Raw genomic sequence first — 54,121 nt, forward strand, 5'->3', positions numbered from 1 at the left:
AGAGGTCTTAAATTGATCAGTCATTGGCGCCAATACAGAGAACACGTCTAACGTTCTCGTAGAAATGTCTGCCTTCAATTTCTCTTCTTGAATTTGGTTGTAAACTAAATTTTCCATGATTAGATAATTGGTTTTAAGATATTGGAAATCAATATAGTGTCGAGAAATTACATCCTGGCCAAATGAAGAATTGGACCGTCAAATGCTGAATCATCCAAAGTCATTAATCCGTCCGATATCCTACATGAGACAGAATTAGTATTAATTTTGATCGTAAAATAATTCCCACCTTCAAATAATGGTTTACGTGTAAACTCATAAGAATGTTCACCTGGATTAGTGCCTATTAACTCCTGTATATCTGAGGTTATTATTACAATACCATTAGACCGAAAATCGTAGATTACCTCATTACAGGAATAATCAACAGTTCTTGTATCGTAAAAAACTGTGCTGCCTTGTAATAGCTTCCACTTCCCTTCAGCTTGCGTATTACTGCCTACACGGGCAACAGTCGGACATTTTAAATCCATATCGATATCTACAACTTCGTTCTTCTTACAGCTTAAGAGGATAACAAGTATAAAAATTAACAGTAATTTTTTCATAGTGTTTATAATTGGTTAAACAAGATTGAGTACCTTATATTATACGTAGTTATAAACAGAACTGCTACGTTAACTCATAAACAAATATTTTAGACTGAAGTGTTTCCTTTTTGGAGGATAAGGGAGTGTAATATGAACTGTGTCATAGGCGCCTAGGGCAGATTGATTGTGGAAAACTCCCCACATAGAGTTTTCCATGGTCAAGCTGCTAACCATGCAGGCTTATTTTAAGTCTGTCCTCAAACATAATATAAAGTTGAGATAAGGTCAAGCTCCAGTTTCTTAACGGCATAGTCCATTTTTCAGATACTCGCTGTACTACCAGATAGACCAGCTTCAGCAAAGCATTGTCCGAAGTAAAGGCGCCTTTGGTCTTGGTAACCTTTCGTACCTGTCGGTGAAAGCCTTCCACCGTATTGGTCGTGTAAATGACCTTGCGGATATGGGCGTCAAAGCGGAAAAAGGTCGATAGGTTCTCCCAGTTAGCATACCACGACTGAATAGGAACAGGATACTTCTTACCCCTTTTTTCATCCAGTAAGATCAGATTCTCATAACCTTCTTCTTTACTTAGTGCCTGGTATACCGTTTTTAAGTCGACCATAAAGGGCTTTTTGTCCTTCTCAGCAATGTAGCGCAAACTGTTGCGAACCTGATGGACCACGCAGGTCTGGATCTCTGTTTTAGGAAAGACAGCAGCAATAGCCTCCGGAAAGCCTTTCAAGCCGTCTATGCAGGCAATCAGTATGTCCTGCATTCCCCGGTTCTTTAGATCGGTTAACACCGACAACCAGAACTTCGCTCCTTCACTTTCAGACAGATACATACCCAGCAAGTCCTTCTTACCATCCAAGGATACCCCAAGAATATTATAGACAGCCCGGGTCACTACACTATTGCCGTCCCTAACTTTATAATGCATGCAATCCAGGTAAACAAAAGCATAAACCGAGTCCAAAGGACGAAGGCGCCATTCGTTCATGGCCGGGATCACTTTATCTGTTATAGCCGACAAGGTGCTTGCTGAGATGTCCATCTGGTACATCTCCTTTATGTGACTGGTAATATCGCGGGTGCTCATGCCCAGACCGTAAAAGCCTATTACTTTTTCTTCCAGCTCTTCTGTAATGATCACCTGCCGCTTAGGAACAACAAGCGGTTCAAAGCTGCCTGAACGGTCCCGGCTACTTTCCAGATCAAATTCACCACCCAGACTTTTTACACGTTTGGATGTTTTACCATTACGCCGGTTGGAGAGCCCGCTGGCTTTCTCTTCCTGCAGATGAGCTTCCAGCTCACCTTCCAGGGCTGATTCTAAGAAGTGCTTTAATAGCGGCGCGAAGATGCCTTTTTCTCCATTGAGCGGTTTTCCCGCGTACATTCCTTTAATCGCTTCGGCTTTGAAGCTTTCGAAATCAAATTCTTTGTTACTCATGTGTTGTGTCGAAAATGAAAATCATTCTTTAATTCTTATCTGACACAGTTCATTTTACAGTCTCGAGGATAAAACACTCATGAAGGACTTGGCGATCTGACACCGGCAGAATTAGCAAAAAACCTCCGGGATCACCAGATAACCATAATAATGTAAATTCGAAAAGTCCAGTTTAAGCTGTCTGAAAAAAGGGGTACTTACAGTTTGAAAAGAAACTTCCATCATTGCCATTTAAAAATTCGTTTTGGTTTTTGGAAATGACATACGCAGTTTTTAATCCGGCCTCGAAGTTCCCCTCTCGTTTAATTGGGTAGATGTAATCGGCATTAAGTGAGTATAAACGCAGGTCAGCATTTTGTTTCAAAAAGAAGCTAGACATTTCGCCTGCTTGTCCCATGTGATAATTTTCTCTTTCGTAGTTATCCAGGTCGGAGTAATTCTGATTATTTGTTAGGTTGAAGTCAACTGTCAACTCCTGCCCTACTGTATCAATCTTGTGTTGCAAACAAATATTTGATGAATACAGAGACATATTTGACGTGACGTCATTTTCCAGAACAGCCCGACGAACATTTTGGCCAGAGTGCACCTGAATAAAATCAGTAGTCCCGTCCTTTTTAAAATATTGATCGCCTAAGGTCCCTGATACTGACAACGTGGTTTTCTTAGTCAAATAAATGTCGACACCTACTGTAGGGGAAAGGGACCGATTACTTCTTATGCTTCTAATCTGCGATTGTGACTCACTCTGCAACTGCTGGCCGGATGAAAAAAATCTTGATTCTAGATTCGCATCAATAAAATACTTAGTGTACGAATAGTCTCCACTGACGAAAATATTATATACTCTACTTTTGAAATTCAGGATTGTACCTGCATTTGGCCTGCCATATCGGCCGTATTGATATCCGCTGTATATGCTCCCCGTCAATCCTTCCTTATGGTTTTTCCTTTTTACCAGGTTTATGATTCCTCCGCTACCTGCGGCATCAAATTTTGAAGATGGATTGGCGATAAGTTCAATTTTTTGAAGGTTTGTGGAGTTCATTCCTCGTAACATTCCTTTAAGTGCTTCAGTTGATAGCGGCGTTACTCTTCCATCGATAAAAACTGTTATTCCTCGGCCATTAAGGGTAATCTGATCATCTGGCGTAATTTGCACTCCGGGTAATTGATTCAGCAAATCGACTACAGACAAACCATTGCTGATAATTGCATTGTCCAGGTTTACTATAACCTTTCCAGCCAGATTCTCTATAAATGGCTTTGTGTTCTTTATAACTACCCCCTTAAGCATGACGCTTGATTCCTTCAATACTACAGTTCCAAAGTCTATTCGACTGTTGTCTGCAATCTCAACCGTCTTCGAATAAACTTCAAATCCGATCATCTTAATTTCAATGAACCATTTACCTTCTGACGGCACCTGTAGATGAAAGCTCCCCGCTTCATCACTCTGTGTATTTTTCATGACGCGGAAATCGGACGCTGCTTTGGCTTGTATTGTAGCAAATGAAACGGGTGTTCCTTTGGCGTCGATTAGTTTACCTACGATGCTAAATCTATCAATAGACTGTCCCGTGGCGGCATACATCGACAAGAAACTTAGAATTGCACATAGGTAACACTTTTTTAAGAATAATAGTTCTTTCCTTTTTGGTTGTGTCATCATCTCTGCCAGTTTAATTAATCCGTATTGTCTTGATCAAGATACTAAGAATAAACTAATTTATTAGTTCTAGAACTAATAAATTAGTTTATCGCACGAGGCTAATGAATATTATGCACACATTAGGCTCTTCTGAATGGAAATTCAAGTTTGATCTACTACGTTAGCTATGTTAAATCTTCGCTCTCTTATTATTTATTTGAACACCATATCGTTTCTGCGGAACTTTTCCTGTTTGCAGATGTTTAAGATTTTTGAAGAACAGCTAAAAATCGCCGTAGCGCAGGTAAATACACTCTATCTCCAGCTTTTAAACCGAACCATTTACCATCATAATGCTTAAAATGAATAAACAAGAGCATGACGTACTAAACAGCATCTGGAACTTAACACTAAAAGATTTCCAGGAAAATACAGGTAAAGAAAAGCCTGATATAACCGGAGGGTGTGTGCTCCTTGTTTCAGCTGGTTTTGCTATCTCCCTGATACTGATGTCGCTTGAAATCAGCCGGTCTAAAGAAAAAGATGTACAAGTAAAGCAACTCTTGACTGAAAAAATTGAAGTATTGAGAGAAATTCAATCACAACTGAAAAAAGGTGCTGACTACGATCTAGAGACTTTTAATCGTTATCGATCGATACTACAAACGGAAGACTGCAGTGAAGATGAATTAAAACTTGCTTTGAAAGACATCACCAGTTCTCCTCTTAAAATCGCGGCGTTTATCCGAATGGGGATTGATATGGCAAATGATTGTCTAAACTACTGCAATAAAAACGTATTAAGTGACTTAAGGTCGGGTATTTTACTACTGAAGGCGAGCTATAAGGCCACGTTACTATTGGCAGAAGAAAATATACATCTTTTAGAACCAGAAGAGAGAGCGTTTTATCAGCAGTGGAAAGAAAAAGAAGAACACAAGAACGCTGGAATTCTCGATGATTGAAGTAAATCAAAATTGAATATCAAATAAGAATGATGGGTATATGCGCTTTCTTGTCTTATGGTAAGTTGTCTAATGGCGTAGAGCCGTTATATTTGGAGTATATGAAACTTGATAGGCTAGGAAAGTAATCTACTAAACAGAAGCTATATGAACCCAGCATTTGAAGCAGGAATTAACATCGCTATTAAAATACCTAAAGGCAAATACGAGAAGACCGTTGCTTTTTACAGGGATATATTGAAACTTGAAGTTTCTGAAAGGCCCATCGATAACCCAACTGTCTCCAGAACACATGAAGTCAAATTTGGAAATAACGTCGTGTGGCTTGACTGTGTCGACAACTATACCCATTCGGAAACCTGGTTGCAACTTACCGTGCCCGACGTGTCAGAGGCTACAAGTTACTTGATGTCTAATGGTGTCGGGGTGTGTGATGAGCTGGAAGAGCTGCCGGAAAATATGCACTGGATTCAGGATCCCGCAGGTACAGTTTTTAACTTGCAACAACGAGGAGGTGACTGACGGTCTTTATTCGTCCTGCTTACATCTTTGCGACACCAACCATAGAAGAGAAGATCCACATCTTATTTCAGTATTACTTCCACACTTTCAGTTCATATGCCGCTTCCCAGAAATCGTACTCCATTCGGGTTGACGTGATAAAGGCTTCTGTCATCCTATTCCTGATATCGGAGGTGGTGTTTTCTACCGCGTTATCGCAGATATCGATTGCACGCTGAACAGCAGTTGCAAATTCATCACCACCGTAGGTATCTATCCATCGTTGATATGGATTGTCGCCAGCCTTTTGATTATCTAAAATATGGTCGCCGACCTTTTTATAGATCCAAAAACAGGGTAAGGTTGCCGCCATGGCTGGATATGGAGAGAGTATCTTTTTCACGACCGCTACAAATATCCGTTCAAAGCTTGGCCAAATAGATAATGAATCAGTTTACTCATCTAGCAAAGAATTGATGAAAACATAACTTTCTAAGAGTTTATCCAAAGCTCAAGGTCGCCTGCACCGTTGGTGGTATAAACAACCAGGCAGTCCCCGACAGGAATCAGAATGGACATGGCGAATACCCAGGCCGTAACGTTGCGCATTCGCGTGAAGAAGACCGGCAGCAGAACGATCCCGGAAAAAATATCCCGTATGCCTTTGACGTTAATAAGAGCGACATAGTCAAGAACAATGAATTAATTATGCTTCTGATCCTGCCTTGGCTTGGTTTGTTTAGAAGTATTCGCCATAAAAGATGTAATCAACATAGGAAGCAATTGCTGTTCAGTAAAGGATGAAATCTGCCAGCTCTGTGTTTGTTTGGCTTGTTTGTTTTCGGGTAAGTCCCATTTCGGATACACTCGGAAGCCTCGCTTCCCTCCCCTGCCATTCACGGATAAAATATTATGGTCTGCCAGGATCTCCCTGGGAAACTTCTCTGCAAAAAGGAACTTCTGAATTCCTTCGAAAACAAATACTGCACCTACCATCACTCTGATTATAATGGTGCTACGTGAGTTATCTGTTGATAGCAGTTTTGAGATCATACTGTGCTGGTAGCCGCAATGTTATGCATTTTTACCGTATTCCAATTGCTTCAAGATCAAGTTTCTTAAACGCTCCTGATGCTCATCGCCCTACAAGCCTATCACGGGTAGTTTATCCCTATCTGAATCGTAACACCTTACTTTCTGATAATCAATATAGTGCAGAGATTTGTACAAAGACTTACGACAATGAAAGAACTCTTCGATTTGAATAATGAACTATCAGGAAAAATCACGCTGGTGACCGGTGGTACTAGCCAGGCTTCCTCTGTACGACTCTACCCTACCCTATGCGGCGGCAAAAGCGGGTCTGCTAAACTACAGCAAGGGTCTCTCCAACGAAGTTGCAGATAAGGGAGTTCGTGTACTCACCGCCTCTCCCGGCTGGATCATGACGCATGCTGCTACGCGGATGATGAAGCTTATTGCTGAGATTTCTAGAGTGACCATAGAGCAGGCTAAACACAGTGTAATAGATGCTCTTGGTGGGATCCCCATCGGCAGACCAGCCTGGCCGGAAGACGTTGCGGAATTGGTTGGCTTCCTGGTTTCTCAACGGGCCAGTTACCTGACAAGAACGGAGTATGTGATTGACGGAGGTACGATACCAACGATTTAATAATCTTTGAAATACAACAGATGAACTTACCGAAATTAATAGCAGACCTGATAGACGCACAAAACACAAACCATGCTTCATGGTGAAGATAGCGGCAGAAGAAGCTTCAATGGAGGTTCATCAACGGTATTTTCACGAGTTCAGATCACACTTCCGAGCTTTAAACGAAGGATTTTTAAGGCATGATTTACATGATTCCGGACGGTTTTTTCAGAAAGGCTTAATTCTTCAGCGATCAGTCGATGAGACATTCCGGTCTTTCTGCTTAGCTCGAAAACCTGACGCATCTTTGCAGGTAAATTAGTCAGCTCCTTTTCCACTTGAAACACAAGTTCCTTTTCATTAATGTAGTCATCTGTAGAATATGATGCCTGAGCCATGAGAACCTGCAAGCTTTTCGCGTAGTCAGACCTAATTTTCTTTTTAGATAAAAGATCGAAGAACTTGTAACGTACAGCACTATAGAGATAAGACGCTAATGAAGACCTCAATTCCAATGTTTCATGACTCCCCCACAAAGAAAGGAACACGTCCTGAACGGCATCTTCGGCTTCTTTCTCATCTTTAATCATCTTAAATGAATATATATACAAAAGGCCGTTGTAGCGGTTGTAGATCTCCGTAAATGCGGACAAATCTCTAGTTTTAACTAAGCTAACGAGATCAACGTCAGAAAGTGTGCAGTAGTCGACCGTATTTCTCATGTGATTAGTAAATATATACATATAATCAATATTCGCAGTAATAGTAGATCACGTCCTCCTGGCCATCCAACTGTTTATTTCACCGCTTTCAGGGATAGTTTACTCCTGACAGATTTCATGATGCGGTTTCTACTTTTTCTTCTATTGTTTAATTCGCCTTTTACGGCGTTTGATGCTTCCCTTCGTAGCCGCCCTGCGAAAGTTGGTGACAAATCCGACGGTTGAAACCTGACCTTTCTTGGTGAACGTTCAAACAGCGTTGCATACCAAACTAAAGATCCGAGAAAACAACCTGCATCATTCGCATGGTTAGAATCAAATGAAAATCTTTGATTCTGATCCCAGAAATAGCCAACGTGCAGCGAATTCTTTTGGTCTGGCAACTGCGGATAAACAGGGATATCGAAATTGTAAACAGGATCTTTTTTATATCCGTCTCTTTTGTCTGAATCAACGGACCAAAAAGCATCGCCGACAGGAATGATCCTCAATCCTAATAGCGAGGCGTAATGATGATACATTTTTCTTGATTTCTCCCACATTTCTCGTTGGCCTCTCGCAGGCACTGAACCGCCGATCATACTAAAGCCCGGGGAATCGCTTCGATAGGCCCAGGTTTGATGCAAAAGTATCTCAGCTTCCGGCTGCGCCATTTTGATATAATGGCAAAGTTTCTTCAAATAAGGAATATAAGAGACGCTGTCGGAAGACAAAAAAGAATACTGCTGCAAAGTCACTATTTTCCACTTTCCCTCATTCAACAACATCTTCAGTGATTTACCATTATACGGGCGCCCGGCGGGAGAAAGCGAATCGTATTCGAATGTCTCTGCCGCTTTCCAGTGTTGTTCCAGCGAGCCCCCTCCTATCTCCGCCCGACTAATACTGATGACGTAACCGTTTTCTTTGGCAATCGTATCCAGATAGTGCGTAGCGTTGTTCGAGAAGCTGTTCCCAACGATAAACAGGCTCAAATTCTCCCCATTGTCACGACCTTGGGCCCTTCCATATTGAGGAAAAAGAGTCAGAAAGATTAAGCTCACAGACAGAATTAACAATATTTTACTCATTTTTAACTTTTACAGTTTAGCGGATCGGTCTAAGATTCCGCTCCTTCTTCTTACTCTCTGGAATCATATCGAGCAACCTCAAGCCGTTTTCTTGTGGCTACCATCGAAAACCAATGCAAATGAGCTCCTATCAAATGCTCTATGCAATATTCAAATTTATATCTACGACAAGGCAGGTTGCTTTGAGCAAGCGATTGCGTAACAATAGCTTTTAGAAATGTATAAGCTTTAAATACTGGAAAAGAGGCGCTTTTTCATGCAATTCTTTAAGTTTCTAATAAAAAAAAGAAGGATCCGAGGTCTGATATTTTAGTCTTGATGGAAGAAAGAGAACTTTGGCGACCCGTTATTCTGCTAGCTAAAGAAATTCTTTTTTTTCTGAAAAAATCTTCCAGTCTGGGATGCACAAACGTTTGCGTTTGCATTATAAAGATGTTCAATAACGCCTTCAAAAGAAACTATTGTAACCGCTTTTTCGCCCCACTGAGGAATAACTTCGATAAGTCTTTAAATTTCACTGTAAATAGCTAATTTTAACTTCTCACACTTATTCATAAAGCTCTGGACCAGTTTTCCACCAGACAGTTATCTTATACGTAATGGCAGAAAGACCAGTAACGATCAAAGAAATTGCAGACATCCTGCAAATCGCAACATCAACCGTTTCCCGGGCGTTACACGATCATCCTAGCATTGGCAAGGAGATGAAGGCTAAAATAAAGAAGCTAGCAGCGGACCTGAATTACCAGCCCAATCACACGGCGATTTCCTTCCAGAAAGGAAAAACCTACACCATCGGCGTGATCATACCTGAACTGTCTGAGATTTTCTTTTCTTCCGCCATTAGTGCTATTGAGGAGACGGCTTACGCCAGAAACTACACGATGCTATTGGCCCAATCTCATGATAGTGAAGCTAAAGAAAAGCAACTCATTGAAAAGATGAAAAAACAACGGGTTGATGGGCTTTTGATCTCGGTCTCCAAAAGCACAAGATCATTTGAACACTTCGAGTCATTAAAGAAATTCAACATTCCTACAGTTTTTTTTGATAGAATACCACCTATACAGGAGATTCATTCTGTGGCATGTAGTATAGAAACGGGAACAGTTGAAGCGGTAAACTATCTTTTAAAAAGAGGGCACCGCGTTATTGGGATGATTAACGGACCATCAACACTTCTTGCCAGCAAAGAACGAAAAGCGGGCTTTGTCGAGGCACTTGTGCGGAACAGGTTAAAGTTTGATCCTACTCTGGTGGCTGAATCTGACCTTACTGAGGAAGGCTCCATTGAGGCTTTGAATTACCTGCTTGACAACAAAAGACAACCTTCCGCAATAGTCACGTTTAATGATTATGTAGCTTTGTATGCCATGAAATATATGAGGCAATCGAAGATCAAAAATGGAAAAGAGATTGATTTTGTGAGTTATGCAAACCTCCCGCTTTTAGACTATCTGGAATCCAGGCCGGTTGCTTCTGTGGAACAATTTCCCGCATTACAGGCGAGGAAAGCTACGGACACTTTGCTGGACCTAATCAGCCATCCTGGACGAACACAAGATGTACAAGCGTTCTACAAAATCGTCGTAGAATCAAAGCTAGTAGAAAACAACAACCTAACTGGCAAGCTACATAAATAGCAGAATACCTTCCCCTAACCTGATTCGCCTGTCAGACGTATTTTGAGTTGATCAGTCGTTCCGCCTCCGCTTCAATCAGACCTGCAAGCCTGTCACGGTTTTCTTCCAATTTTCTGACCAGCTGTAACTGCGCCATAGTTCTTTGCAAATTGTGTCCAGGAAAGGCCGTTTTGTAATAAACATCTCCATCAATATAATCAGTTAGGAAACGTACAGCCTGCATATACGGAAGAAGCAACACTCCCTCAATCAGAGAACCCAATTCCTCCTCTTCCAGAAAACTCATGGATTCAGAAAGGTAGCCGCGTGTAAAAGCTTCAAAAAGCGGAATATTCAATACGATTTTTTGTAGCTCATTTTCGTCTTCAGCGGCCGAGTTAACTATTGTTCGAATGGCATCGCCAAAGTCATAAGCCAAATATCCTACCATAACGGTATCTAGATCCACTACACACTGTACGTTACCATTGTTGTCAAACAAAATATTATTGAATTTCGTATCGCTATGAATAACCCGGCGAGGTATCCTTTCCTCGCTTCCAAGTCTGAGGATCTTCTTCATTTGGTCCTCCCTTTCACTTATAAAAGCAAGCTCATATCCGAGCGCTGCAACACGGCTGAACGGATCTTTGTGAATAGAAGCCTGCAAGGCATCCAATCTCGCGCTAATATTGTGAAAGTCGGGGATACTGTCAGCTATAGATGTAATATTCAGATCTGATAGCATCGCATGAAACTGTCCGAACGCGAGTCCTCCCTGAAAGGCATGTTGCTCTGTTTCAACCCTGTCAAAGCTCCTTGAATTCTCAATGAAGCAAAATACCCGCCAGTAGTTACCACGAGCATCAAGGTAGAACATCTCCCCTGTTAAGGCAGGAACTACCTCGAGCACCTTCTGACCCGGATGAGTAGCAGAACTCAGTGAAAGTTTATTTTTAATATGTGAAGTCACGTGTACAATGTTCCTCATCAACAAAGGCACATCTTTAAAGATCTGGCTGTTTACCCGTTGTAGCAAGTATTTTGGCTGATCGGATAAAGCACTTTTAACACAGTAGGTGTCGTTTATTAAACCTGAGCCTAATGGCACAGCAATCCAATGTCTCTTATCCACTTGAAAATTCGATATTATTTCGTCAAAATTCTCTTTCATGTATTCGTCTGGCTTTGTATAGGCTATTATGCATCCTGCGGCAGATGCTTTGTGAACTTTAATACAAGTATTGGAAAATTATTGTTAGCGACGCCGAAAGCGTCTGAGCAAGCGATTGCGTAACGATGAAAATTTGCTTCCGGAGTCCGGTGTACAAGACAAATGTCAACGGCGTTTCCCGAACAGCAGCAATTCGGATACTATAATGATCAACAAATTCAACGATGTAAGTAGCTGAAATCCTAAAACCGACTGAGCAGAGCCAATTTTACTTCACCAAGGCAGATATTCATAATACACCAAAGAGCCACTAAGGTGCCGGCTTAGAGAATCGCAAACGGTTGTGTGGTCTACAAGGTAGTTGATCACCATCGAATTTCCGAACCGGCGTCTTAATATTCCGGCAGGCAGCGATAATTTCTCAGAGCTGCCCATTTTTTTAAAAAAATATTTAGGCCATACCAAACCTTTATCCGACATACTTTAAAAGAAGCTCCAAACGAAGCTATGGCAAATGATAATGAAGTACAACGATTAATAGACAGGTATGCGAAAGGTCAATGTACACCAGAAGAAAGAGCGCTGGTAGAGGCGGCGTTTTTGGTAGATCTAAAAAAAAGTGAAAGCAATGTATCTAAAGAGGATCTCGAGGATGTAAGTAACCGGATGCTCTTAGCGATCAACGAAAAGATATTGCACGAGAAAAAGTCCTCACTTCGTACTATAAGGATGGCCAGGCTTGCCGTTGCAGCTTGTCTGCTTATGTTCTTTTCATCCGCGTTGTACTATTATCACTATGGCCGGACTAACGAGGAAAATGAGAAAGTCACGATACTTGCAGATGCTCAACCTGGTGGGAACAAGGCCTACCTAACCCTTGCCAATGGAAAAAAAATACTGCTTGATGGGCGGGAGAACGGCAAGGTGGCGGAACAGGCGGGCATCGTTGTCAGCAAAACAAAAGAAGGACAGCTTACTTATGATGCTCCTGAATCTAACGGATTGTCGGATTCATATTCTTCAACCTACAATACCATCGAAACACCTGTTGGCGGCCAATACCATGTCGTTCTACCCGACAGATCTAAAGTATGGTTGAACTCTGCTTCTTCAATTCGTTTTCCCATCTCCTTTGCCGCAAATTCCAGGGAGGTGCAGATAACCGGAGAGGTATATTTTGAAGTTGAAAAGGATTCAAATAGACCGTTCCTGGTCACTTCCGGCGAGCAGACAGTAAAAGTATTGGGTACTCATTTTAATATAAATGCTTATCAGGATGATGGATTTGTAAGAACTACGCTCCTGGAAGGCAGTATTGAGGTGCGGCTAGGGACGAAATCGAAAATTTTAAAGCCCTCTCAACAGGCTTATATTTCCAATAAGTCTGACATCGATGTTCTCGAGTTGAACAATGCAAATGATGCAGTCGCATGGAAGAACGGAAACTTCCTTTTCAGAAACGCCTCTATTTTCGTTGTAATCAGCGAATTGGAACGGTGGTATGGAGTGAGGTTTGACTCGCCGGATGGACTTGATTACAGGTTTAACGGGAAGGTTCGCCGAGACCTGCCTTTATCTGAAATTCTAAAAATGATTGAAATTACCAGCGGAGCAAAATATAAAACAGAAGGAAGGAGAGTATATATGGAAAAATAATTACTGCCATGGAAAAAGCCGGAGCGCGCCAACGCTCCGACCAATGATAAGGTACTGCTTTGATCATTACTGACTATAACCAAATTTTCACCTTACTACCACCAAATTTATGAATTTTAATATTCGTGACAGGAATGTCATGCCACTAATTAACCTAAACCTAAAGAAGCTAAACTTTCACTGTTTAAGGTCATTTTTTATTATGAAAATAGCGTTTTTCTTATTAGCTGTATTCAGTTTGCAGGCAAGTGCCTCCGTTTTTTCCCAGCAGGTATCGCTCAATGTCAAGGACGCATCTCTCGAGTTTGTACTGGAACAAATCAGCAACCAAACGGGATATAGTTTACTATATGAAACAAAATATTTGAACAAAGCACGTCCATTAACTCTCAGGTTGCAAAAAGCGGCTGTAGAAGATGCCCTGAAACGATGCTTCAGCGAACAGCCGTTCTCTTATGAACTTCTGGAGAACGCCATCGTGATCAAGAATCGCCCCATGAAGGCCGCAACGACTGCTACTAGTATTGAAAGATCGATTCAAGGAACAGTTCGAGATTCTACAGGTGCATTGCCGGGCGTATCTGTTTTTGTGAAAGGGAAAAACGGTAGAGGTACAGTCACCGATGCTAACGGAAGATATTCCCTGAAGGTGAACAATGACAGTGAAATACTTGTATTTTCCATGCTCGGTTATATTAGCCAGGAGGTAGTAGTCGAAAACCGGAGCACGATTGATGTTGTACTTAAAGTGAGTACAAATACCTTGAATGACGTGGTCGTTGTCGCTTTCGGAAAACAGAAGAAAGCGTCTATAACGGGTGCGATTGCTACCATCCAGACTAAAGAACTGAAGCAATCAGCGGTATCTAACCTGAGCAATGCACTCGTGGGACGGCTACCAGGATTATTCGCCAGACAGACCACCGGCGAGCCTGGTGCGGATGGCTCCTCTATCTGGATCAGAGGTATCAGCAGCTTTTCCTCCGACCGAAACCCTGTTATCCTGGTTGATGGAGTCAGAAGGGAAGGGTTTGGATTAATCGATCCGAATGAGGTCGAGTCTATTTCGATTTTGAAGGATGCAGCTACCACTTCCGTATTCGGGGTGGAAGGTGCAAATGGTGTCGTTTTGGTGACTACCAAAAGAGGGTCTATCACAGATAAGCCGAACGTTACCTTCAATGTCGAAAAGTCGATGGACAATCCGACATATATCCCTAAATACCTCAGCTCAGCCGACTATTTCCGAATGAAGCGGGTTGCGCTCATAAACGACGGAAAAATCACAGAAGCGGATATCTATTCAGAAGATTTTATCGACCAATTTGACCGCGGTATAAACTGGCCGAAAGAACGCCAGTATGAATATTTGTACCCTGACGTGAACTGGTTTGACGAGATAACTAAGGACTTCGCCACCCGGACGACCACAAACCTGAATGTAAGCGGAGGTTCTAAGAAAGCACGCTATTTCGTCTCGGGTTCTTATTTAAATATATCCGGTATTTACAAAGTAGATGAAGAAGACAAAGACTGGAACTCTCAGGCAAAAGAGGACCGGTTCAACTTCAGAAGTAATATAGATGTAGAAATAAATAATTGGATCAGTACGGAACTTAGTTTAGCGACAATTATTAGTAACCGGAACTACCCGGGGACCAATGGAAGTACACTGTGGCAGGAAATCTATATGACCCCCTCCTACGCATTCCCTGTGAGAAATCCAGATGGGTCTATATCCGAGGCATCTGCCGTCGGCGTTACGAATCCCTTTGCCCGTCTTAATGAATCCGGGTACAGCCGGGTGTTTAACTCCTACATGCAGGGCACCGTTGGTCCCGTATTTAAACTCGATTTTATTACTCCGGGGCTTTCACTACGCGATCGGTTTTCATACGATTTCCGGTCCGACGCCGGGTACTCACGTCACCGCAATTATTATTCCTTCGTATATAACGGACCGAATGCGGCGACTCCCTATTCACCTGTTCGTACCGGCGCTGATTTCCTCGGATATCAGGAAAGCACTCCAAATTACGCCCGGAACATGACAAATGAATTGTACCTGAACTACGACAGAACGTTCGGAAAGCACACGATTGGAGGGATGTCCCTTTACAGGATACAAAGTAATAATTACCGTTCGGGCGACGCCACCGGGGCACTACCCTACCGGACACAGAGCTTGATAAACCGGGTAAATTATGGCTTCAACGATAAGTACTTTGTTGAAGGTGTGCTTACTGTAAGTGGATCTGAGAACTTTGCTCCTAGTAACCGTACCGGCATTTTCCCCGCCTTGTCAGCTGGCTGGATAATCAGCAGAGAATCATTTATGCAGGGTTTGGAATGGATTGATTATTTAAAGCTAAGGGCATCCGGAGGGAAAGTAGGTGTGCAGGGAAACACCAGATTTGCTTACCAGTCGAGGTGGAACCTGAATACCGGAGGTTATAGTTTCGGGGAGAATTACGAAAACAGGATCCCTACTGCGGGGCCGTCTGTTGAGGGCAACCCAGAGGCTACCTGGGAGACAGAAACGAACTACAACCTTGGAATGGAACTTAACCTCTTTAAAAATGCACTCCAAATTGAAGGTGACGTCTTCTACAGAGATAGAAAAGGGATATTTACCACAAGCTCACGGATTACATCGGGAGTGTATGGGTTGATAAGCTATCCGAACATAAATGCTGGCAGGGTTGAAAACAAGGGCGTAGAACTTAGTGTAACGCACAATGCCAAATTGGGAGTCAACTCACGGATGAGAATCGGACTACAATGGTCATTTGCGAGAAATAAAATTCTTGACTATGCAGAGCCAACCTACTTCGATCGTCCATGGCAACAATATACTGGTAGGCGTTTAGGGGAATTCTATGGCTATACCTCTATGGGATATTTCCAGAACAAGGCAGAGGTTGCAAACAGTCCGTCCCAATTCGGCAACCTGCAGCCCGGCGATATTAAATACCGTGATATCAATGGTGACAATATTATCAACACATTAGACAATTCATACCTGGGTAAGGTTGGCGACCCTGAACATATCCTGGGAGCAAACCTGAATTTGAAGTTGAAGAACTGGGATATATCATTATTATTCCAGGGAACACTTGGTCGCTCAATTGACATACGGAGCGACGCTCTTTTTGGAAGAGACTGGCTGTTCGAGCAAATGAACGTTGATTTCCTCAACAACTACTGGACTGAAGATAGCAGGGATGCAAAATACCCTCGCCTGTCGTCTGGCAAAAATGAGAACAATACCGCGGGATCGAACTTTTGGTGGCGCAGTGGCGACTACTTGCGTTTGAAAAATGCTGAGATCGGCTATAACTTCTCCACTGGTCTTCTGACACGGTTGAGAGTTAAGAGTATCAGAGTGTACGCAAACGGAAATAACCTGTTAACCTGGGATCATCTCGACGGAATGTTTGATCCGGAAGTGAGTAACAATAACGGTGCTCTCGCCTATCCGATTATGAGAACAGTACAGATGGGCCTACAATTCAACTTACAGTAGGCTAAGTGTTCCTACTCCAAGCAATATAACCAGCAAAGTTTCAAGACATTCAACATGAAAATAAATTTAACCGGTTTTAGATTCTACACAATAGCATTTCTATTGACCGCCACCTTTGCATCCTGCAGCAATTTCTTAGATGTTGCACCTAAGGAATTCTATCAGGAGTCTGATCTGCTCGATGATATAGTTGAGTTAGAAAAAGAATTAACCGCCCTTTATAACGGCTTACCACTTGACTATTGGACAGCCTATGGGGATGCGTCAAACGCTGTGATGTCGGCATCATCCGATGAAGCGGCTGGTAACTGGACAGATATGGCTTCCTTTCTTTATGAAGATGGCACATGGAACCAGAGTAATAATCCGTTAGGTCGCTGGAATGCCTATCAGCTCATTCGTACAGCGCATCACTTCATTGAGCACATTGACAACGTTCCCGTGAAAGACAAGCAAAGAGAGGCTTACTACAATGCACGACGAACTCACTTTAAGATGGAAGCTAAGTTTTTTATTGCCTTCTACACATTCGAGTTATTCAAGCGGTATGGGGCTGTTCCGGTGATTGATCACTATATTACAGCAAAAGAGGTTACTGAAAAACTGCCGACTCCACGGAACAGTACAGATGAAGCGGTGAATTTCATGGTAGGTATTCTGGATGAAGTTATTCCTAATCTTGATCCCTCCTACCTGGAGACCAGGGACGCCGGCCGGATCACACGAGGCGCTGCCCAAGCATTGAAAGCAAAAATCCTTGTCTATGCTGCAAGTCCGCTATTCAATGGCGGAGAAATTGATGGCAATCCGGTATCTGTAGAAGGACAACTTCTAAAGAGCACATTGCTCAGCGTGAGGAATACTGACGGGAAAGTACTCTTCAATACTTCTTATGACAGAGAAAAATGGAAGCGTGCTGCAGATGCAGCTAACGAAATAATTCAATCAGGGGCATATTCACTCTACCCGAAACAGGCTGAACTTTTCATGAGCCGCAATTATACTGAGGTGATTTTCCATCGTCAGATGGGTTTCTCGACCACATTCGAATATGGAACAGGGCCTAACGGTACCGACTATGGAATGTGGGGTGCACTATCACCTACACAGGAACAAGTCGACTCGTACGAGATGAGTAACGGCCGTTTTATTACAGATCCGCTTTCGGGATATAAGAAGACGGGAACGAAGGATACCACGATGAATGTCTTCCGGAACAGGAATTGGACAACAGTTCGCGTTCCTATACATAACATGTATATCAATCGAGACCCAAGGTTCTATACTGATGTTTACTTCAATGGCATGCCACTATTACATCGTAACGTACTAACGGAGTTCTCCGGTAACACGGGCCAATCCAACGATGGATGGGGAGGCAAAACAGGAAACAGCACCAGAACCGGATATTACGTTCAGAAATGGAATGACCCTTCGCAAACGGTACTGTCTAACCCTAAATCAATTGCCCGTAACTTTCCCTACTATCGCTATGCGGAGGTTCTTTTATGGTACGCGGAAGCTATGAACGAATATCTGGACGCTCCTAATGGCCAGGTGTACGATGCAATCAACCAGGTACGCAGACGGGTAGGAATGCCTGCCCTGCCGATCACTTCAGAGGATCAGACTAAAGAAGGAATGCGCAAAAGGATTCAGAATGAACGCCGTGTTGAACTGGCATATGAAGGGGCGAGATTCTGGGATATCAGAAGATGGTTAATCGCGCATACGCCTGCTATTACCTCCTTCACCGGCTTGAATTATACATCGCCTTCACCAGGCTTCTACAATGTAAGAGAAATACGTCAGGGTGGGAAAAGAGTATTCCGTCTGAATCATTACCTGATGCCAATCCCAGCAGATGAAATTGTGAAATCCAATGGCGCCATTGTCCAGAATTACGGCTGGTAAAACCCGATAGTTATACTTCAATAAAAATAAGATGAAAACGATTCTTAAATATATATGTATTCTTGCTTTAGGCTGTTCGCTCTGGTCATGTTCTAAAGAGACAGAACTTCGGGAGCCGCCTATCAGCACTCCTCAACCAGAAGGAGTCTCTATAACTGCAGATTACTACGGAAAGGTTCGGTTCTCCTTTCCTGAAATGGATACAGATCTTGTGAAATATGGGATTATTTTTTACACCGAGGGAGAGGAGAAAAAAGAGTTAAAAGTAACGGACTTTAGTCAGGACGCAGTACTAAGCGGTCTCAACTATAACGCCGCTTATTCTTTCCGTATAATTTATTACGGGCAAACAGACCGGCCTTCCAAAGTTCTTGCAACTTCTGAGGTTGTAACAAAGGGGTCAGCCGCTTTGATAACTTTGAATGCTATGAGCGTTGCGCCGATCGTAGGCGGTCTGAAGTTTAGTTTTGCCAATGAGACCGGACGAGAGCTAAAGATAACGTTCAAATACAGTAATAACGGCCAAACGAAGGAGGAAGTGACCACTTCAACAACTGTGACCGGGGTCGTTGATTTGACAAATATGGTTCAGGATCCAACAGAGGTGCTTGTAACCGTGATCGATCCAGCAGAACAGGTGCAGGAATCTAAGACGTTTAGTGCTACACCACGGGGACTCACTGTTGGTCAGATTATTCAGTCACTCACAGCCACTTACTTGAACAAAGAAGTTACGTTGAGATGGTCAAATACCACGGGACGGGAGGCAAACATTGTTTTCAGTTCGGAAAACATAGCAAATAATCTGACAGTAACCAGTTCCGCATCTGAAAGCGTGAAATTCGGACCTGTGACGTCAGGGGAAACTGTTACGGTACTTGCCGTGGTTACAGATCCGGTCTCGGGCGAAAAAAGCGAGAAAAGCCTCACGTTCAGAAATTCGATCTTAAGCAGGACTGGCTGGAGCATTCTCGATTTTGACAGTCAACAGAGTCTTGCTACTGACGTACTGGATGGACTGCCGAGCTATTGGCACACACAATGGGGGACGGTACGACTGCCCCGATATATCTCCCTTAATATGGCCGCCCAAAGAACTTTCGACGGCTTGTGGATCAAGTCAAGTTCGGCAACGCCCGGACCTGCTAAAGTCGAGATCTTTGTAAAAAAGAATTCAAGCGAGCCCTGGGAGAGTCTTGGATACTACCCTGTGCCTAGAGCGACCATCAAGAATAATGATCAGTACATCATATTACCACTGACTACTGCGCAGTATATAAGGGTACAGATGAATGAGCAAAATGTAATTAATGAAACTCACTGTTCATTTAGCGAACTCGGCGTCTTCAAAATAGAATAATATTTGTGCCGGAGAGCCCGGCACAAATATTCTCTTATGAAGGTAAAGCAGGATTATTCAATCTACTTGAATCCTTCCTTGATTAATTTCTTACTTAATTTCTACAATATATGTATCGCATACCTGGCTTGATACTCTTTTTCTTCCTTAACTTTCTGGCAGCCATTGCAGAGGATTTTAACGGTGTTCAACATTTGCTGGAACGACGGGTTCCCTGGTTAGCCCCTAAAGTCCAATTTAAATCACTGAAACCGACCTCAAAAGGTGATGTATTTAGCTTACAAACGAGTAAGGGTCATTTGACAGTAGCTGCAAGCTCCTCCTCTGCAGCGGCTATGGGAATTAACTGGTATTTAAAATACTACTGTAAGCAATCGATGTCACTTGAAAGTAGCAATATCAAGCCCATCAAGAAGTTGCCAGCTATCGAGGGTACCCTCACCCAGACCACTCCATTTAAATACCGGTATAGTTTAAATTATTGTACCGTGAATTACACCATGTCTTTTTATCAAGAAAGAGAATGGGAATATGTACTGGATTGGCTTGCTCTGAATGGCGTCAACCTTGCTCTTGCCCCCGTGGGAACAGAAAAAATATGGGATCTTACACTCCGTGATTTTGGTTTTAAAAAAACTGAAAGACAAGCGTTTATTCCAGGACCCGCCTATTCTGCCTGGTGGCTAATGGGAAATCTAGAAGGTTGGGGCGGTCCGGTGAGCGACCATGTTCTCAATCAACAATCACAACTGCAGAAGCTTATTCTCAAGCGAATGAATGAGCTTGGGATCGAGCCCGTACTTCAGGGCTTTTACGGTATGGTTCCTAATGCTTTGCAAAAGAAGTATCCCAAAGCGAACATAATCAACCAGGGCTATTGGGGCCCCTACTCGCGACCTGCTATTTTATCGCCTGAGGAATCTCTCTTTAAAGAAATGGCGGCAAGCTATTATAAGCACCTGAAGAACGAGTATGGAATAAGTTTCCGGTTCTTCGGCGGTGATCCTTTCCATGAGGGAGGAATATCCCATGGGGTAGATCTGAGTGCCGCAGGAGAGAACGTTTATAGAGCAATGACCGCGGCGTATCCGGGCTCTACTTGGGTATTGCAAGGCTGGTCAGGCAACCCGGACGACCGTCTTATGGATAAAGTCCCATCAGACAGCGTTCTGATCCTGGATCTGATGGGAGAAGATCATCAGAACTGGCTCTCAAGAAAGGGATACGGGGGCCGCAATTGGATATTTGGCTCAGTTAACAATTTCGGTGAGAATGAGGGCCTGTATGGAAAACTTGAATATCTCGCTAATAAACCATTTGAGGTCATGGCTATCCCTGAAGGAAAATCCCTCGTTGGTATCGGAGAGATTCCCGAAGGCTATAATAATAATCCGGTTCTTTATGATTTGATTTATGATGCCGCATGGCAGGGCGGTCACGTAGATATCAAGCAGTGGATAAACAAGTATGCCGATTTCAGATATGGTGGAGCAAATGCGGATATAAAGGAAGCCTGGCAGGTATTTCTGAATACAGTTTATTCGAGCAAAATAGAACCGCAACAAGGGGCTCCAGAAAGTGTGTTCTGTGCCCGGCCCTCCCTTGAAGCCCGATATGCGCGTGCCTGGGGTACCTTAAAGAGAAGCTACGATCCCCGTGTCTTTGAAGCTGCTGTGAGGAAGTTTGCTACGTCAGCAAGCAAATATAGGAATGATGCCCATTTTAGGTACGATCTAGTTGATCTGGTAAGACAGGTAGTAAGCAACCGTGGGGAAAGCGCCTATCAGGACATGGTTACTGCATTTAAGGGCAATAATAAGGATGATTTTAAGAGAAAATCGGGATATTTTCTGGGCCTTATGAAAATACAAGATAGCTTGCTTCAGACCCATGACAGTTTTCGGCTTGAGACCTGGCTTAAGAGCGCTTCGCAGTTCGGAGGAGATTTACGGGACAAGGAAAATGCGGTATTAAACGCCAGAACACAGATAAGCTATTGGGGACCTAACCAACGGGACACTCGCTTTAACGACTATGCAAACAAGGAATGGGGAGGTTTGATGGGAACACTTTATTTATCCCGGTGGGAACAATATATTCATTATCTGGAGGCAAAGTTGAGCGGACAGAACCTGCCTCAACCTGATTTTTTCAGCGTAGAAAAAAAATGGGCAGAGCAGCCGTATGTAGCCGAAAAACCAGTGACGGGTGATCCCGTACAAAAGGCGCTGCAGGTGCTTGCAGGACTGTAGAGATTATTTTTTAAAACTTATTTAACCAAATTAATTCGGACTATATGGAAGGAAGACATGCTTTTAATCCACTGCACGCCATTGCGATACTTTTACTTATCCTAAGCACAGCCTGTGGCAAGAAATCGGATGCCCAGGAACCGGACGACGAACCGGAGCAGCCTGCGATACTTACTCCCTTACTTCAGGCAGACCCTACTGTCTTTTATCACCAGGGTATCTACTACCTTTATGGTACTAACGACGTCAACGCCGACAACGGGATACTCGTTTATACCTCTAGCGACACGAAGAATTGGTCTCCCAAAGGTTACGCTTTGCGAAAAGGGGATGCATTTGGAGACATCGGCTTTTGGGCTCCTCACGTGTGGGAAGACAATGGAAAATTTTATATGGCTTATACCGCCAATGAGAAAATTGCAATAGCAGAAAGTTCCAAGCCAAGTGGGCCGTTCAGGCAAACGGCCAAGACTGCACTTTCGTCCTCTTACGGTCAGATAGACCCCTTCATTTTTATTGACGAAGATGGCAAGAAGTATTTATATCATGTACGTCTGGGCGGGGGAAACAGGATATGGGTGGCAGAAATGACTGCTGACTATTCAGCTATGGTAGCTGGTACAAATGTAGAATGTATCACCGCTACTCCCGGCACTTGGGAGCATGTAAACGCATCTGCAGGCAGAGTAGCCGAGGGGCCTACGGTCATCAAGGATCAGGGTCTCTATTACCTGTTCTATTCTGCAAATGATTTCAGGCACAAGGATTATGCTGTCGGATATGCTGTTAGTCAAAGCCCTTCGGGCCCCTGGACCAGGTATACGGGTAATCCTATTATTCATCAGTCTGTCACCGATCATAATGGTAGCGGACACGGGGACATTGTGAAAGGCAAAGATGGCGTTCTTTCCTATGTATTTCACACACATAATGCGTCCGGCACCCCTACGCCCCGGAAAACGTCCATGGTTACTCTAAGAAAAACAACAGATGTTTACGGTAGCGATATCTTCAATGTAGAAGCCGGTAGCTTTCGCTTCCTCAACAATGCTTACTAAGAAGAGTGCACATCTAAATTAGCGATCAATCAGACACCACCTATATTAATATATACAAACTCAAACGTACACATGATTAAAAAGACAAGAGTCTCTTTAAAAAACAGAGAGACACATGCCTCCGGTTCATTGGAGCTGGATCATTTGGATCATCAGACGAGTATGAACCCGCAAAGGAGGCTGCTTGAGTTTCCAAATGTTTTCATATCATTCTTCAACCAAGTTGGCTGTCCGCCCGCACTGGTCCTGATACCGCTTTTTATCCTGCTGACCGGATCAAGGGGACTAAGTCAGGAGAAACCCAATGTTGCGCTGATTCCAGAACCTATGGAGACCGTGTTGTCCAGAGGGAGCTTTAATATCTCGAATAAAAGTGTCATCTATTACTCCGGGGAAGAAGCAAGAGAAGCCGCGGGTCTGTTCAATGAGTTCCTTTATAGCAATTATGGCTTCAGACTGAAGCTGAAAGCTGCCAATAACCCGGATTCCTACATCGCAAGTATCCTTTTCGAAGCGTCGAATGCAGGGCAACCTGAGGAATATAGCTTAATAGTGAAACAGAATCAGATTCGCTTATCGGGAGATGGCCCTGGGCTGTTTTATGGAGTACAAACGCTTCAACAACTAACACCTCCTGCTGGAAAGAAAGAAATTTCAATTCAGGCTCTTTCAATAAAGGATCAGCCTCGATTCGGTTATCGCGGATTGATGCTCGACGTCAGCCGTCATTTCTTCCCACTATCATACGTGAAAAAGTTTATAGATGTGATGGCCGGGTTTAAATTCAACCGCTTTCACTGGCATTTAACAGACGATCAAGGCTGGCGAATTGAGATTAAAAAATATCCGAAACTACAAACTGTTGGCGCCTGGCGTGAACCTGTCGACAACGTCAAACATTCTCCCTTTATGAAAGACGGCAAATATGGGGGCTACTACACACAGGACGAGATTCGACAGGTTATATCGTACGCTTCGGCCAGGCATATCATTGTGATTCCCGAGATTGAGATGCCCGGGCATTCTACTGCTGCTCTGGCATCCTACCCACATCTCGGCTGTACTGGTGGGCAGTATCAGGTAGCCCGGTCGGGGGGAATAACAAAGGACGTTTATTGTCCTGGCAAAGAGACCACATTTACTTTCCTTGAGGATGTATTGAACGAAGTTATTGCGCTTTTCCCTTCTGAGTATATTCACATAGGAGGAGATGAAACGCCTAAGGAAAGCTGGAAAGTCTGCCCTAACTGCCAGAACAGAATGAAAAAAGAAGGACTAAAAGATGAGCATGAGCTTCAAAGCTACCTTGTTCAACGCATGGAGAAGTTCGTAAACAGTAAAGGGCGCAAAATTATAGGCTGGGATGAGATTCTGGAAGGCGGATTAGCACCCAACGCCACGGTGATGAGCTGGCGCGGAGAGACTGGCGGGATTGCTGCGGCCCGTCAGCATCACGACGTAATCATGAGCCCGTATACCTACTTATACCTGGACTACTATCAGGGTAATCCAAAGACGGAACCACCAGCCTTTCCAGCTCTGGTGCCATTAAGTAAAGTGTACAGTTACGAACCCTTATCGGATTCATTGACGGCTGATCAGTATAAATATATCAAAGGGATACAGGGAAACGTGTGGGGTGAGAATATTCGCGAAGGCAGCTATTCTGACTATATGACCTATCCACGTGCACTGGCAGCGGCCGAGATTGCCTGGTCCCCAGCCACGGCAAAAAACTATGACCGGTTCCTGGAAAAGCTGAAGACTCGCTTATTGGCGCTCGACAATGAAAAGCTGAACTTCAGGATCCCTGAACCAAAAGATCTTAGAGACCTGGTCACTGTTGAGTCCAGTGTGCAGCTGAACCTGGAGCCATCTGTAGACGGAGCAACAACGTTTTACACACTTGATGGCACTGATCCTGATACCGGAAGTGCTGCATACAAAGGCCCATTTACATTGAAATTAAAAGACGATGTACCCATAGTTGTGAAAGTCTTGATCGTACTACCCTCAGGTCGTCGGAGCGGAATTTACCGGGCGACCTACATTAAGAAATCTTACAGACCCGCAACTCAGATAACGTCTCATAAACAGGGCTTGTTATTTAGAACGGCTACCCAAAGTTCAGCCCTCGCAAAAAATATCCGCATAGAACAGGCAAATACTTCAGGAGTATTACCGCGGTTTGACCTCGGCTCCTTTGCTGATAAGAAAACCCTCTACCTTATTTGTGAAGGGTATATAGAAGTTGATGAGGATGACATGTACAGTTTCCAAGTCGTTTCTGATGACGGTGCTATATTGTATATAGACGACGAAACAGTTATTGACAATGACGGCGAGCATGCCGCAACAGAGGCTTCCGGATTTATTCCCTTACGAAAAGGATTTCACCGGATACGCCTCCAGTATTTTGACGCAGGTGGAAGCAGACACTTGGAAGTAAAAGCCGGTAGAGGAAAAGCAGCACCTGCAGCCATTGATAAACTATATCATTAATTCATCTATAAATTATAGCAAAGTGAGATTCTTAAAAATAAAATTCCTCCTGTTAGCATTTTCAGGAATAATACTACAAAGCTGTTCCCTACAACGACCAACACAAACCACCGGCCGTACGATCTGGAGCAAGGACAAGGCCAATGATTGGTATGCTTCGCAGAAATGGCTGGTGGGTGCCAACTTTATTCCAAGCACAGCAATTAATCAATTAGAAATGTGGCAGGAAAGCTCTTTCGATACCATCACTATCAACCGGGAGCTCGGGCTGGCAGAATCGATTGGCATGAATACAATGCGCGTTTATCTTCACGATCTCTTATGGGATCAGGATTCGACGGGCTTCCTAAATCGAATAAATACCTTCCTGGAGATCTCCGAGAAACATAAGATCAAACCCCTTTTTGTGTTGTTTGATTCCTGTTGGGACCCATTTCCGAAGCTCGGAAAGCAAAATGCACCCACACCTTTTGTTCATAATTCAGGATGGGTACAAAGCCCGGGTTTTACAGCATTAAAGGACTCCACACAATACCCACGGCTAGAACGCTTTGTGAAGGGCATAATCCGGAACTTGCGCAATGATAAACGGATTCTGGGCTGGGACGTGTGGAATGAGCCAGATAATTTAAACACCTCGTCCTACGGAAAGCGCGAACTTCCGAACAAAATCGATTACGTATTGCCTCTTCTAAAGAAAACCTTTCTATGGGCTCGTTCTGTGAATCCGTCTCAGCCACTTACTTCGGGAGTTTGGCTTGGAGAGTGGTCATCAGACGAAAAGCTAAAATCCATCGACAAACTGCAGTTGGAAGAATCAGATATCATCACGTTCCATAACTATGATAACGCGGAAGAGTTTGAAAAGAGAATACTATGGTTACAACGATATGGTCGTCCGATCATTTGCACTGAATATATGGCTCGCGGCAATAACAGTACGTTTCAGAGTTCTTTACCTGTGGCACGCCAATATCGCACGGGAGTATTCAACTGGGGGCTTGTAGACGGAAAGACGCAAACTAAGATGCCGTGGGATAGCTGGGATAAACAGTACACCGCGGATCCGGCACTTTGGTTCCATGAAATATTTCATAGCGATGGTAAGCCTTACATCCCAGAAGAAACAAAGCTTATACAGGAACTAACCGGTAAAACCAACCCTCGCTAATTTATCGCTCGAATAAACAGTTAGCTTCTCTAGATTTAAGTTACATGAACCTAGTAGTATCTCAAGTTATCAAACGCAGTTACATCCTGACCACAATATTAGGAATCCTCCTATCTGCCGCCCTAGCAACAACATGCTACGGTCAGAAAACAAAAGTCAATGTATTCAACGTAAACTTTCCCGACCCCACGGTCATTCGGGTGAATGACGTTTATTATGCTTATGCAACAAACGGCACAATAGATGGAAAGAACTATAATATCCCTGTCGCAGTTTCTAAAGATTTACAGGTATGGGAGATTGCAGGAGACGCTTTGCCTGCGAGACCCGTATGGGCCGACAAAGACTTTTGGGCCCCGCATGTCTTATTTGATCCCCTGATGAGTAAATTTATTTTGTTTTATTCCGGGGAGAAGGGCGAGAAAACGGGCAAATGCCTGGGGGTAGCGTTTTCCGACAATCCCTTAGGGCCATTTACGGACAAGGGAAGTCCTCTAGTGTGTGGAACCGGATTTGTGAATATTGACCCCTTTGCATTCATTGATCCGGAAACTGGAAAGAAGCTTTTATACTGGGGGTCTGGTCATAAACCTATACGGGTACAGGAACTTTCCGACGACTGGAGAACTTTCACTCCTGGCAGTAAACCCAGCTTTTTGGTACATCCGTCGCAAGAACAAACCTACGATAGCCTGATTGAAGGCACTTGGATAGATTATCATAAGGGAACCTACTATTTATACTATTCGGGAGATAATTGCTGCGGACCGAACGTCAATTACGCGGTGTTGGTAGCAAAATCGAAGTCTGCTTTAGGCCCATTCGTTAGTATGGCGAATGGTAAGCAACTCGAAAGCAGTGCTATTGTTAAAAAAGACGAAAAGTGGCTTGCTCCTGGCCATAATTCAATATTCAAGGACTCGAAAGGAAAAACCTATATCGCTTACCACGCCATTCCTGTACATCAGAATCCGGCCGAGCAAACGTACAATACGCGCGTTTTGCTTATAAAAGGCATTTCATACAAAAAGGGATGGCCAGTAGTGAAGTAGTCGATAACAAACTGCCTGCCCGATTATTCTCCGGAGGAATGTTTCGTTGCAGGTTAAAGATATAAACTTGCGATAATGCTTATCATAAAACTTATGAACATAAAACTAATACTAGCGGTGCTATGTACTTTCATCTCCTTACAAGGATTCACACAGATTGAATACCCAGGCAAAAATCCGGGAAAAGCAGTTTTAACATTCAAGAAAGACCAGTATGTGGTTGAGAATAAGGCCATGCGAATTTCCTGGGTAAAACAAGGGAACAGAATTTCGGCTGGAGACTTTTTGGATCAGCAAAGCGGGAAAGTACTGTCTTTTGACGGAATGCAGCTATTTGAAATAAGGTTGAAAAATGGCAAGGTGCTAAACTCTGCCGATTTCGTCGCTTCTAACATACAGCAGCAGAAGATTGCGGCAAACAAAGACGCACTCAGATATTCTGACCGGGTGAGCGGAGCCGGCTTTTCGGCACGTCTTTTTAATAAAACCTCGGGCATCAATATTACATGGACTGTTCAGTTAAAAGACGGCTCAAATTATATCCGTCAGTCTTTTACTTTCCAAGCCAAAGATTCTGTATCTATTGAGAAGATTATCCTCGTTAAACTGCCATTAAAACGAGGTGCAACAAAGCATGGCAAGGTAGACGGATCACCCCTCGGTATAGACAACCTATTTTTTGCCGTCGAGGATCCAATGGCACAGCATGACGAGGATGCCGGGTTTCTAACCTCGTACTTAGCCCGAGAGGAGCCTCTTTCCGTAACAGGTTCCCTTACAGCCTCCATCGTTTGGGGAACTACACCAAAGGGCCAGTTGAGACGCGGCTTTTTGCATTATGTCGAAAGAGAGAGAGCCACCCCTTACCGTCAGAACCTGCATTACAATTCATGGTACGATCTTTCCTGGGTGGACCGCAAGCTTGATGAGGCCTCTTGTTTAAACCGTATTCAGAAGTTTGGAGACAGCTTGATCTCTAAACGCAAAGTAAAAATGGATGCGTTTTTGTTTGACGACGGCTGGGACGACAACCAGACACTGTGGATGTTTAACAAGAACTTCCCTTCAGGCTTCTCAAAAATTGCCGAAAAGGCCGCCGGCTTCAACGCTAACATTGGAGTATGGATATCGCCCTGGGGAGGATATATGGAAGACCAGAAGCAGCGGCTGGAATATGGGAGAAAGCAGAGCCCAAAGTTTGAAACTAATGCTAACGGTTTTTCTTTATCAGGCCCCATATATTTCAACCGTTTCAAAGGCGTAACAGAGAGTTTTATGGAGAAGTACAACGTATCCTTGTTCAAGTTCGATGGGATAGGTGCGGGTAACGGGGCAAGCGGAGCAAGTATCACATATCAGAAAGACATCGAAGCACTATTGAAGCTTACCCAAGGTATGCGACTTAGAAATCCTACTCTATATTTGAGCCTGACCGTGGGAACATGGCCTTCAGTCTACTGGCTTAATTTTGGAGACGTAATATGGAGGGCCGGACATGATACCGACCGGGCAGGCACGGGCACCGGAAGGCAGCAGTGGATTACTTACCGGGATTCGGAAACTTACAGGAATGTCGTTAAAAGAGCACCGCTGTTCCCTTTAAACGCAGTGATGCTCCATGGAATCTGTATAGCAGAAAACGGCCCACCGGCGGGCTTCGGTTTTAGCAATAAAGATATTTCGGACGAAATATGGTCGTTCTTTGGAACCGGAACAAGTTTTCAGGAGCTCTATATCAATCCCAATAAGCTCACCTCGGATAACTGGGATGAGCTCGCCGCCGCGGCTAATTGGGCGAGAACAAATTCACGGATACTACAGGATGCTCATTGGATTGGAGGGGATCCACTAAAAGGAGAGGTTTATGGATTTGCAGCCTGGTCTCCTTCTAAAGCAGTTCTGACCGTTCGTAATCCTTCATCTGAGAAAAAGAGTTTCATAATTGAGGCGTGTGAGGCTTTCCAAATACCTGAAGGACAGGAAAAAACTTTCATATTCTATGATGCTAAATCCGCCAAGCGAGAGGTTCAGTTAGGGAAAAGCGCCACTATCAAGTTGTCCTTGGATCCATACGAGGTAAAGGTGATTGATGCAGTGCCATCCAAATAGCGCTATCAGATCGTCTGCATTGTATCTCAACTTTCTCCAGGGTTAGATAAAAGCGGGGGCGGTTTCCACATAAATTGACCGAATGATTGACCGTCTTTATGGCGGAAATCGCTCTCTTCATAAGAGGACATGAATTAAATATTCTATGCTTTCTTTTGTATAGTTCCATATGGCGAGAGATTTGGCTTTATCGTACACGAGCCAAACGGTAACCTTGGCTATGGATACGACACTCAAAGTGTGGAAAAAGGTGGAATAGCTGATGTAAGACTTTATTATTGACATCTTGGCCGGATAGCCTTTGAACCGTTTATACCCTTAGCATAGAGTTGATGAAAACACATAGTTTACTTTCTCAGCTTTTCCAGATAAGCTACTTTGTCTTTTTCAGCTTGCAACAGGCGCTCGTATAAGCGTTTATTCTCTTCATAACTCTCTAAGAGTTTATCCAAAGGGTTGAAGGTGCAACCATAATTGACAGCTGATCAATTGTCAACGTGATACGTATTGCCGATGATGTTCAGGACAGCCTCTTCACTAAGTTCTCAATAGCTTCCGGCGTAACGCCCAGGATCTTAGCCACCTGACTCAACAGGTCTCTATCAATCGTTTCCCTGTTTTCCATAGCAGATACGGTTTGCTGACTCACCCCTAAATCAGAAGCAACGGCTTCTTGCTTCATACCGCGTAGTTCACGGATGCGGCTTATTTTGCGTCCAATGTGGTTGGTTGTGGCCGTGCTTGTGAATCAAAGATAATCATCTTCGGCTATCGCTAATTTAGTCACCCTCGGTAAAAGACAGCACTTTCGTGTATGATGTTTGTTCATTTCGTTCGAAATAGCAAAAAACTATTGGCGACCATGACCAAAGCAGTAATACCGTGGATCAGCAGGTGTTCAAGGTCGCCTGCGCCATTGGTGGTATAAACGACCAGGAAGTCCCCGACAGGAACCAGAATGGACATGGTAAATACCCAGGCTGTAGCGTTGCGCATCCGCATGAAAAGCAACGGCAGCAGAACGATCCCTGAAAAGATATCCCGGATTCCCTTAATCTTTCCGTAGGCAGCGTCGTACTCATTGCTGAAAGGTATGCCATATCCGACGGCTCCGTCGTATGGTTGTAGGATAAAGCGCAGGCCGATGAAGATGATGCCAAGGGCCAGAACAAAGGTGATCCAGTAAGAAACTGAGCGTGTACCCCAGGTTTGTTGTTTGATTGGTGTTTCCATTTTTGCTATGATTTATGGTACAAATCTCCCGAACAAAAAGTCTGAATTCGTTCACCTGGGTTAACAAATGAGAGAGGCTGCTATTTTCCGGCCACCAATTTTTTCCTGATTCTGGACAGGGACTGCGGTTTGATGCCGACATAAGAGGCGATATGGTATTGGGGGATCCGTTGCGCCAGTTCGGGATAGGCACTTAGAAACTGCTGGTAACGTTCGGCCGGGGAATCGCGGTAAAAGGATTTTAACTGTTGCAGGCTGCTGAGAAACACACCTTCGATGGCCAAACGCCCCAGCTTCTCACCTTCCCGGACAGTCTTGTATAAACGTTGCAGATTATCGTAAGTGATCACCTGCATACGGGTATCCTCGATCGCCTGTATGCTGGTATTGGAGGGCACTTTAGGCAAAAAGCTCTGGTAGTTGCAAACGAACTCCCCTTCCCTGCTGAAGTATAAGGTTTTTTGGTTACCATCGTCATTCATGTGGTACCGAACCAGTCCGGATTCAATAAAGCCGACATAACGGCATAGCTCTCCTTCTTCAACAAAATAATTTCCTGACTTCAACTCAAGAGGTTTGAACAGACCGTTCACTACGGATTCCTCCTCCCTAGTCAGGGTGATCAGGCTTTTTATTGCGGTTATCAACTGGTTCATTTCTGGTAACTATTGCGGTATGAATTTAAAGCCAATATTCGCGATATAACATGTAATCAACATGGGGAGCAATTGCTGATCAGTGAAGTAGGAAACTTGCCAGCTCTGTGTTTGTCTGGCTTGTTTATTTTCGGGTAGGTCCCTTTTCGGGTACACTCGAAAGCCTCGCTTTCCTCCCTGGCCATTCACGGATAAAATCTTTTGCATAGAGTACCTCCCCCAACAAGGAACCGGTCTAGCCATTAGGAAGCGTTTGCTTTTCGCAGACAGCATCAGCAGCTCTGGCTATATGCCGATAGAGCTGCATCGATGGGCTTTGATCTGAACGTCGGAATACTTTAGGATTGCCAAACAATATAAATGACTCCTTTGCCCGCGAGACTGCAACGTTTAGCATATTCGGTCCACTATCAAAGAAGTAGCTTTTACCCTCATCGTTTGAACCATAGGTTGCAGAGAAAAGCACAACCGGACGCTCGGCGCCTTGAAGAGCATGTACCGTTCCGATGACCAGGCCGCTCATGTTAATTCCGACTTTTCGAAGGGTATTACGGAGCATAAGCTTTTGCCCACTAAAAGGAGGCACAATGGCGACGATATCGCTTAAGGGTAGTTGGTAATGTTTCGCTAAAGCTTCCTGATGTTCGGAGATCCATCTGGCAATTGCCTCCGCTTCTTTTGGGTTCGCCCGGCTGGAACCACTCACCCTGGATTCACTTTCTACGGCTATAAATTTCAAGGGTGGTAGCAGGGTATTCTTTGCCGAACCTTTCATCGGCTCAAGAACTCCGTCGTAAGCCAGATTATTACAGTAGCTGATAATTTCATCAAAGCAACGCCTGTGCTCAGTAAGGAGCATGCCCCGCGCTTTTGTGGCAGAAAGTTGGAAGGAGGATGTCTTATGTGCCATGCGCATAACGCTACCTGAACTACACAGAAAACCTTTATCGTAGAGGTCGTCAATCCCTGGCTGATCATCCATACTATTAATAAGCTGGTAACGGTGCAGGTTTGCCTGATCTACTTTCTTAGGTACATTCCAGACTGGCTCAATCTGTAATATGTCACCAACTACCAGCGCCCTTTTCGCCAGAGCGAAAGTCGCCGCACCGATCTCGGGTGACACCTGCCCTGCTTCGTCGACAATTAACAAGTCTACGAAATCGAATAATGGTGGGGTTTCCCATGGATTCTGCCCCTGATTGACCTGGATATATCTGGAGAAGTTAAAGAATTTGGGCGCCATATAAAAAGTGGACACGAAGCAGGGCGTTAGCATAGCGAAACGAAGCCAGCGTTCTTTGGCAGCGCTCTCTCCGTTACGGGATAACCGGTTCTCTTCTAAAGCCGTGCGGGTGGCCATTAGCCAGCGGCCTTCCCAATAATGGACGGCAGTATAGAACATATCGTACTTCAAACCCATCTCCAGCTGCTCGAAAAAGGCTGGTTCACCCGGGTCAAGATGGACGTTTGCCTTTCTTTGCCAATCCTCCCAAGTGCTTTGTGCTTTTCTGATCTTTGTGATCAAAGCATACTTTGAGTCGAAGAATTGATGTATGGACTTAAGATCGTAGAAATCAATGGAGTTATACGCAACTGGACAAGCACGAAATAGCTGTTTGGCACGAGTGGCACGTTTTTCCTTTACAAAATTGAGAAAGGAAAGTAGTTTCAACCAAAGGGATTCTGCGTCCAGGTAATCACTGAAGCTGGTCTCCAGATCGGTGAGTCCTTTCTCCAGATCAGGCAAACTATGCAAGCTTAACTCTGGCAATTGAGATTGAAGGTCCTGATACTCATGCCAACGGTTTATCCCATCTACGAGCATTTGTTGGCTTTCTATCAGCCTCTGCTGCAAACCGTTAACGATGACGGGAAGAGTTGAACCGGTTTGTTTGCTGTGCTCAATGTAATAGGCTTCTGCCCTATCCAGATAGGTCTCGTTTTCTTTTTCAGTATGTGATCCGCTAAGCTTTCCTTTCGTTCGTTTGATGGTTGGTATATGTGCCTGTACTTCCCGCGCTGAGCCGGGAAGGTATAAGCCGAAGCCTCCTAAGTCTGGCAGCCATCGTTCATACGGCTCTCCCTTTTTCCGCTTTACGTTAGCAAAACTATCTATGATATTGGTGACTGCCTGATTGTTACTTGAACAGGCAAGTATCACTGGGGGATCACCACCTGCTATTGCGCTCTCTACAACTTCTGTAGCAACAACGCTCTGCAGTAAGGTCGTTTTCCCGGTTCCTGGGGGACCATTAATCGCCAGGATGTCGCCATGTCCGATAGTATTGTAATGATAAAGACTATTCCGCTGGGACTTCGACAAGGGAAACTCGAAAGCCATTTGGCCAACGTGTCGTGTTGAGGCTGTTTCGAATGCTGCTTCTGAAAGCAGAGCCTTCAATGGTGCTTCTTGCCGATCAGTAAGGGTTTTCAGCGTTGCGGGGACGTCTTTCTTTTGAATAATGTAATCATAGAGTCCGATAATGGCATCAGCCGGTCCGGTCAGTGTATCATTGATTACGACAGTGTATTCGCTGGTTACCTTGAAGTTTTCCACGGAGTAAGTCTCAACAGTTTGGCTGGTTACAGCCTTAAACATGGAAAGGACATACTCGCAGTAGCTTGCCCAGTCAGGCTCTCCGCTGAACGGACGACCAAATGCTTCGTCTACACTGTCAACATCTGAAAAAACGTAGTTAACCTCCTGGTTGGCCTGGGGCTCCAGGTAAGCACGAGGGATATAGGGAAATGTATCTTCGTCTGGTTTTAGCTTTCCTTTTTTGGTAAGCACTGCGCGGATCCAGAATGGATAGAATATGCCTGTTTCCCCGGTCAGCTTTGTATATTCTGGCACGGGGCTGACACGAAAGGGTGATATCAGAACAGGTGCTTCTTCTACCCTCACCCACCCGGTCTCCTCGGGCCCTAGTATGCCTCTATCTTCATTGGTGCGTTTTTCATAGGTGCTTATCAGTGTCAAAGCCTGATTAGGATCAACTGTGCCGTTTGGTATGTCTATAATGACTTTCCGTTGGTTGAGTGTCTTGTCTACTTCAATGACGACACGTGCAGATTCTGCCAGGGTATTGCGCCAGTAACGGAGCATGTTTAGGTGTGGTTCTTGTGACATAGTTAGTGCTAATCTACGAAAAGCAGCTTAGTTAGGCGTTGTGACACCGATATAGGAAAGCCTGGGCGAGGAATTCACCCTAAATCCCTCTTTACATGGTAAGATTGACGCTTCATCTGCAAATATTCAGACGGCAGAATGCCAAACTTTGCTTTGAACGTTTTGGCTAAATAATTAGGTGATGAGAAACCGACCATATATCCGATTTGTGCGATATTGAAGTCGCTTTTTTCTATCAGGACTGCTGCTTTATCGAGTTTGATATTGCGGATAAACTCAAGGGGAGACTGCCCTGTTAGCGACACAAGCTTGTTATAAAGGGCGCTGCGACTCATTCCAACATGTCTGCTGAGGTCTTCAACTGAAAATTTCGAGTCATGGATATTTTCTTCGATGTATTCTAAGATCCTGTTCAGGAACTTTGCATTCTCAGATTCGACTTCGATTTCGGGTGTCAGCACTTTGATTTGCCTGGTGTAAGCATTTTTAAAATTGCGGTTAAGATCCAATAGATTCCGGATCTTGGTATTGAGAATCTCCAGGCTGAAGGGCTTGGTCAGATAGTCACTTGCTCCCGTTTGCAGGCCCCTCACTTGTTCTCCTTCTGCATTCAGTGCCGTTAGCAGGATAAATGGAATATGACTGGTTCTCTTATCGGCTTTAACTTTTCGGCTAAGCGCTATGCCGTCCATAAGGGGCATGCTGATATCACTTACTATTACTTCCGGGTGATGAGCAATGGTCTTTTGCCAGCCCTCTTTGCCATTAGCGGCTTCCAGAACACGATAGAAAGGACTTAAACTATCTCGTAGATACTGCCTGTAATCTTCGTTGTCTTCAACAAGCAGAATCAAAGGTAAGGGCGACCAATCATTGGATCCATTTATTTCCGTAATCTTTCCTGCTTCGGCTTCTTCTTTCTCCGGATTCCTAGCTTCTAAACGAGGTTCTTCGTCTTCCGATATCGGGGTACCACGTACCACCTTAGTAAACGGAAGTTTTACGGTAAAAGTAGTCCCCTTCCCTTCCTGGCTCTCCACTTCTATCGACCCACCCTGCATCTTTACAAATTCCTTTGTAATGGCAAGCCCTATCCCCGTACCTTGGTTTAGAACAGCGGCACTTGTATGACTCTGGAAGAAACGCTCAAATATTTTCTCGAGCTTATCCGCCGGAATGCCTACGCCTGTGTCAGATATTGTTAATATCAGCATGGTGCGGGACGGATCTGATGTATCGTTGTAATGATTGATTTCGAACTGAATTACGCCGTTTTCGGGTGTAAATTTAAATGCGTTTGAGAATAGGTTAAACAGAATTCTTTCGATCTTATCGTGATCAAAATAAGTATATAGATTCTGCACATTGCTGCTCGTGAAAAGCTTGATTTTTTTCCTCTCGGAAAGATCTTGAAATGAGTCTGCCACGTCTTTGATAAAGGAAATCACATCGCCCTCTGCCAGGTTCAGGCCGAGCTCGTTCTCTTCCATTTTACGAAAGTCAAGAAGCTGATTGACCAGATTGAGCAACCGCCTGGAGTTACGCTTTATCATATCAAGCTGGCCCGCTTTTCTCCTGTTATTCTCTTCTGAGATCAGATTATCAACAGGACCCATAATAAGGGATATGGGGGTTCTGAACTCGTGACTTAAATTTGTAAGAAACTTTATTTTAAGATTATCAAGCTCACGTGTACGTTGCCGTTCCTGTTGCTCTTGTTCCGCCGCAAAACGGGCTTGCAATTTCCTGAGTGTCCTGTACCGGTAAAAAGCCAGCAAGCAGGCGATGGCAAGTGAATAGAATATATAGGCGTAGGCTGTTCTCCAAAATGGAGGATTCACAATGATGCTTATCGATGCGATTTTGTTGGTCCAGACACCATCATTATTACTGGCTTTTACTAATAACGTGTATTCGCCGGGATCTAGATTGGTATACGAGGCAGTGTGTGCAGGGGACGGATAACTCCAAACTTTATCGAAGCCCTCGAGCTTATAAGAATACCTGTTTTCCCTGGGATTTGTATAATTAAGGGCGACATAGCTCATTGAAAAATTCTGTCGATAGTCGAGGGTTACCGTTCTTGCTACGGAAATATGCTCATCAAGGTATTGCCCGTCTGAGGGGGTTACTGACTTTCCGGAGATCTTCAGATCTGTAAAAAGCACCGCCGGGACATTTGCGTTGCTCTTCAAATCGGACGGTTTGAAATAGTTGAACCCCTCAAGGCCTCCGAAGAAAATAAGGTCATCTGATGTCCGTAATCCGGAACCGAGAACAAAATTACTATGCTGCAAGCCATTGTTGGAGTTATAATTCCTGAACTTGCGGGTCTTTCTATCAAAGCTACTGATGCCCAGGTTCGTACTGAGCCAGAGCATTGCATTATCTCCCTCAACAATTTTATAGATAATGTTGTTGGCCATACCATCTTTCTCGTTGAAACAAGTGAACTTATTCGTCTTCTTGTTGAGAAGGCACAAACCGGCACTGGTGCCGACCCACAGATCGTTGTTCTGATCGCTCAAAAGCGACAACACAATGTCATTCTCAAGAGCGTTCTTTGCTTTGTCATACCATGTGAAGCGGTTTATCCGGGGCTCATACCTCGTTAAACCAGAACCATGGGAGCCGATCCATATATTCCCTGACTGATCTTCTTCTATGACCCTTATATAGTTATTTAGAGGAAACAGGGATGAAGAACTGTTGCCCAGACCCGATGTGTACTTGATAAACGATTTCGTAGAAGAGTTGTACACGTTAACCCCTCCTCCATTCGTTCCGATCCATATATTTCCGCGCCTGTCCTGTTTGATTGCGAAAATATCATTACTTGAGAGCCGACCGGGACCGTTACCTTTTTTAAATTGTGTAATTTTTCGATTTTGGTCCATTACAAGAAGCCCGTCACCGTATGTCCCAATCCAAAGCTCGTTGTTTCGCGCCCTTTCGAGGGCCTGTATCGATAGCCGGGTCCCGGAACCTGTCAGAGAAGAGGGAATGAGAACTTTGCTGAAGAGTTTTGTGTTTTTATCAAAGAGATGGAGACCTCCGCCATCGGTCCCTACATATATCTGCTTGCTGTCCTTCTCTGCGAATGACGTAACCCTCGACGCTGACAAGCCCCGGATGTCGAAAGGGTTGCTTTCTATCAAATGAAATAGCGACAGATTCTTGTCGTACTTGCTGACACCTGCATGATAAGAGCCTATCCAATGAAGCCCAAGAACTCTGTCAATGTATACACAACGTATTGCCCTTGATTGCAAGCTATACTTATTTCGCTCGTCAGGCACATAGTTTTTGAGCTCTCCTGAAGCGGGGTTTAAGATATACAAGCCGTTATTGGTACCAATCCAAAGGTTATCGTCGGTATCTATATCGATTGGACCTATCTTGGCGGAGGCAAGAACCCGGGCATGCTCCGGGTTGCTGGCAATCTGACGGAACCCGGAGCCATCTGGTGCCATCTTGCTCAAACCTCGTGTGGTACTAATCCAGAGCATTCCTTTAGAATCAGCCGTAATGGCCTTTACGCTATCTCCTGCTAAACTTACCGACTGCTTTGGATCGTGCTTGTAGTGAGTGAAGGTTTTGCTTTTCCTGCTGTACCTGAAAAGACCATCTGTAGTTCCAACCCAAACCGAGTGGTATTTGTCATGGAAAATTGTGAGGATTATATCTGTCGATAGTTGGTCGGGGCGCCTTGTATCAGCAGTAAACGTGAAGTTTTTCCCCTTTTCAGTATCTACCGTTGTAAGGCCTCCATAATGAGCTATCCATATGGTACCAAAGGCATCTCCTGAAATCATATTCACAGCTTTATTTACACCTGGAATGTCAAGGTTTCTGAAGCTATCCTTTTTTCGGTTGTAGATACTTAGTCCCCCACCGTCTGTGCCTACCCAAAGGTTTCCGGACCGATCTTCGTACAGGGTTGTTACGCGATTTGAACGGAGGGTGTTTGAGTCTCTCCTGTCTTGCCTGTATACCGTAAAAGCAGCACCATCAAATTTATTTAAACCGTCGTCTGTAGCGAACCACATGAGACCATAGCCGTCTTTCAGGATAGCGTTTACTGTATTAGAGGACAGGCCGTCTTTGGAAGTGAGCGCCGTGAAACTGATATTTTGAGCGTTGGCGTTCCACAGTATCAGATAAATAAAAATGACTATACTAAAGGGCTTCACTAACATAAGGCAGGTACATAGATGGTTACAATTGGTACGACAAACATAACGTCAGCGGCTCCCCCCGGCTATAACGTTTGGCGAATTTACTAGATCAGATGTCTATCAGTATCATGAAATGAACTAAAAAGCTGGAAAGAGGGGCAAATTCGGGCAAATACCAAATGTTAAGAGGGTTTCATTGAAAAACATTTGGATCATCAATTAACCTAATCAAATCATTCCCCGGCCTCCTTATGAACTAATATTGCTAACCAATTATAATTATCCATGCAAAATTTTAAAACTTCTAAACTTTGGAAAGTTGTGCTGATCCTGGTATCGGTAAACTTGATTTCCTTGGCTGCTTATTCTCAAAGCATGACGCTGCGAGGGAAAGTTGTCGACGAAAAAGGCGAGAGCCTTATAGGGGCGACAGTGAAAATCCCCGGAACCCGTATTGCTGTTTCTACCAATGTTAGCGGCGACTTCGTTCTGACTGTACCTGCTAATACCGGCAAGGTGGTCATTTCTTACATTGGTTATGTGGACTATGAAAGGCCCTTAACTAGCGGAACCTCTAATCTGGGAACCATACGCCTTGCACCAAACAGCAAAGCGCTGGATCAGGTGGTAGTTGTGGGCTATGGTACATTGAAAAGACAAAACATGACGGGCACGGTTGCAACAGTTGATAGCAAAGCATTACAGGAAGTGCCGGCTTCAAACGTTGTTGAGCAGCTGAAAGGAAGAGTAGCGGGACTTGATGTGGTTACCGGCGCTAATGGCCCGCAGATTACCGTGCGAGGCAACCGGACTATAGGTAACCCTGAAGCTGACAGACCTTTAATTGTCTTAGATGGTCAACCGTACTACAACTCCATTGAAACGATTAACCCCAATGACATTAAGAGTGTGGATGTTTTGAAAGGTGCCTCGGCGACGGCCATTTATGGCTCGAGAGGTTCAGGGGGTGTGCTTTTGATCACTACGAACCGGGGCCGCGTCGGGCAGTTGATCGCCACCTTCGACTCTTACGTCGGTATCAATTCCCTCCAAGGAGAACTGAAGATGCTGAATGGTGAACAGTACGCGCAGTTGAAGCTGGATGCATCAAGAGGGTCATTGTTGCAGAACAATGGTGCTACAAACGGCTATGCCCTTACTCCTATGGAAACGCAGGCTCTTGCTGAAGGAATCAGTACCAACTGGGTTGATCTGTATACTCAGAGAGGAATAACATGGGACCAGAATCTAAGAGTGTCGGCAGGTACAGAGAAGACACAGTTTAGCGCCGGTTTAGCATATCGCAAGAATGGATCTGTGGACCCTAATAACAACGTCAGCAGATATACACTTTCAGCAAATATTGATCACAAAATAAACGACCTGATCAAGTTCGGGGTTAGCTTAATGGGAAGCCTCCGGAACACAGATACAGGGGGATCGGGGCAGCTTGGAAACGCCCAGTGGATTACTCCCCTGGCTCATCCTTATTTGCCCGACGGTTCTGTTAACTATTTCCCGATGGAGGGAACACTCGACGCATTGACTTTAAGTCCGCTGGTTCCGGGAACTATTCCTAATTCTTACTACAATCATACGAGGGGAATTGTCAGTAATAACATTATTTTCGCAGAGCTGAGTCCACTGAAGCACCTAAAGTACCGGTATACATTGAACTATAATTTGTCTCAGTCTTTACAGGGGCAATATAATGGAATCAACAGGAGCTCCATACAATCCATCGCTCAAACAAACGCACGTACGGATAACAGTTACACTCACCGCTTAAATCAAGAGCACCTGCTTACGTATGACAACGAGTTTCTCGAAAAGCATAATGTAAACTTCGTGGCAGGCTTTACCACGGAGAAACGTCATACGCAAAACTCAAATACCAGTGCCACGAATATCCCTGCAGATGCCGTGCGTAATACTAATCTTGGATTAGGTACGCCTGCAACTCTGGGTGGAAGCTTCTTAGAACAGGGCATTATCTCCTACATAAGCCGCTTGAATTATACTTTCGATGATAAGTATAATGTGATGGCTTCCTATCGGATTGACGGAAACTCTGCTCTGGCGAAAGGTCACCAGTACGCCAGCTATCCTGCATTTGGCCTGGGCTGGGTTATAAGCAACGAGTCATTCATGCAAGACGTTCCAGTTTTGAATACCTTGAAATTGAGGGCAGGTTACGGAGAGACCTCCACCATCGGGAGTGTTGACCCGTATGACACATTAGGTCAGCTGACGAACGCGAACTACCAGTTCGGTGGCGTGTCTACCGGTAACATAGGTGGAGTAAGGGTTCAGGCGTTGGTGAATCCATTGCTTACCTGGCAGCGAACTGCTGAATATAACCTGGCATTAGACTTTGGTATATTTAAGAGCAGGTTAACAGGTTCAGTTGAAGTTTATAAGCAACGTACAAGTGGTATTATACTGAACAATGCCCTTCCAGGCAGCCAGGGCGGCGGGCCGGACCAACCTACTAACCTGGGAACATCTGCAAACAGGGGACTGGAGTTTAGCCTGAGCAGCATTAACATTCCTAACTCAGGTGGTTTTTCCTGGTCCACTGATTTCAATTTTGCCTTAAACAGGGAAGAGATTGTTGAGCTGCCAAATGGCGTTGACCAGATCATTGGTACGGGTCTGTTTGTGGGCCAGCCCCTAACTACTATTTATGACTTAAAAAAAATAGGTATTTGGCAGGTTGAAGACTCTCCAGGTCTTACTTCTGCAGGTGTATATCAGCCCGTACAGGGTCAGACTTCGCCATTGCAGTATCCTGGTGAGGTACGCGTAGAAGATCTTAATGGTGACGGCCGAATTACTTCTGATGACAATCAATTTGTTGGAAACTTTCAGCCTGACTACACTTTCGGTTTTAACAACCGCTTCAGTTACAAGAATTTCGACATGAGTATTTTGATACAAGGCCGAATGGGGTTTACGACTATCGTCCCCTATGTGTCGTCTACAAATGCCAGTGTCAACGGCTGGCAATATCTGAATCTCGGTCGGCACAACCAGCCTGTGATGAATTACTGGACGCCTGAAAATCCGGGAGGTACCGAGCCTATGCCAAATGCTACGGAGCAAAGTAACTTTTATTCGACGACTCAATATTATGATGGCTCGTTTATCAGGGCAAAAAGCATTAACCTGGGGTATAACTTCCCTGAAAGCACGTCTAAACGATTAGGCATCAGCTCCCTAAGGATTTTTGCCAATGTTACGAATCCATTCGTCATATATGCCCCGATCAGAAACCACGGCTTTTTTGTACCCGATCCCGAATCAGTGAGCAACATTCTTCCGGCGACTCCCAATGCAAGCGGGAACGTGGCAGGATATGATCCAAGTGCCCCAAATAATGGTGCGCAAACCTTCAGAGGAACAGGAATCAGTCCTGGTTTGCAGACCCGGGATTTCATATTTGGTATCAACGCAAGATTTTAATTAAAAGATTATGAAAGCACTATCTAAAATCAATTACCTATTAGCAATTGCACTTGTTCTCCTACTGACGCAGGGCTGTAAAAACATTCTTGAAGAAGAACCCAGGTCAGCATTATTTCCTAGCTATTTGGGTACCCCCGGCGGTGTAAAAGCGGGTCTTGCCGGTGTATACAGCAGCTTGCGCAGCTTCCATTCGGGAGAGGGACAGATCAATTATTATGTCGGGACGGACGAGATGAGGGCTGGTTCGAGTTCGTCAGGCGCGGGGATCACCTTGAATACGTATAATGGTATCAATTCATCGACTCCCAATGTTGGCGGCTGGGGTTCGTGTTTCGCTGATATTAATACTCTAAACGGAGTATTGAAATTTGTTAGTGAGAGTACTGATCCGATTTTAACGGAAGCGGCAAAAAAGGAATACATTGCCCAGGCGAAATTTCTCAGGGCCTATATATATTTCTATCTGGTACAGACCTATGGGGGGACAACGGCCACACAAAAAAGCGGTATACCCTTACATCTGGAATTTATTACCGAAGCTAAGACGGGAGACGAACCAGCCCCTTTGTCGGAAATTTACAGTCAAATCATCAAAGATTTGTCGGAAGCCGCGGCCGACTTACCCGCTGTTGTAAACAGCACTAACGCACTTGCGCCTGTCGGAAAGACGGCGACCGCAGCCACTGCCAAAGCCTATCTGGGGAAAGTATACCTTACAAAGGGCTATATCCCGGAAATTAGCGAACCCGGCGATTTCCAGAAAGCCGCTGATCTGACCCAGGAGCTCATTACGAACCGGGCAACTTACCAGCTTGACCTTTTCGAAAATTATAATGATGTTGTTAAGCAGGAGAATGACTATGGTAAAGAAACCGTCTTTGCTATTGACTATGGCAGGAATGATCCGACCTATTCAGCTTATGCACAAAACCCTTCTGGTGGTTTCGGGATTAACTTTATGGCTGTACTACACCGCTGGAACTATATCTCGGACGCCGGAATTGATAACCGCCCGGGAGTTGAAGCTGTTCCGCAGGTAATCACTACTGCCAAACAACCCATGGTAAGGGATGTCTATAACGGACGGCCATACATCCGCGTAGCACCAAATCCCTATGTCCATCAGGTTGCCTTTCAAAACCAGGTGAATGATACACGCTGGGACGCCACATTTCAAACTTTCTGGATCAATAATGTACCAAGGGCGGCTGGTGTAAAATTTGACGGTAGCCCGAAAGAGGCGCTTATACCGACCACCGTTAGCTCGGCGACTTCCTACCAGCCTCCAATCAATGGAGACACCGCCATTTTAATGCCTGGAATCGAGGTGACGAACGCACGCAGAGATGCGTTTAAAGGCTTAATCGTTACACCCGCACAATACAGCAACAAGGTATTCCCAACGTTGAAGAAGTTTGATGACAAGCTGCGTACCGGCATGAATGACTTTTCAAGCAGGCCCATCATACTGATGCGCTTCTCGGAGGTGTACCTGATGAATGCGGAGGCGAATTATATGCTGGGAAATATTGCGGCTGCGGCCACGCAATTGAACGTTATTCGTCGAAGGGCGGCGTTCAGAACACCTGCCGACGGAGATTTTATTCCTAAAGGGCAGTTCCGTGTTACTGCAGCTACACAAGCAGCTGCAAACGCGGCAAATGCTGCGGCTATGGAGTTAACACCTGCCCAGCTCGGTCAGCTTGCTGTTCCTGCCAATACTTCGCCTGGTTCTCCGTTGAACGGCATGGACTTGATTTTAGATGAATATACAAGGGAACTGTATGGCGATCTTCGCCGCTGGTACGATCTCGTAAGAACCCGTCAGCTAGTGAGGAGGGTTAAGATGTATAATCCTGAGGGGGCACCCAATGTTCAGGAGTATCACATGCGCAGGCCGATTCCGCAAGCTCAAATCAACAATGTACGCACCGGGCCTGCTTATCCGCAGAACAACGGCTATTGATCTACAGTACAGCTTCCCAAGTGAAGCTGTACTGGTTCTACGCTGAATCCAAAAAGGGGGATTTGAACAAATTTGATGTAAAAAAGAAGAGCTCGGTGGAATGCCGAGCTCTTCTTTTTTTGGTAAAGGTTACCTGGACCTTACATAGTTACTTTCGGTCGGTCCCAGATAACTAGGTTTCATTCCTCCTGCATCAATTACGAACTTCTGGAAGACTATCCCGGGGTCAACCATCCATATCTTCAGCGTGTGCTTACCTGGCTTATCGACCTTATGGTCCGTACTTCTTACCTTTATGTGATCACCGACCGACTTTGACCACCATTCTGCATATTCGTAATCGGGCTTAATCTCCCCTTCGTTCATATTCACTAGCTGAGGTTGTTCGTCATCAATTGACATGGCAAACTTCAACCCTCCTGTTTTCTTAAAATCCTGAGTAGGTGATAAAAAGGCATGTACAGTCAGATCTCCGGGTTTAAAAACTGTGAATTCGTATTCCAGGCGGGGTGATTTGGATGTCAATGTTTGTCGGCCAGCGGTTACGGGCTCAATGATTATTGATGAATTTGTCCGGCCAAGGTTTGGTACTACCGTCCATTCGATCTCTTTGTTGTCGACCTTCCTAATGAAGTTGGCAGCTTCAAACGCTACAACTCCATTATTTTCTATGTAGCCGGATGCCGATGAAACGCCCTCCCGGACCGGGACGTTGACGCTGTACTCCTTTCCTGCACCTGATATGAGAATTGTTCCGGTTACACTTGCTTTAGGGGCTTTGTCCCAATCGATGCTTACGTAAACCTTTTCATTAAACTGAGTAACTCCCCTTGGCTTGGAGATTTTTATCCAATCCTGTTGTGCCGTGATGGAATAGCTCAGTTCTTCTTGCCCTCTGTTGATGATATCAACATAATAATTTTGCCGGTTGATGTTATCAAACACGGGCAGTGAATGACTAAATGCCCAATCCGCCTCCACATCCAGCCAGCCCCACTCAGGCTTTTCCCCATATTCCAGAAAATAACCGAGCTCCGCCGGCCTTGGTACCTGGACATACGACACCGACGGCATCATGTTTAATGGCGGGTGGTTCCATGATGTATAACCGATGTGGGTTTGCGACATCATATGGTTCCATTTGCCATCCTTGAGTTCGTGGAAGGCCCTGGTAAGTTCTTCGTCTTTTTGAAACAGGTGCCGGACTCTGTCCGCGTAGTAGTTCGCAGAGGTTGCACCCCGCTCGCCATAGTATCTGTTTTTCCCTGCAGCGACATACATTTCATTCAGGTTCGCACTTAATTCAACTGGTGAAAGAATAAGTTGAAAGAATGCCGGTTTGCATTCTTCCGAAAGCTGATTGTAGATTTTTCGACCCTTCGCTGCTAAACCATTATATTCTTCGACAATCCGGTCGGCTTCTCTATAGTGCGCAACACTGTAGGTATCTTTGGTTAACATTTCAGGAATACGCCGGGCATTATATTTCGTGTATAGCGAAAGAAGCTCCGCAATTTCCTTTACATATTCATTACCAAATTGCTGCATTGCCCAGTTCACATAGTACTTTGGCAGGTCTTTGGCCTGAATCGACGAAGGATCCCAGGCATAGTCCAGGAAAAAACTGATAGGTAATTCCATGGGTTTTATGTCGCCGACATTAGCTATCCATAAGTTTTTAACGCCATGTTCATAGGTGAGTTTCATCTGCTCCCAGACTCTCTCGATTTGAGTTACGTTTTGCCACCTGTATGAGACCGGTGCGCCTACATAGTCAAAGTGATAATACATGCCATATCCCCCTTTATGATTAAGGTCTTCCTTTTTTGGCAGGTATCGCAGGTTTCCCCAATTATCATCGCTAAACAGGATGGTGATGTCATCATCAACCCGCAAACCCTTGTCGTAGTAGTCCTGAACTTCTTTATAGATAGCCCACACCTGCGGAGTTTTTTCTGCCGGTTGACCCGTTACATCTGATATGATCTCCCGTTGATCTTTAATTATGGTCTTCAGGAGGTCAACAGAAGTCTCTTCTGACATTCCTGCATCGCCATCGCCACGCATGCCTACTGTAACGACACTTTCATAGTTTCCCATGCGTTCGATACCGCCACGCCAAAAACGTCTGAGTTGCTCTTTATTCTTCTCATAGTCCCATGCTCCTCCCTGAAAGACCGACCATTCGTTATGCGCACGCATCATGGGCTCGTGATGACTGGTTGAAACAACGATACCAAACTCATCTGCGACTTTCGGGTTTAGTGGATCATCGACATTGAACATGGTGGGAAGCCACATGGCCGGCCACAAAAAATTCGCCTTGTTTCGTAGCATCAACTCGAAGATTTTTTCATAGCACCGGTGATTGATACCTCCGAACTTTTCGGTTGCCCAGTTTCTGAAGGCCGGAGATTCGTCGTTGATAAAGATCCCACGATATTTTACTGCCGGTCCTTTCGATACATAATGACATTTCTCCAGATAAATTTCTTTGCTCTTTTTAATTACCGCGTCAGCCCACCAATGCCATGGAGATACCCCGATCTTTTCTGACAGCGTAAAAACGCCATACGCAGCCCCGCGTCTGTCACTACCTACTATAACGAGAGCTTTCTTAACGCCGGGAAATGGATCGTCCACGGTCTGTAAAATGAATTTCTCCCATTGACCGCTTAGCACATCAATATTGATCTTCTTTTTCGCTACTAACTGATTTATAAGATCGTTGTTACCGACCGTAGCCACAATGATCGGGTACTTTCCCATTGTCTTATTCCCGGTAGAAACAACCGGCCGCTTACCTGAAACGTTCTCAATATCCCCGGCGAGAAAGTCGACGGATTTCTTTATCAGGATATTTTCTGAGGTGTCGTATATAATTGTGGCTACATCTGTCTTGCTGACTATCGGATAATAACTGTTTTTTTTATCTAAACTAGTCCTTACAGTTATTTGAGAAAATGCCAGGGATGGAATAAATAGCAATAGAATCAAGAATACCTTCATAATGATTTACATTTGGTTTTATGGATCAAATGTCTGGAGTTATAACCCATAGCGATGGTACGGGTAGCCAGTATTAAGTAACAAATGTTTCTATGACACGTCAAGTGCCTGTCTTTGCTCCTGTTTACAAGCTCGACACGATAAAATTATGATACATTTCCTGATGAGATTGAGTCATGTTTCTTTCTCTTGCTTGACTCCTCCAAAAGCTGCAAAGCATATGTTCTTGTGCAGCAGCTCAACCTGGTTGAAACCAACTTTTTTTCAATAGCTCAATTTGATATAAGTCGCTTGCCAGTAGCTTATCCGTATTCTCATTATCTATTTCTTAGTTGGCCCCAAATTATATTTACCGCCAGATCATCTGTCCACCTGACATTTCCATCTTATTTTTACCTTTCACGAAAACGGGGATTACACCAGGAGTGTTTTGTGCAATCGGATCCACATTATAGTTCTTACCGTCGTTGGGGATAATTTTCAGCGTCCACATCCAGCCGAATGGTCCAGTCTGTTTGTACTCTGTGCCTACAAGCAAGTATTTTCCATCTGGAGAAAACTCAGGTACAGCTTCTTTAAAATTGCTGGTGGTAACCTGTGTCAGCTTTGATCCATCCATACCCATGGTATACACATGGTTGGCAATACGCACGGCGAGTTGATTGCCAGCTGGATTGACGGCTAAGTCACCCCAGTCTTGATAATTCATTTCTTTAAGCAAACTACCCCGGGTGTAAGGTGGGTCTAAACGTATGATATTGTTGTGATGCACAATCAACAGCGCATTGCCGGGAAGCCATAAGCGTTGGTCATTAAAACCCAGTTCTTGTCCGTTGATATCGTAGATCCTTCCTACAAACTCACCATTTCGTTTTAGAATCGTGATACCATCTTCCTTTTCGTTCGAAAGCACCAAAATATGACTGTTATCAAACGACAGATAGCCCCTGCAGTAGGCATTCAGTCCGGGACTATTGTACACAAACTCCTCTATAATGCTACCAGTTGCAATATCACTAAGGGTAAAACGTATGGGGTATTTACCCAAAGTTTGCTCATTTACCACAGTGAGTTTGTATTTACCATCACGGGAGATGTCGAAATTATTAAGTTTCGAATTATCGGGAATAAAGGCAGACCCCACACCATCAGGTAAACTTACTTTAAGGATGCCCTCGGACGCCCAGTCGTAATAGATCGTTCCGCGTAACGAAGATGGGTAGCCGTTTTGACCGCCATCTGGCCCATTATTTTCTTTTGAACAGGCTGATAGTAGCATAAGAAATACCACGATCAGCGATATGGTTGTCTTTTTCATCGTTTCGATTTATGAGTTTGTTTACATTGTTTTCAATCTCTACAAGATGATATCACAAACCTAAAAGCAAAAGAGTTGGTCTACAATCCACGAAAACAGGGATTTTTTGTCCTATTTCCTCCAATTTCCACATCCGTAGCATCTTGCGTTAGCAGCGCCGCGGGGCATTTACCTAGCGATGTGATTGGGAAGATATTTGGCCCTCCCAGCCTATTTATATGAATTTCATTTCCGTTGCTTTATGTATCAAAGAGGCAGAATTGCTTACTTTAAACTTTTGCAATAGATTTCTTCGGTGACTTTCTACGGTAAGCGAACTAATGAACATTTGTTCAGCGATCTGGGGGGTAGTCTTCCCGGTTGTCATTAACCGGAGCACTTCTTGTTCTCTTTGCGTGATTTTGGGAACTGTGCCATCCGTTTGTTTCATGATCGGTTCTATCTCAGCGCTTAAAATATTATTCCCTTTCATTACAGCATGAATAGCATTTATCAGCTCGCTGGCAGAAACATTTTTGAGCAAATAACCTGAAGCTCCTGCATCAAGCATACGCTGCACAATACTACCCTCACTGATATTACTAATGGCAATAACCTGTGTTTTGGGTTGACGCCTTTTAACGGCAACAGTAGCATCAATACCGTTCATCCCCGGCATATTGATATCAGCTAAAACTACATCTGTCCCATTAGTTTCTAAAAACTTCAGGGCGTCTTCTGCATTGGTAAAAGAATTCAGCAGTTTGATATCTGGATGATTATTAAGTATAAACTCAAACCCATTTAATACCAAGGGATGGTCATCTATTATTATTACCGAAATCATATTATTTTTATATGCATTTGTTTTTATCGAATTCATGAACTCGTTACACCCTGTTGTCCATACATAGGTAGCTGAAGGTGAAACGACGAACCTTTTCCGGGATAAGTATCTATTTCGAAATGTCCGTTTAACAAAGCGATGCGGTTACGGATATTTGACAGCCCTATGCCTGTATGGCTTACGTTTTCGGTACTTTGTTTAAACCCTTTGCCATTATCTTCCACAGAGAGGTATAAAATATCATCCTCTTCTGAACATTGAACCCATATTTGATCAGCTTCACTATGTTTCAGTGCATTCGTCAACAATTCTTGTACGATACGATACACCGACATCAGAAAGGGATGCGAATAATTTCCCTTTAATCTAGCGGATTGAAAATCGATAGCTATATCGGATTGTGCCATGCTTTTGCATAAATCTTTCAGTGCATCTTCGAGACCTCTATATAACAGTGAATCAGGCATGAGGTTATGGGACACCCTACGTAGTTCGTTTACAGACCGGTCAAGCTGATTTATAATGGTTTGCAAATCTCCAATGGCTATAGCATCAACTTGCTGTAAGCCCATTTTATCCGTTACAGCAGAAAGCTTCATCTTTACGCTCGCCAGCATACCTCCCAACCCATCGTGCAAATCTCTTGCCAATCGGCTCCGTTCTCTTTCTTCACCCTGCAACATGGCATTGTATAGGTTGATCTTCGATTCTTGCCGATGATTTTTAAGCTCTTCCTGCAGCAGCAATTCCTTTTGCACTAATAATCTTTTTTTGCTTTTCTGTGTTCTATACCATGTAAATCCCAACACAAAAAGAAGCATACACAGCGAGGCAGATATAATGGCGATGCTTCGGTTTTTTTGTAGGGCAAAAGATTGTTCCTGGTGTTCGGATTTTATTTTTAATAACTCTTTTTCTTTCTCCGTAGTCTGGTATTTGCGTTCCAATTCCAGTATTTGTGCCCTGTTTTTATTTGTGAAGAGGCTATCGGTAACAACTTTATACGCTTCGTACCATTTAACTGCCTCTGGATATTGATTTAATGCAACAGTTGTGGCGGCTAAATTGTAATAGATCATCTGTCTGTTTGCTAAAGAAAATGTTTTTTCTATGTATGGGAGCACTTCCAATAATTTACCCTTTGCCATAACGTGCTGCCTATTCTGCTGATATGCTTTGAACTGGTCATACAAAAGGGTCGAAATCAGTTCATCATTTTTTAGTGTTTTTGCCGTAACAAGCCCTTCTGAAAGATGTTGATGGGCTTTCTCAAAATTTTTAGTGGCGGAATAATAACTCCCCGCTACCGTATGGTACATAGGAACATAGAAAGAGTTGGGTATCAGATTAGCAATCAAGGAGGCCGTATCAAGCATCTTTTTAGATTGATGATAATTTTTTGCGTAAAGGGCATTTCGTGCTGCATTGACATAAAGAGTCAATCTTTCTTCCGATGCATTTTCCCTATGCCGCAGTAAGCTTAAAGCTTTTCCATAATACTGAGCTGCTTTTGAATATTCCTGTAGATTCATCAAGTTCATGGCAACATTTTGATAATTATTGCCAATAAGGGTAGCATCTTTTGTTTGCTCTGCCAGGGGAATTACTTTATCCAAGAGAATATCAACATACTCATTTGCTTTATCTTCACGTTGCAAAAGCGCACCATAGCTTCCCCAAATACGGGCACGATAGCGAACGGCTTTTAATTTTTGGGCCTTATCAACTTTTTGAAGCAATCTTTCAGCCTTCATATATAGTTCTTTTGCCTTGTTGGGGTCTTTGTAGAAATAAACGGAAGCTGTATAAAAAGCAATCAACCCTCCATAATAATCTGTTTGTATTTTTGTTTTTAATAGATTTTTTGCTTCAGAGATATACTGCAAAGCTTTGGTGACATCGTGATCAGACCAGAAGAAACTTAAATCAAGCAAAGCCATCGCTTTTTCTTCTTGGTTTTTTAGTTGCCCAAGGTGGCGGTACAGACTATCACTATATTGAATGAGCTGGTCTCCAGGCTGAGCATATACTGGAGTAGCTATCGAAAAAAAATATAAAATAAGTAGTCTTATTGTTTTAGACACAAGTAATCTGGTTGAGGTTTATCACCCGAAATATACATTAAATACACAGATTAACAATCTGGCACCATCCCCATGACGACGCCATTGGGCGACCAAACTGGAACCAGGCGTGTGGGGCAACCGCTAACATCCCCATTGCTATTGCTCATATCGCGATGGGTGTCGAAGTTGAGTTCTAGCCTCGTTCCTTTTGGAAAGCTTTCGGTCTCTTGCTTAAATACTGCAACCATCTTCATTTGCCCTCTTTCTCTTTCCAATGTACCTTCGAAAAACATCTCCTGACTATCAGAGATCGATTTTCCTTCTATATTATGGTCAATAATCTGAAAATAGATATTGGGATTTTCATCTTCCTTGTAAAAGGACTTCCCATCGAATTTTCCACGGACCTTTATATTGATTTCGCCTAGCCTGTTAATATCTGACAGGAAGACCATTGAAACTGAATCTTTTGTGGATTCAATGAGCGCAATGCTCCCCTTTCCCGAAAGATCGAGTTCATTGCCTCCATCTATCGAAACACTGCCGCTGATGGTTCCTTTATAAGGAATCCCGCCATAGAAGCTCGTAAAGCTTTGAACATGTTGATCATTCTCTTTAGCACATCCTAAGGATAGGATAGAAACGAGTAATAACACTATTTTTTTCATATAAAACTGTCTGAATTATCACCTGAACCATTTGCCATCACCTACTTCAACTTTATCTTTTGCTTTACAGGCGACGGTAACTTAATTTAAAGAGTGTAATTTCTAATCCTAAAGTTAGGATGTGTTTTTATAGCACACAATCCACGAAAACTAGGGTTTTTGGGTAGCAATTTTATTCTGATATCTGTAGATGTTATTTAGTTCAGCATCATATAGCTCCTATTTAAAAAGTTATCAAACTTACTTATTCATTTTAAATGGTCTTATCGAACTTGTGAACTGTATCGTTTGGGGAATGGTTTGATATCTATCAAGCACCCCAATTGCCGTGCATCCTACTCCGGTAGTTTGATAGTCGAAATTGAATGTTACGCCGTCCGATTTGATCAGCTGATAGGTGTATTTTGCCTTTGACAAATTTTCGGTGCTGTAATTGTAGCAATTGAAATTAAACGGTTCGTTTGCCGAAAACTCAATTCCGATACCTTCAGCATTTGTCAGTCGCACATTGCGGTTGTCGGTGCGCAATCCACAATCCTGAGGTAGCAAATACGGTACAAACATCGCATCAACTGTCGACTGATAATGGCCGATCCGATAGCCGGTTTTGCGGTCTGGATAGTTCTCCTGCGGCCCGCGTCCAAACCATTGTACATTTTGCATTTCGTCGTTGAACACCCATTTTGTTCCGATGCGTGGCAACGAACTGGGCATTTTCCCATTCGGATTGATTGTGTGCTGCAAACTAATTTCACCGTCGGGCGAAATGGTATAAATCATCTCATTTTCGAAGCCTGCCCCGCTTGCATTTCCAAAAAGAGCAATTTGACGAATCCTGACAATTGCGTTTCCAGCCTTATTGTCAACCTTAAATGATTCAAGTTTTGACTTCATTTTATCCAGACCGATGGAATACCATGAAGTGGCAACCATCCTTCCGTAGCCCTCGGTTCTAGGAAATACATTTACGGCAGGATAGGTCCAGTCGTCCTGTTCGTTCGCGAGAGGGGCACGCCAAACATTGAGCTGCGCTCCTTGTTTCAGCAATTCTTTACCCATGTATTTCATGGAGTACAATTGTCCATCGGCTTTATTAAAGGAATAATCGAAATTTACTCCGGATACGATCAACTGTTGCTCATTATCTGTCACTTTTAAAGGATTGGTCTGATGCTGTACCCGTTTTTTATCGGCTGGTACAATCCATGGTAATTCCAATTGATCCCAACACATTTCAAAACCCTTCGGCACCAGTGCTGTCGCTTCTTTCGAATGAAAACTAACTGTTGCCAAATAGGTTGCACCAGCCTTCATTTGCGGCTTTTGGATAGGAAGAACGTAGATTTTTTTTGCTTCAGGTTCGACATCGACTTCCAATCTTCCTGAAGCTATTGATATCCCGTTTTCTTCCAGATTCCAACGTGCCTCGAAGGCATTTGTATTGATAAAAAAGTGTCGGTTCTGCACTTCAATTTCCATTTTTTCGGCATCGCTCCACTTTACAGATATGGGTTGAGCCGATTTTTTCATTTGCCACATTTCGGGCTCCGGAACCCGGTCTGGCCAAATACTTCCATAGGTACGTGCACCGATTCCAT

At 44.0% G+C, this 54,121-nt stretch carries 37 protein-coding genes; 16 read left to right on the top strand and 21 right to left on the bottom strand.

The features are described from left to right. Window positions 1-167 precede the first annotated feature (167 nt). The 3 genes from ACKI5J_RS07650 to ACKI5J_RS07660 form a co-directional block, all read right to left on the bottom strand. A complete protein-coding gene (locus ACKI5J_RS07650) occupies window positions 168-608 on the bottom strand; it encodes a hypothetical protein (RefSeq protein ID WP_407428159.1) in 441 nt (146 codons plus the stop codon). Window positions 609-816: 208 nt separating this feature from the next. Beyond that, entirely contained in the window at window positions 817-2,043 is a 1,227-nt protein-coding gene (locus ACKI5J_RS07655) for an IS256 family transposase (protein WP_407428161.1), read from the bottom strand. Window positions 2,044-2,215: 172 nt separating this feature from the next. Beyond that, on the bottom strand, window positions 2,216-3,715 hold the full coding sequence (locus tag ACKI5J_RS07660; protein ID WP_407428163.1) for an outer membrane beta-barrel protein: 1,500 nt from the start codon (window positions 3,713-3,715) through the stop codon (window positions 2,216-2,218). A 341-nt stretch (window positions 3,716-4,056) separates the two neighbouring features. On the opposite strand from ACKI5J_RS07660, the gene ACKI5J_RS07665 reads away from it, so the two are divergent. Together ACKI5J_RS07665 and ACKI5J_RS07670 are read left to right on the top strand one after the other, a co-directional pair. Further along, window positions 4,057-4,659: a cyclodeaminase/cyclohydrolase family protein gene (locus tag ACKI5J_RS07665; protein WP_407428165.1), complete on the top strand. Its 603-nt coding sequence runs from the start codon at window positions 4,057-4,059 to the stop codon at window positions 4,657-4,659. Window positions 4,660-4,806: 147 nt separating this feature from the next. Continuing rightward, window positions 4,807-5,181 (top strand): VOC family protein, encoded by a 375-nt coding sequence (locus tag ACKI5J_RS07670; RefSeq protein ID WP_407428167.1) that lies wholly within the window; start codon window positions 4,807-4,809, stop codon window positions 5,179-5,181. Window positions 5,182-5,254: 73 nt separating this feature from the next. Here the strand turns inward: ACKI5J_RS07670 and ACKI5J_RS07675 are convergent, their stop codons facing one another. From ACKI5J_RS07675 to ACKI5J_RS07685, 3 genes are all read right to left on the bottom strand, one after another. Beyond that, a complete protein-coding gene (locus tag ACKI5J_RS07675) occupies window positions 5,255-5,563 on the bottom strand; it encodes a hypothetical protein (protein ID WP_407428169.1) in 309 nt (102 codons plus the stop codon). An 89-nt stretch (window positions 5,564-5,652) separates the two neighbouring features. Continuing rightward, window positions 5,653-5,859, bottom strand: a complete 207-nt coding sequence (locus ACKI5J_RS07680) for a DUF4267 domain-containing protein (protein ID WP_407428231.1) — start codon at window positions 5,857-5,859, stop codon at window positions 5,653-5,655. Window positions 5,860-5,862: 3 nt separating this feature from the next. Then, on the bottom strand, window positions 5,863-6,213 hold the full coding sequence (locus tag ACKI5J_RS07685) for a MepB family protein (RefSeq protein WP_407428171.1): 351 nt from the start codon (window positions 6,211-6,213) through the stop codon (window positions 5,863-5,865). 247 nt (window positions 6,214-6,460) lie between these two features. Here ACKI5J_RS07685 and ACKI5J_RS07690 point away from each other — a divergent pair, with 247 nt between their 5' ends. Beyond that, window positions 6,461-6,832, top strand: coding sequence for an SDR family oxidoreductase (locus ACKI5J_RS07690; RefSeq protein WP_407428173.1), 372 nt, complete (start codon window positions 6,461-6,463; stop codon window positions 6,830-6,832). Window positions 6,833-6,972: 140 nt separating this feature from the next. On the opposite strand, the gene ACKI5J_RS07695 is transcribed toward ACKI5J_RS07690, so the two are convergent. Together ACKI5J_RS07695 and ACKI5J_RS07700 are read right to left on the bottom strand one after the other, a co-directional pair. Then, the gene (locus ACKI5J_RS07695; RefSeq protein WP_407428175.1) at window positions 6,973-7,536 is read right to left on the bottom strand and encodes an RNA polymerase sigma-70 factor; all 564 of its coding nucleotides are present in this window, start codon (window positions 7,534-7,536) and stop codon (window positions 6,973-6,975) included. A gap of 74 nt (window positions 7,537-7,610) precedes the next feature. Continuing rightward, window positions 7,611-8,606: a DUF4886 domain-containing protein gene (locus ACKI5J_RS07700; protein WP_407428177.1), complete on the bottom strand. Its 996-nt coding sequence runs from the start codon at window positions 8,604-8,606 to the stop codon at window positions 7,611-7,613. Window positions 8,607-9,205: 599 nt separating this feature from the next. On the opposite strand from ACKI5J_RS07700, the gene ACKI5J_RS07705 reads away from it, so the two are divergent. Then, a complete protein-coding gene (locus tag ACKI5J_RS07705; RefSeq protein ID WP_407428179.1) occupies window positions 9,206-10,249 on the top strand; it encodes a LacI family DNA-binding transcriptional regulator in 1,044 nt (347 codons plus the stop codon). A gap of 31 nt (window positions 10,250-10,280) precedes the next feature. Here ACKI5J_RS07705 and ACKI5J_RS07710 read toward each other — a convergent pair whose 3' ends face one another. Further along, complete coding sequence (locus tag ACKI5J_RS07710) at window positions 10,281-11,402, bottom strand: phosphotransferase enzyme family protein (RefSeq protein ID WP_407428181.1); 1,122 nt, start codon at window positions 11,400-11,402, stop codon at window positions 10,281-10,283. Window positions 11,403-11,909: 507 nt separating this feature from the next. On the opposite strand from ACKI5J_RS07710, the gene ACKI5J_RS07715 reads away from it, so the two are divergent. The 10 genes from ACKI5J_RS07715 (at window position 11,910) to ACKI5J_RS07760 (ending at window position 30,002) form a co-directional block, all read left to right on the top strand. Then, entirely contained in the window at window positions 11,910-13,058 is a 1,149-nt protein-coding gene (locus ACKI5J_RS07715; protein ID WP_407428183.1) for a FecR family protein, read from the top strand. A gap of 202 nt (window positions 13,059-13,260) precedes the next feature. Next, a complete protein-coding gene (locus ACKI5J_RS07720; protein ID WP_407428185.1) occupies window positions 13,261-16,584 on the top strand; it encodes a SusC/RagA family TonB-linked outer membrane protein in 3,324 nt (1,107 codons plus the stop codon). 54 nt (window positions 16,585-16,638) lie between these two features. After that, window positions 16,639-18,498, top strand: a complete 1,860-nt coding sequence (locus ACKI5J_RS07725; protein WP_407428187.1) for a RagB/SusD family nutrient uptake outer membrane protein — start codon at window positions 16,639-16,641, stop codon at window positions 18,496-18,498. A 31-nt stretch (window positions 18,499-18,529) separates the two neighbouring features. Further along, on the top strand, window positions 18,530-19,858 hold the full coding sequence (locus ACKI5J_RS07730) for a hypothetical protein (RefSeq protein ID WP_407428189.1): 1,329 nt from the start codon (window positions 18,530-18,532) through the stop codon (window positions 19,856-19,858). A 110-nt stretch (window positions 19,859-19,968) separates the two neighbouring features. After that, a complete protein-coding gene (locus ACKI5J_RS07735; protein WP_407428191.1) occupies window positions 19,969-22,110 on the top strand; it encodes an alpha-N-acetylglucosaminidase TIM-barrel domain-containing protein in 2,142 nt (713 codons plus the stop codon). A gap of 44 nt (window positions 22,111-22,154) precedes the next feature. After that, complete coding sequence (locus ACKI5J_RS07740) at window positions 22,155-23,168, top strand: glycoside hydrolase family 43 protein (RefSeq protein WP_407428193.1); 1,014 nt, start codon at window positions 22,155-22,157, stop codon at window positions 23,166-23,168. Window positions 23,169-23,240: 72 nt separating this feature from the next. Next, window positions 23,241-25,670, top strand: a complete 2,430-nt coding sequence (locus ACKI5J_RS07745) for a family 20 glycosylhydrolase (RefSeq protein WP_407428195.1) — start codon at window positions 23,241-23,243, stop codon at window positions 25,668-25,670. Window positions 25,671-25,692: 22 nt separating this feature from the next. Beyond that, window positions 25,693-26,841 carry a cellulase family glycosylhydrolase gene (locus tag ACKI5J_RS07750; RefSeq protein WP_407428197.1) on the top strand — a complete coding sequence of 383 codons (1,149 nt, stop codon included), beginning with the start codon at window positions 25,693-25,695 and terminating at the stop codon, window positions 26,839-26,841. 44 nt (window positions 26,842-26,885) lie between these two features. Then, the gene (locus tag ACKI5J_RS07755) at window positions 26,886-27,893 is read left to right on the top strand and encodes a glycoside hydrolase family 43 protein (RefSeq protein ID WP_407428199.1); all 1,008 of its coding nucleotides are present in this window, start codon (window positions 26,886-26,888) and stop codon (window positions 27,891-27,893) included. Between the two features lie 93 nt (window positions 27,894-27,986). Beyond that, entirely contained in the window at window positions 27,987-30,002 is a 2,016-nt protein-coding gene (locus ACKI5J_RS07760) for a hypothetical protein (RefSeq protein WP_407428201.1), read from the top strand. A gap of 520 nt (window positions 30,003-30,522) precedes the next feature. Here the strand turns inward: ACKI5J_RS07760 and ACKI5J_RS07765 are convergent. The 6 genes from ACKI5J_RS07765 to ACKI5J_RS07790 all read right to left on the bottom strand — a co-directional run bounded on the left by ACKI5J_RS07765 (window position 30,523) and on the right by ACKI5J_RS07790 (window position 39,223). Beyond that, on the bottom strand, window positions 30,523-30,684 hold the full coding sequence (locus tag ACKI5J_RS07765) for a helix-turn-helix transcriptional regulator (RefSeq protein ID WP_407428203.1): 162 nt from the start codon (window positions 30,682-30,684) through the stop codon (window positions 30,523-30,525). Between the two features lie 143 nt (window positions 30,685-30,827). Beyond that, complete coding sequence (locus tag ACKI5J_RS07770; protein WP_407428205.1) at window positions 30,828-31,235, bottom strand: DUF4267 domain-containing protein; 408 nt, start codon at window positions 31,233-31,235, stop codon at window positions 30,828-30,830. Between the two features lie 80 nt (window positions 31,236-31,315). Next, window positions 31,316-31,891: a Crp/Fnr family transcriptional regulator gene (locus ACKI5J_RS07775; RefSeq protein WP_407428207.1), complete on the bottom strand. Its 576-nt coding sequence runs from the start codon at window positions 31,889-31,891 to the stop codon at window positions 31,316-31,318. A 9-nt stretch (window positions 31,892-31,900) separates the two neighbouring features. Further along, complete coding sequence (locus tag ACKI5J_RS07780) at window positions 31,901-32,164, bottom strand: MepB family protein (protein ID WP_407428209.1); 264 nt, start codon at window positions 32,162-32,164, stop codon at window positions 31,901-31,903. Then, window positions 32,127-35,024 (bottom strand): AAA domain-containing protein, encoded by a 2,898-nt coding sequence (locus ACKI5J_RS07785; protein ID WP_407428211.1) that lies wholly within the window; start codon window positions 35,022-35,024, stop codon window positions 32,127-32,129. The genes ACKI5J_RS07780 and ACKI5J_RS07785 overlap by 38 nt, the downstream gene beginning before the upstream one ends. Before the next feature lie 74 nt (window positions 35,025-35,098). Beyond that, window positions 35,099-39,223, bottom strand: coding sequence for a two-component regulator propeller domain-containing protein (locus tag ACKI5J_RS07790; RefSeq protein WP_407428213.1), 4,125 nt, complete (start codon window positions 39,221-39,223; stop codon window positions 35,099-35,101). Window positions 39,224-39,487: 264 nt separating this feature from the next. Here ACKI5J_RS07790 and ACKI5J_RS07795 point away from each other — a divergent pair, with 264 nt between their 5' ends. Together ACKI5J_RS07795 and ACKI5J_RS07800 are read left to right on the top strand one after the other, a co-directional pair. Then, window positions 39,488-42,667 carry a SusC/RagA family TonB-linked outer membrane protein gene (locus ACKI5J_RS07795; protein WP_407428215.1) on the top strand — a complete coding sequence of 1,060 codons (3,180 nt, stop codon included), beginning with the start codon at window positions 39,488-39,490 and terminating at the stop codon, window positions 42,665-42,667. Between the two features lie 10 nt (window positions 42,668-42,677). Next, complete coding sequence (locus ACKI5J_RS07800) at window positions 42,678-44,636, top strand: RagB/SusD family nutrient uptake outer membrane protein (RefSeq protein WP_407428217.1); 1,959 nt, start codon at window positions 42,678-42,680, stop codon at window positions 44,634-44,636. A gap of 129 nt (window positions 44,637-44,765) precedes the next feature. On the opposite strand, the gene ACKI5J_RS07805 is transcribed toward ACKI5J_RS07800, so the two are convergent. The 6 genes from ACKI5J_RS07805 to ACKI5J_RS07830 form a co-directional block, all read right to left on the bottom strand. Beyond that, window positions 44,766-47,645 carry a glycosyl hydrolase 115 family protein gene (locus ACKI5J_RS07805; RefSeq protein ID WP_407428219.1) on the bottom strand — a complete coding sequence of 960 codons (2,880 nt, stop codon included), beginning with the start codon at window positions 47,643-47,645 and terminating at the stop codon, window positions 44,766-44,768. 349 nt (window positions 47,646-47,994) lie between these two features. Continuing rightward, window positions 47,995-48,963 (bottom strand): hypothetical protein, encoded by a 969-nt coding sequence (locus ACKI5J_RS07810; protein WP_407428221.1) that lies wholly within the window; start codon window positions 48,961-48,963, stop codon window positions 47,995-47,997. A 214-nt stretch (window positions 48,964-49,177) separates the two neighbouring features. Beyond that, the gene (locus ACKI5J_RS07815; protein WP_407428223.1) at window positions 49,178-49,825 is read right to left on the bottom strand and encodes a response regulator; all 648 of its coding nucleotides are present in this window, start codon (window positions 49,823-49,825) and stop codon (window positions 49,178-49,180) included. Further along, on the bottom strand, window positions 49,822-51,873 hold the full coding sequence (locus ACKI5J_RS07820) for a sensor histidine kinase (protein WP_407428225.1): 2,052 nt from the start codon (window positions 51,871-51,873) through the stop codon (window positions 49,822-49,824). Before ACKI5J_RS07820 ends, ACKI5J_RS07815 begins: the two co-directional genes overlap by 4 nt. A 50-nt stretch (window positions 51,874-51,923) precedes the next feature. Then, entirely contained in the window at window positions 51,924-52,523 is a 600-nt protein-coding gene (locus ACKI5J_RS07825; RefSeq protein WP_407428227.1) for a hypothetical protein, read from the bottom strand. Between the two features lie 240 nt (window positions 52,524-52,763). Next, on the bottom strand, window positions 52,764-54,121 hold a 1,358-nt coding region (locus ACKI5J_RS07830), incomplete at its 5' end, for a beta-galactosidase domain 4-containing protein (protein ID WP_407428229.1).

The organism is Arcticibacter sp., from assembly GCF_045629565.1.
GTDB lineage: Bacteria > Bacteroidota > Bacteroidia > Sphingobacteriales > Sphingobacteriaceae > Arcticibacter.

Excerpts from the sequence above, each read along its gene's own strand:
- ACKI5J_RS07785 (WP_407428211.1), bottom strand. The coding sequence starts at position 35,024 with ATGTCACAAGAACCACACCTAAACATGCTCCGTTACTGGCGCAATACC.
- ACKI5J_RS07720 (WP_407428185.1), top strand. The coding sequence starts at position 13,261 with ATGAAAATAGCGTTTTTCTTATTAGCTGTATTCAGTTTGCAGGCAAGT.
- ACKI5J_RS07755 (WP_407428199.1), top strand. The coding sequence starts at position 26,886 with ATGAACCTAGTAGTATCTCAAGTTATCAAACGCAGTTACATCCTGACC.
- ACKI5J_RS07730 (WP_407428189.1), top strand. The coding sequence starts at position 18,530 with ATGAAAACGATTCTTAAATATATATGTATTCTTGCTTTAGGCTGTTCG.
- ACKI5J_RS07815 (WP_407428223.1), bottom strand. The coding sequence starts at position 49,825 with ATGAATTCGATAAAAACAAATGCATATAAAAATAATATGATTTCGGTA.
- ACKI5J_RS07685 (WP_407428171.1), bottom strand. The coding sequence starts at position 6,213 with ATGATCTCAAAACTGCTATCAACAGATAACTCACGTAGCACCATTATA.
- ACKI5J_RS07710 (WP_407428181.1), bottom strand. The coding sequence starts at position 11,402 with ATGAAAGAGAATTTTGACGAAATAATATCGAATTTTCAAGTGGATAAG.
- ACKI5J_RS07670 (WP_407428167.1), top strand. The coding sequence starts at position 4,807 with ATGAACCCAGCATTTGAAGCAGGAATTAACATCGCTATTAAAATACCT.
- ACKI5J_RS07715 (WP_407428183.1), top strand. The coding sequence starts at position 11,910 with ATGGCAAATGATAATGAAGTACAACGATTAATAGACAGGTATGCGAAA.
- ACKI5J_RS07770 (WP_407428205.1), bottom strand. The coding sequence starts at position 31,235 with ATGGAAACACCAATCAAACAACAAACCTGGGGTACACGCTCAGTTTCT.
- ACKI5J_RS07705 (WP_407428179.1), top strand. The coding sequence starts at position 9,206 with ATGGCAGAAAGACCAGTAACGATCAAAGAAATTGCAGACATCCTGCAA.
- ACKI5J_RS07695 (WP_407428175.1), bottom strand. The coding sequence starts at position 7,536 with ATGAGAAATACGGTCGACTACTGCACACTTTCTGACGTTGATCTCGTT.
- ACKI5J_RS07765 (WP_407428203.1), bottom strand. The coding sequence starts at position 30,684 with ATGAAGCAAGAAGCCGTTGCTTCTGATTTAGGGGTGAGTCAGCAAACC.
- ACKI5J_RS07745 (WP_407428195.1), top strand. The coding sequence starts at position 23,241 with ATGATTAAAAAGACAAGAGTCTCTTTAAAAAACAGAGAGACACATGCC.
- ACKI5J_RS07760 (WP_407428201.1), top strand. The coding sequence starts at position 27,987 with ATGAACATAAAACTAATACTAGCGGTGCTATGTACTTTCATCTCCTTA.
- ACKI5J_RS07825 (WP_407428227.1), bottom strand. The coding sequence starts at position 52,523 with ATGAAAAAAATAGTGTTATTACTCGTTTCTATCCTATCCTTAGGATGT.
- ACKI5J_RS07655 (WP_407428161.1), bottom strand. The coding sequence starts at position 2,043 with ATGAGTAACAAAGAATTTGATTTCGAAAGCTTCAAAGCCGAAGCGATT.
- ACKI5J_RS07800 (WP_407428217.1), top strand. The coding sequence starts at position 42,678 with ATGAAAGCACTATCTAAAATCAATTACCTATTAGCAATTGCACTTGTT.
- ACKI5J_RS07805 (WP_407428219.1), bottom strand. The coding sequence starts at position 47,645 with ATGAAGGTATTCTTGATTCTATTGCTATTTATTCCATCCCTGGCATTT.
- ACKI5J_RS07665 (WP_407428165.1), top strand. The coding sequence starts at position 4,057 with ATGAATAAACAAGAGCATGACGTACTAAACAGCATCTGGAACTTAACA.
- ACKI5J_RS07795 (WP_407428215.1), top strand. The coding sequence starts at position 39,488 with ATGCAAAATTTTAAAACTTCTAAACTTTGGAAAGTTGTGCTGATCCTG.
- ACKI5J_RS07725 (WP_407428187.1), top strand. The coding sequence starts at position 16,639 with ATGAAAATAAATTTAACCGGTTTTAGATTCTACACAATAGCATTTCTA.
- ACKI5J_RS07810 (WP_407428221.1), bottom strand. The coding sequence starts at position 48,963 with ATGAAAAAGACAACCATATCGCTGATCGTGGTATTTCTTATGCTACTA.
- ACKI5J_RS07790 (WP_407428213.1), bottom strand. The coding sequence starts at position 39,223 with ATGTTAGTGAAGCCCTTTAGTATAGTCATTTTTATTTATCTGATACTG.
- ACKI5J_RS07775 (WP_407428207.1), bottom strand. The coding sequence starts at position 31,891 with ATGAACCAGTTGATAACCGCAATAAAAAGCCTGATCACCCTGACTAGG.
- ACKI5J_RS07735 (WP_407428191.1), top strand. The coding sequence starts at position 19,969 with ATGTATCGCATACCTGGCTTGATACTCTTTTTCTTCCTTAACTTTCTG.
- ACKI5J_RS07660 (WP_407428163.1), bottom strand. The coding sequence starts at position 3,715 with ATGATGACACAACCAAAAAGGAAAGAACTATTATTCTTAAAAAAGTGT.
- ACKI5J_RS07700 (WP_407428177.1), bottom strand. The coding sequence starts at position 8,606 with ATGAGTAAAATATTGTTAATTCTGTCTGTGAGCTTAATCTTTCTGACT.
- ACKI5J_RS07740 (WP_407428193.1), top strand. The coding sequence starts at position 22,155 with ATGGAAGGAAGACATGCTTTTAATCCACTGCACGCCATTGCGATACTT.
- ACKI5J_RS07650 (WP_407428159.1), bottom strand. The coding sequence starts at position 608 with ATGAAAAAATTACTGTTAATTTTTATACTTGTTATCCTCTTAAGCTGT.
- ACKI5J_RS07780 (WP_407428209.1), bottom strand. The coding sequence starts at position 32,164 with ATGCTGTCTGCGAAAAGCAAACGCTTCCTAATGGCTAGACCGGTTCCT.